We start from the raw sequence: 57,671 nt of genomic DNA, 5'->3' as shown, positions 1-57,671 counted from the left end.
TTAATAAAACAGCAAGATTAAATTACGTAACATAATAGCAACACGATAAAAGCAAGAAATACAACATAAAACCCCTTTGATGAAAAAATAAATAACGGTTAACCCCAGTACCTAATGATCAGTAAAAAACAGAGGTGTTCTACAGCGGATCCATCAGAGAATAATCCCAAAATAAAAGCATATAAAACCAATGGAAAACATAATCACCAGCAATATAAAAAGGCAGTCTTATCGGAAAATACGCATAATGATTGGGTTAAAAATCAAACGGAGAAAATAGATTCGCAGGAACGTACGGCAATAAAAAGGGGCACCGATAGACAGTGCCCCGACTTGATACAGGATGTATTAACGCGCTCAGACGGTCAAACCACCGTCTAGCACCAAAATTTGCCCCGTCATATAACGACTGTCACCACCGATGAGAAACGCGGTGGTACGCGCCACTTCGCTGGCTTTCCCCAGGCGGCGCAGAGGTATTTGTTTGCGCAGCGCCCTCAGCGCCTCCGGCGGAATGGCCTGCGTCATCTCGCTTTCGATAATCCCCGGCAGCAGGCAGTTTACCCGGATACCAAAACGCGCCACTTCCAGCGCCAGGGATTTCCCCAGGCCGATCATCGCCGCCTTACTGGCCCCGTAAGCCGTTTGCCCGGGGTTGCCCTTGATGGCCGTTACTGAAGACATCAGCACCATCGCCCCTTCCCCCTGCGCCATCATGGCGGGCAGCAGGTGGCGGTTCCAGTAGAAAATGGCGTTGAGGTTGGTGTCGATCACCTGCCGCCAGCGCTCACCGGTTTGCTGGATATGCAAATCATCCAGCGTGATCCCGGCGTTATGGATCACCGCAAAAGGTGCACCGAAACGTGCCAGCAACTGCGGCGCCACAAGGTCCACCGTCTGCTCGTCACTGCCGTCACACACGCAGCTTTCCACCCAGCCAGGCAACCCCGCGCAGGCTGCAATCACCGCCGTGCTGGCCGGTTGAGCGTTACGACAGGTGAATACCACGTTCCACTGCTTGGCCAACTCTTCCACCAATGCGCGGCCAATCCCCCGGCTCCCACCGGTCACTAACACCCATTGTTTAGTCATGGGATTACTTTTGCGCATCGGCCAGGTTTTGACAGAGTTCACCCAGCGTCATAGTCGGCTGATCGATAAACATTTCGGCGGTGAGCGTGGCCCCGAACTCGCGCTTCGCCAGCACCATCAGCTCCACATAGTCCAGGCTGTCCAGCTTCAACTGCTGCAGGGGCATCTCCGGCGCCAGATCGGCCATCTCGAGATCTTTGGCATCACAAATCATTTCCGTGACGGTGTCGTAAACCTGTTGGTAGATTTCCATGGTTATATCCCTATGTTAATTGTCGGCCAATGGCCATGTTTTTAAGGTCACCGAGGTGACGAGCAGAGGCTGCCGCTGCGTTCTGGCCTCGATCACCGCGCGTAACACCAATCCGCTGCTTCGATCCCCGATAACCAGCATCGGCTGAATGTGGTAGTACAGCCGATCTTCGGGTGCAAATAGCGTTTCGGGGTTGAATAATCGGGCGCTGAAGTGAGTCTCATGGTGCGTCTGTACCACCGGGATCTGAGCAAACACCTCAATCAGCGTAGCGACCTGCAGTTCCGGCAGCGTCGCCACGGTTTCCGGGGATTTCACCAGCAGTTGGAACAGCAGGGCATCAAAGAAACTCCATGCCTGGGTGACATCCGATGCCTGCCCTGGGAACGGCTGGCAGAGTGCCATCACCTCGTTAACGGTCAGCGCATGCTCCTGATCGGAAGCCACCAAGTCTAGTGACCTGGCCGGAACCAGCTTGCTGCTGAAGCAACTTTCCTGCGTGGCACAATCCCGCAACTCACCGGTGATCTGCTTGCCGTTGCTCGCTATCTGCAAGTGATACGGCGTCTGGCACAGCACCGGTCGGCGCATACGGGTGCTGAACACATAAAAGTCATGCTCCAGCGGATCCGCAAGCAGCACCGCACTCAGATGACGTTTCATATCCAGCATCGCACGCATCCCGTGGACGCTCAGTTGATCGGCTCCCATTTTGCGTACGTGTTGCAGATCAAAGTGGATCGGATTGTAGTCGCCGGAAAAAGCAGCCCATTCCTCGGCATCGCGCAGGGTATAGTTGAAGATCATGCTCATGCCTGCCCGATAACCAACGCCGCGTTAGCGCCGCCGAAGCCGAAGCTCAGATTCAAGATGTTCTGTAACCGGGCCGGGCGGTGCCCTTCGCTGACGTAGTCCAGATCGCACTCCGGATCGGCATTTTTCAGGTGACAGGTGGCGGGCATCAGCTGATGCTGCAACGCTTGCAGGCAGATGATTGATTCAAAGCTGCCTGCCGCCGCAATCAGATGCCCGGAGTAGGACTTGGTGCTGGAAAGCGGCGTGCTGTAGGCCGCCTCGCCAAAGGCCAGCTTGATCGCCTGGGTTTCATTCAGATCGTTGAGAGGCGTAGAGGTGCCGTGCGCATTGATATAGTCGATCTCCTCCGCCGTCACCCCGGCCTGGCGCAAGGCATGCTGGATGGTTTTCACCCGGGCAAGCTTGTCTTCCGCGGGGGCGGTAAAGTCGAAGGCATCGGAGTAGTTACCGTAGCCTTTGATTTCTCCCAGGATTCTTGCCCCGCGAGCCAATGCGGCTTCACGTTCCTCCAGGCATACCACGGCGGCACCTTCGGATAGCACAAAGCCGTTGCGATCGAGGCTGAACGGGCAGCAGGCCTTGCTGATATCCTCCTGCTCACTCGTCAAAGCACGCAGCACATCGATATTCCAGACGGCAGTGTCGCTGCTTAACGACTCACCGGCCCCGGCCAGCATCATCGAGGCACGGCCACTGCGGATCACCTCAAACGCATCGCCAATGGCGATCGTCCCGGTGGCGCAGGCCGCAACCGGGGTATTCTGATAGCCACGCAGCCCCCAGAACAGGCTACAGGCGGCCGTCGCGACATTCGGCATGGACAGGAAACAGCCAAAGGGTGAACCCAGTCCTGCACGCAAAAAGTCCTCATGATTGTTTTGTATTTCATCCTGGCCCGCCCAGCCGCTGCCGATGATGGTGCCGCACTCCAGCAGATCGTAATAGGCCGCCGGGCTCTCCCCGTGGAAAGCCATCTCCATCGCTTCGCGGGCCGCCCCCAAGGCTAACCGGGCAAAGCGTGGCAAACGGCGGCGGATCGCCGCAGGCACCCCTTTCAAGTCAGGTTCGTCGTCGATCACCCCGAAGAAACGCGACTGGATCCCCACGGCAGATTTATCGTAATAGCGGTAGCCTAGTTGATAATCCATCATCGTCGCCCAGCTTTGCTCGGCATTCATTCCCAATGGCGTGACCGCACCAAAACCCGTAACCACCACGCGACGTGGCAAAGCCTCTCTATTCATGATCTCATCCTGTTATATCACCGTCTTGTTCTACACCGCCGCCCAACGCCAGCCACAGCTTCATGGTGGCGTTGAGGTAGTTGTACTGCAGATCTGACAAATCGCTTTCAAGGGTCAATAACGCATCCTCGGCATCCAGCAAGGTCTGGAGGGAGGCCGCACCGGCCTGATACTGACTGTTGGCCAGCGCCAAACGCTGCTGACCAAGTCGCAGGTTGCGTTGCTGATTGATTTTTTGCTGTTGATAGCTGAGGCGTTGCGACATGGCGTTGTCCACGTCGGCCAACGCGTTGTAGACCTTGCTGCGGAAAGCGATCGCCGCCTGCTTAACATCAAGGTTGGAATCTTCAATTTTCAGTTGCACGGTATTCCAGTTCAGGAAGGGTAGTGCAACACTGCTCCCCAAGGTTCTGGTTGGGTGGTTGAACCACTGTTGGAATAGGTCATTGCTAGTACCAAGTACGGCAGTTAGTGAAAGTGTGGGGTAGAAGCTCAAACGTTCTACATCCGACCCAGCCAATTTGGCACGTAGAGTCTTTTCTGCCCCCTGTACATCCGGACGGCGAGCAATGACCTCAACTGGCAAGGTGTTCGCTACCGGTACATTCTGATTGATATCCAGAGAGGTACGCTCTGCCTGGCGATCGGTGGGTGAACGGTTAAACAGGATCGCCAACGCATTACGGTTCTCTTCCCGCTGCTGTTGCAGCGTGCGGTAGGTGTTTTCACGATTGATCAGCGGCTGTTGTGCCTGTAGCAGATCAAGCTGGCCGACTGCACCAGCGTTGTAACGGGATTGCACCAGTGCCAACGTCTGTTTGCTGATTTCCAGACCCGCCTGCTGTTGCTTGATTTTCTGATTAAGCTTGGCGATCTGCCAATAATACTGCGCCGTATTGCCGATCAGTGTCAGCGCGGTGTTTTGCCGATCCTGCTCCGTGGCCTCAGCCTGCCACCGAGCCTGTTCCCTGGTTCGTGCCAACTTTCCCCACAAGTCCAGCTCATAACTCAGAGATAGAGTGCTGCTGTAGTTCTCTGTGGAACTAGCCCCCTGACGTAGAGCCTTGCTATTAGTGACCCCACCGCTTGCCGACGTAACGGTTGGGTTCAGGTTAGTATCGGCCAGCCCGGCAGCCAGCCGCGCCTGCTGAAGCTTCAACCCGGCAATGGCCAGATCGTTGTTGCTGGTCAGCACCCGCCCAATCAGCACGGAGAGCTGCGGATCGTCGAAGTTATCCCACCAATGCTCGGTGTGTTGCAGAAAATCGCTTCCCGTCTGCGGCATCCGCCACTCGGCAGGTACTGACAGCATTGGCCGCTGATAGTCGCTTTTCGTCAAGGAGCCACAACCGCTCAGCAGCAGGGGCAACAGTAGTAGAGGAAGTTTGCTCTTCATCATTCGCGCGCCAACGCCTCCGTTGGATGCAGACGCGCCGCGTTGCGCGCCGGGAAAAAACCAAAACCCAGGCCGATCAACGCCGAGAACCCACAGGCCAGCACCAGCGGAGGCCAGGTAAAAATCATGGTGAACTCCTGTGTCACCAGGGAGAAGATCACCCCGGCAAGCCCAGAACCCATAATGCCAATCAACCCGCCCAGCGAGCAGATCACCATCGCCTCAATCAGGAACTGGCGCATGATGTCCGCTGGCCGCGCACCGACCGAAAGGCGTATGCCGATCTCATGGGTACGTTCGGTAACCGAAACCAGCATGATGTTCATCACGCCAACCCCGCCCACCAGCAGTGAAATCCCGGCAATGGCGGTGATCAGCAGCGTCATCGAATCCGAGGCTTTACGGATGGCCTTGGTCATCTGATCATTGGTCTGGGTGAAAAAGTCGCGCCGGCCATGCGCCTGTTCCAACAGCCGTTCGACGCGCCCCTGCGCTTCGATAAGCGAGGTCCCTTCGTGCACACGCAGCATAATCGACTCGATCGGCATATCGCCGGACATGCGCTCCAGCACCGCGGTATAAGGCATCCAGGCGCCCAACATCATGCCGCTGTATTTGCCGCCTTTAGGTTCGGCAACGCCGATCACCCGGTAAGGGGTACCCGCAAGCTGGACGATCCCACCCTCGGCCACTTCATCCGGCTCAAACAGCGTGTCGCGTAATTGCGGATCGATAATCACCACCGGCTCACGCTCATCCAAATCGCGCCGGGTAAAGCCGTTGCCGGAAAGGAAATTCAGGCCCTGCACACGAAAATAGGCGTTGCTGATACCGGAAATCGAAGCCATCGCCTCTTTGCCACCGCGCACCGCGGCCACGGTTTTACTGACCACCGGCGACACGCTGTCGACATAAGGCTGGTGCTCCAGCAGCTCAACGTCAGCAACCGTCAGCGAGCGGGCGAGGTCCGGACGCGGTTTATCCCACCCCAGCCCAGGGCGAACATCTAAGGTACTGCTACCCAACTGGCTAATTTCATTAAGTATATTTTGACGTGCGCCCTCACCAACGGCCATTGACGACACCACGGAAGAGACGCCGATAATGATGCCCAACATCGACAAAAAGGCCCTTGCCCGGTGCCCCAGCAACGCACGCCAGGCCATCTTGACCGCCTCTTGCACGCTCGGCCAGAACGGGTTACGCCCGGTAGCCGCGGCAACCGGCAGCGCAGGTTTGGTTTCCTGTAGGGCTACCGCCTCATTACGCTGGTCGGCCACGATCTCGCCGTCGCTGATTTCGATGATGCGCTGCGCCTGATTGGCCACGTCCCGATCGTGGGTGACGATAATGATGGTATGCCCCGAACGGTGCAGCGAGTGCAGGATCCCCATCAGTTCCTGACCACTGGCGCGATCGAGCGCACCGGTCGGCTCATCGGCCAGAATGATTTCCGCCCCGTTCATCAACGCCCGAGCAATACTGACACGCTGCTGTTGCCCACCGGAGAGTTGCGCCGGTTTGTAATCCATTCGGTGCTGCAATCCAAGCCGGGTGAGCAAGTATTCGGCCCGCGTCTGGCGCTCTGCCGCAGGCATTGCGGTATACAGGGCGGGAATGGCGACGTTTTCGGCAGCGCTCAGGTAGGGCATCAGGTGATAACGCTGGAAAATAAACCCGATGTACTGGCTGCGTAACTGGACCAACTGCTCGCTGCTGGCAAGCTGGGTGGATATGCCCTTGATCTGCATCTCCCCCTGCGTGGGCTTATCCAGGCAGCCGATGATGTTCATCAACGTGGATTTCCCCGATCCAGACGCGCCAACGATCGCCACCATCTCGCCACGCTGAATGGAGAGAGAGATATTTTTCAGCACCGCCACGGTCTGCAACCCGGAAACAAAATGGCGGGAAATGCCGCTCAGTACGATCAAGGGAGTGGATGACTTAACCATTGCTAGCACTCCCGACGGCATGCTGCGCCAATACTACGCGGTCACCCTCTTTCAGCCCCTCTTTCACTTCGGCAAACTGGCGGTCGTTCAGGCCGATACGGATCCAGCGTGTTTCAAGCTGCTTGCCGTTCATCACCTGTACCTGATAACGATCTTTACCCTGCTGTTCACCGAAGGCGGCCACCGGCACGCGCAGGGCATTCTTCACCTGTTCGGTGATAATAAAGACCTGAGCGGTCATCGAGGTGCGCAACAGACGTTTGCTGTTGGCAATGGCAAACACACCGCTGTAATAGACCGCCGAAGCCTGCTGATTGGCAGAGCCTGACGAGTTACCTTCCTGCAAGGCTTCGTTCGGGGCTTCCTGGATCGAGCCCATCACACTTTCGTAACGCTGTTTGGGATCGGCAACAACGTAGAACCACAGCGGTTGCCCGACTCGCACCTTCAGGATATCGGTCTCCGAAATACGGGTGTGTACCGTCATGGTGTCGACATCTGCCAGCACCAGAATGGTCGGCACGGTTTGTGACGACACAATGGTCTGCCCTTCCTTGGTGACGATCCCCAACACTTCGCCGTCGATCGGCGCGACGATGCGGGTAAAGCCCAGATTGGCTTTCGCGGTTTGCTGCTCCATCTGCGCCTGGACGATCTGCGCATCGTTGACCTTCAACTGGGCAAGCTGGATTTGGAACTGCGCCTGCGCCTTCTCCAGATCGCTTTTCACGCCTGAACCATCACGATCCAGCTTCATCTGACGCTGCAATTCCTGCTGATACTGTTTGAGCGTTGCCTGGGTGACCTGTTTCTGCGCCTGAGCGCTTTGCAAGGCCGCCTGCGATTTACGCAACTCATTCTGTTGCAAGGTCGGATCGATTTCCGCCAGCAGTTGCCCTCGGGTGACGCGATCGCCCTGCTTCACATACAGCTTTTGCAATTGTCCGTTAACCTGCGCACCGACACTGACCTGCAGCGCCGGTTTGAGGATGCCGGTGGCCAACACGGTTTTCTCGATATCGCCACGGGCGATCTCTTCGATGTCATAGGTATTATTGTGCGTAGGCCCAACAATGAACCAGGCGATCGTGCCGATCAACACCACCTGACACAGCAAGGCAATCGGCACCAGCCTGCGTTTATCCATGCCAAACATGTTCAACTTCATTAACTCACCGCCGTGGTTAACGCCGTTGACGCTGCAAGCTCCGTAGCAACGCTCACTACATGGCCGTTGCTCACGCAGTACACCCAATCAAACATCGGCAATACGCTTTCGCTGTGCGTCACGGTGATCAGCGTTTTATGCTGCTCGCGACAATGCGTCAGCAAGGTGGTCATCACCTGGTGCGCCGTTTCCTCATCCAGGTTGGCCGTAGGCTCATCGAGCACCAGCACCGGACGATCGCTGTACATAGCCCGCGCCAGCAGCAGACGTTGGCGCTGCCCCAGCGAAAGCCCTGTATGGCTTTCACGGATCAGGGCATTCAAGCCCCCCGGCAGTTTTTCTATCACCGAGCTCAGATTCAACCCTGCAAGGGAGCGCTCGATCTGCCGATGTTTGCGCTCATCAAACCCCTCATCAAACAGGGTGATATTTTGCAGCACCGAGGCATTGAACAAGATGTCCTCCTGGCTTTGCAGGAAGAACAACGCGTGTACCTGCGGATAATCGAGCGGTTGGCCATCAACAATCACCTGCCCCTGCTGGGGTGTCATCAGGCCGGTCATCACCTTCAGCAAGGTGCTTTTTCCCGCCCCCGACTCCCCCACAATGGCAATGCTTTGCCCCGGTTTGAGCGACAGGGAAAGGTCGTGCAATACCGGCTGCTGGGCGTCATAGGCAAAAGCGATATTTTTATAACGTAACTGCGAAGTGAATTTAGGGATCGGTGCAGGTACCGCATCCTCCGCCCTATCCTGTTCAGGCCGTGATGGGAACAAGTCCTTGGCGCGGGTATCGATCACGTGCAGCTGATTCTTTTGCAAGACGGAGTAGAAAATCCTGGTGATATAAGAGGTGAAGATTTCACGCACAAAACTGTAGGCAAAGAACTCACCCAGCGTGATAGTGCCGTTTTTCAGCAACGGCAGCGCCAGCAACATAAAGAACACCATCTCCAGGCTGCCTATCAACTGATAGAGGCTGCTTTTGACCTGCTCGTACATCTTCTGCTGCTGGCGACAGGTAAACAGCGACAGAGCAAACTTGGCGAACATCCCTTTGCGCTGGCTGTCCAATCCGGCGGACTTGATGGTGGAGAACCCTTGAATACTCTCCAGGATAAAGTCGCTCTGCTCGGCGGCTTTTACCTGCAACTGCTGGGTGTAAAAACGGTCACGATAGATGGCCCAAACGCTGACCAACCCCATCAGGGTGACCCCCACACCAGACACCATGGCCAGCAGCGGGCTCATGTAGCACATCACCGCCAGTGCGATAGCGCCGATGATCCAATCGGTACGCAGGCCGTTATCCAGCTCGATTTTAGTCCCCGAGGCCATCTGCCAGTTGGAAAAACGGCTGAAGACTTCGCCCGGCGCGCGTTTATCAAAGAAGTTCAGCGAATTGCTGAGCAGGCGCGAGAATCCCGCCACGCTGTTGATCACCACAAAGCGTTTGATAAAGCGCTCGGTGATCCAACGCACGCCGAAGGCCAGCGTGGTCGACACGACGAATGCCAGCAGGAAGTAGAAGTATGGGAAGTCGGTTTCCCCTGCGCTGGAAAAAACCTGATTGATGGCGCTGCTGACCATCGTCGGCATAATAAACAGCGTTAAAGAGATCAGAAACGCCAGTATCATCAGCCGGTAAATACCGGGGATACGCGCGGTTTCTTTCAGGCTCATGGTGTCGGACGCGCTGAAGCCTTTACTGCGCTGAACATTGGCCAGCGCCTGAGGGTCAGGCTGAGCTTCACTGTCCAGCACCAACGCATAACCGCTGATTTCCATTTTTAACGCATCCATCGGCAACAGTTGCTGTCCAATGCCCGGGTTCATCACGCAAACGTGATTACCTTTACGGTAGGCCAACACCACATAATGGCTCGCCCCGTAATGTAAAATGGCGGGCAGCGGTATTTCCGCCAGTTCATCGTGCTCAAAGGCAACGGGATAGGCGGGCATCGCCAGTTCGGTCATAATGTCGCACAGCGTGGCCAGCGAGGTGCCATGCTGCGAGGCGGGATAGCGCTCACGCAAGCTTTCCAATGGCGCACTGATGCCCTGCGTTTGCGCCATCATGGCGATGCAGGCCAGCCCACATTCATTCGTTTCGCCTTGAAACACCAGCGCCGGGATTATCTTTTCCATGATCTGACTTCTTCAATTTCCAGGTTATTCATTGATAAAAAATAACGAATGTGAGTGCCATAACAGCCAATCTTCAGGATGCCTGACGATCGACGTTTCAATCAGTTCCGGCAGTTTGGCTTTCAGATTGCAGGCCGGTATCGGCGGATAGATGTGGATTTTTATTCCGTGGTCGTAATACAGGTGATAAGAGACCACCTGCGCAGACAAGGCTCTGGCGATACGAATAACGCCGCTGTGCAGGTTGGCCGGGCGATCAAACAGGCGGCAACTGAGCTTTGCCGTTTGCGCCGCATTGGTATTGACGGTGTAATCCGGCGAGATATCGGGGAAAATCATGATATTGCGTTGATGATCGGCCGCCGCCATAATCGCGCTAGTCAAATTGCCAGCAATCGCCCGGTTATCATCATGGATCGAGCAGTAAGACAGGTGGATCCCCGCTTGCTGTCGCGTTGTTTCCTGATAGGCCTCCGCACTGGCAGAAACCACCACCGTTGCCTGCCCCGGAAACACCCCGGCCCCTACCATGCCAGCCAACACGTCAGAGACCATATGCAGCGGTGCAAGCACCACCGGTTGCCCTGCTCGGTGCAAGGGCTCGACAACTGCGTTGAGCTGAACCTGACATTGCTCCAGCTGGGCCAGGAGGTGAGCGTTACCGGCATGGGCAGCGGCCAGCTCCAGCAAACGACGACGCTGGCTGATCTTGGCAAAATCCACCTTGCGGCCATCGTCAATCAGGCATTGCTTATTGGCTGCGGCCACAAAGGCACGCCTGCGATCCCCCCGGTTATTCAACCGCAACCAGCGGCCAAGCACCGCCAGCCCAAGAAACCAACGATAATCGCCATGCCGCAGCAACCAGCAAACGGTCTTGTGCTGTGCTCTGCGCAACGGTAAACAACTCCGCGCGATTTTTGCGAGGGCCTCTCTCCATGCCAGGTAAACCCACACGGCAAAGAAACGCATTATTGCTCCAGCGGTTTATCATGCTGCAGCAGCGACAGCAGGTGATCGGCAAATTCCGGGAAATCGCGATCCTGCAGTGCCAGCCATTTCTTGCTGACGATAAAGGTTGGGGTCGCGTTGATTTTGTAGTGATCGGACACAATGGTCATATAGCTCAGCAACTCAGCGACCTGCGGAGTTTGACTGGCAGCGTGATAAGCCGCGAGATCGATACCATTCTTCGCCAACCAGCTATCACGGTTTTGGGGGTTACTCAGATCGATTTTTTGTTTGATAACGGCGTTATAGGCACTTTCACGATGCAGCGGTTCAATACCCATCACCGTCAGGGTGGCAAATAATGGGGCGAAACTTGCCAGGCCATTGCTCTGCGCATTATTGAGATGCAGACGGATCATTTTTGTCCCTGCTGGCATACGCGTTTCCAGCTTGGCAATATTCTCTTCGTTTATGGCACAGTAATGGCAGCCGTAAGAGAATATTTCGACGATGGTATTACCCTCTTTGATCGGGCTATTGTTTATCTCCTCATTGCTGACGGCAACCAGAGCTTGCTGTTCGATGCCCTGATTCAAGACAAAATAGTGGAAATAGGCCGTCGTGATCAACGAGGAAATAATCATGATCGCCAAGGTGTAAATGAGAAACAGCAGGTTTTTTTTGAACATAAACCATACCTCCTAAAAAAGGCATACCAGTGAGATCTTATAACGGAGGGATAGCCATTTTTATTTAGCACGTAGCGCCGTTGGCGAGCCAACAGCCATCACATCCCTGTCCATCAATAAGCGCCATTTTCAAACAGGCCGACGCGAAAATCCTATCGCATCAGCCCAAACTCATATCCTGAAACTCAGGCAGAGCTTACGGCCGGCCAGCCGGGCAGTTGGCTGGATCAACAGAGGAGCTAGACTGGCTAACAATTCGACCATTCTTATCCAGGCAAGTTCTGACCAGATAGCAAGCACCACCAGTGCCACCAACATATTCCACAGCACAGACTCTTTTACATTTACCGCCAACAATTGTACCAGCTTCGAGGGTATTAATTTTTTTCACAACATCGTCCTTTTTATAAAAGCGAAACAAAAATAGCCCTAGTAACGCCTATCATCAGTGATAGGGCAATTCTACGCTTGATATAAAGGCATAACTAAACATGCCTTTATTAAAGCGCAGAGTTAAACTGAATTGCTTCGCTCCTTCAAAAGAGCACCAACCCAAGGATAGCCCGACACTTAAAGCAGATCAATAATAATTTCAGTGATGATTGACATCTTTCAATTAGATCCAGGCCTTGTTCACACAGGATATTTCCAATTAAAAGCCAAGACCACACCCAATAAAAAACATACCACTAGATATACCGTGATAAACAGCAACAATTAATAAAGGACAATTCCTTGAGTGTGAAAATAGAACTACATCCAGAACGAAAGATATTACAGAAAAGCTAAAGGGGATTAACCGAGGGAGAAAGGAGAACAACTTGCAATGTAGATAACACGAGCCAACAGGCGTAGCAAAGCCCGGTACACGAATGTACCGGGCTAAACATACAGACCAGCTTAGAACTGGTAAACGATACCGACCGAGGTCACGTTATCGGTGTTGAGACCCGCCTTGCTGGTAAAGTCGTTTTCGTCCAGCAGGTTGATTTTGTGATCTACATAGGTAGACATGTTTTTATTGAAGGCATAGGTGGCCCCAAGATCAACATACTTCACCAGGTTCTGGCTACCAAAGCCCTGAATATCTTTGGCATTAGACTGTATGTAGGCCACGGACGGACGCAGGCCGAAGTCGAACTGGTACTGTGCCACCAGCTCAATATTCTGAGCCTTGTCGGCAAAGCCATAAGCCTGACTATTGCGGTTGCCAAAACGGTTAGCGTTATAAGACTGGGTAAACATGGCCGCCAGGTAGACATTATTGGCATCGTATTTCAGACCGGTGCTATACGCCTGAGCCTTATCGCCATGACCCAGAATAGCCGAGTTGTTGCGGCCGTTCTGGTCTGCCGTACGATCGGCACTGAAGAACGCACCGGCTGCGCTGATGCCATAACCCAGATCGTAACTGACGGACATGCCGTAGCCGTTACCGTTCTGCGCCAACACGTCGCGGTAGTTGTTGGATTCGGAGGCGCTGCCGTTGGTGCCTTGGTATTGCAGGGCGAAATTCAGGCCTTCAACCATGCCAAAGAAGTCGCTGTTACGGTAAGTCAGCAAACCGTTGCCACGTTGGAACAGGAAGTTATCGGCACCGTAAGTATCCCCACCAAACTCTGGCAGCACGTCGGTCCATGCACCGATGTCATACATCACACCGTAGTTACGGCCATAATCCAGTGAACCATAATTGGCGAATTTCAAACCGGCAAACCCTACACGGGTAAAGCTGTTGTTGGCTTCGCTTTCGGCCTGGTTCAGGTTAACCTGGTATTCCCACATGCCGAAGCCGGTCAGGCTGTCGTTGATTTGGGTTTCACCACGCAGGCCCAGACGCATATAAGACTGATCGCCATCTACCGAGTCGTTGCTGGAGAAGTAGCGCTGGCCGTCAATCTTGCCGAACAGATCCAGCTTGTTGCCGTCCTTGTTGTAGATTTCAGCAGCGCCCGCGGTGCCTGCAACCAGCAAAGCCGGAACCAACAGTGAAAGTACGCGAATTTTCATAATAGCTCTCTATCTAAAGTTTATATAAAAGTGATTATCGAAATACGGTAAATGTGATGAGAACTGAAGCCATAATTAGCATGACGACGTTCATTCCTTACCTGTTCCTTTCTGGTGGAGGAAAGTATATTGAGTAAATTCTCATTGCAATAGTTAAATTCAAATAAATTCAAAATATGTCCGAATATTACACCGCCATAATATTTACCTCTAAATACTTAACATTTAAATTAACAATTAAAAATATAAACCCCGCAATTTAATCGTATCAGTTATATTCCAGTGATCAAATGAAACAAAATGCATCACAAATAATAACACCAACACCACATTTACCCATTTGAAATGTAGGTAAAACGAAACAAATTGTTTGTAAAATTGAATTAAATTGATAAATAAATGCTAAAAACAACGTTAGCAAAGAAATCATTAACACCTCCCCAGTGATTAAACCCAAACACAAATTAAAAAATAATCAATATTATCAATGAAATAAATAACCAACGTCATTTCATTAAGATCTTTAGCGTCCACACACCTCTAATCATCACACAATTTGTTGTTTTTTTGCGCCAAATCATAACCACAGAATGGTTGTGGATTACAAACCCATAACAGGTGTAAATAACAATTAATCGCAAATGTAATACCAAAACCGCCATCACGGGGTATTTATCACCCAATAGGATTATTTGCATAACATCTAAAAAAGAAGATTCCTAAACAAAACCTAAATAAGATTTCGATTTTCAAAAAAAATAGCCAACAGCATAATGCGAAAAATGATTCAGATCATAACCAAGAATCATCTCAATCCGTACCATCATCGGCATCCTCCCACCGTGGGTACTCATTATCTTAGTCGGAAAATCATTAGCATTGATGGATTAGCCATAGCCCAAAAGCGGGCCAACGGCAATAAATGAAGATAATTTACTCACGTTGGCAAACGGCATACTAAGCTTGAAGAGTCTACGAGTGGTTGAAACTGAAGGAAACAATATGGGTGGCGCACCTCCGCTAGCGGGCAAGGGGAATAGCGCCGGGAGTGCGTGAAATCCCAAATGGTTGTGTCCTACGGTCACAGTAGCAAGATTAAGTTCCGCAGCAGCGTGAACTGAGGCCGGAGCTGGCCTAAACGAGCGGTAAGACGTGATGCATATGGTCAACGAGTTAACTCATCGCTCCCCTAAAATCCGATCCTAAGAGATTGCATCGTGAATATAAAACTGGTTGCCGTTGTGCTTTGCACACTTTTTCTTACCGCCTGCGACAGAGAGACGCCTAAAGAACTCGAAAGCGTCCGTCCGGTGAATATCTTTGAAGTTAGCAACAGTGCCCAGCAAGGAGTGCGCATCTTCCCTGCCAGAATTATCGCGGGTGACCGTACCGAACTGGCCTTCAAGCGCCCAGGACAGCTACAGCAACTGCTGGTACGTGAAGGGGAACGTGTCAGCAAGGGGCAGGTGATTGCCGAACTGAACAGTAATGACGCACGCCTGCGGCTACGTGATCGGCAGGCCACGTTCGATCTGGCTCAGGCTCAATTCAACCGTTTTGCCACCCTGAGTGCCCGCAATGTTATTCCTCGTGCCGAACTTGATGTTCATCGCGCAGCGCGTGACTCTGCCCAGGCCGCCTTGAAGTTGGCCAGGGAAGAAGTGAGCGATATGCAAATCCGCGCTCCCTTTACTGGTGTGATTGCCACGCTCACTGCCCGCAACCATCAGGTGATCCCCGCAGGCCAGCCGATAGCGACCTTGAACTCGCTGGATTCGCTGGATGTGATATTCAGCATCCCCGAAAATCTGTTCATTGTGATTGATGAAAACAATGCACAGTACCAACCTATTGTTCAGTTGAATAACTTGCCGGGCCGCGAGTTTACCGCCCGCTATAAAGAACACACCACCAATACCACCGCGGGCTCATTGACCTATCAAATGACACTGACCATGCCGCGCCCACAAGATCTGCCACTGCTCTCGGGAATGAGCGGCAGTGTGAAAATCAACCTCGGTAATCTCGCCGGGGCTACGCAGACAACCAGCGTTATTGTTCCCGTCGAGGCGGTATTTAACCCGGATAACAGCCCACGCAATCAGCCCCACGTGTGGGTGATCAAAGAACGTGATGGCAAACTGTTTGTGGAATCTCGTCAGGTTGAAACCGGGCAACTGACCGCTAACGGAATACAGATCGTCTCCGGTCTGGCCGATGGTGAACGGATTGTCGCCGCTGGCACCCGTGAACTGCGCCCCAATCAGGAAGTGCGCGCCTGGGTCCGTGAGCGAGGTCTGTAATGAAACTGACAGAGAACTTTATCAACAACGGCACCCGGATCTGGCTGGCTATCCTGCTGCTAGGTATTGGCGGCGTGCTGGCGTTTCTCAACATCGGCAGGCTGGAGGATCCGGCCTTTACCATCAAGACTGCGGTGGTGGTCACCCGCTATGACGGCGCTTCGGCCCAGCAGGTGGAGGAAGAAGTCACCCTGCCGCTGGAGAATGCCATTCAGCAGCTGCCCTATATCGACAACGTGACCTCCATCTCCAGCGTGGGGCTGTCGCAGATCACCATTAATATCCGTGCCGAATACGGTGCCGCCGAACTGCCGCAAATCTGGGATGTGTTGCGCAGGCGCATTGGCGATGCCGCGATACGGTTACCGCCCGGTGCCAGCCCACCGATAGTGAACGATGATTTTGGCGACGTATACGGCTTCTTCTTCTCGCTGTATGGCGACGGCTTTAGCAATCAGGAGCTACGCAACTTTGCCGAGCTGTTACGCCGTGAGTTAGTGGTAGTGCCAGGCGTGGGCAAGGTGGGGATTGTCGGGGTGATCCCGGAAGAAGTACAGATTGAGATTTCCCGCGCCCAGATGACCGCCGCCAATATTATCCCGCAGCGGCTTTACGATCTGTTGAGCCGGCAGAACGTGGTGTCCAACGCCGGGGATCTGTTGGTGGGCAGCGAGTCGATCAGGCTGCATCCCACCGGGGAATTTGCCAGCGTGCAAGAATTGGGTAACCTGCTGATTAGCGAGCCGGGTAGCCCGCGCAGCGTTTACCTGCGCGATATCGCCACTATCAGCCAGGGCGTAACCCACTCCCCCAATAATATCTACCGTGCCAACGGGCGGCCTGCGCTCTCCATCGGCGTATCCTTTGCCCCGAATGTGAACGTGATTGTGGTGGGCGAAGCGGTCAAGGCCCGGTTGGCCCAACTGCAAGCCGAACGCCCCGCCGGGATGGATATCAGCGTTTTCTACGATCAGTCCCATGAAGTAGAAGGCGCGGTGAACGGCTTTATCATGAACTTCTTGCTGGCGCTGCTGATCGTGGTCGGCACCCTGCTGATCTTTATGGGGGTGCGCAGCGGGCTGGTGATCGCCGCCTCGCTGGCGCTGAACGTGCTTGGCACCCTGCTGATCATGAAGCTGTTCAACATTGAGCTGCAGCGCGTTTCGCTCGGGGCGTTGGTGATCGCCTTAAGTATGTTGGTGGATAACGCCATTGTGATCGTCGAGGGCGTGCTGGTTGGGCGGCAACAGGGTGAGAAAACCCTGCAGGCCATTAATAACGTGGTCAAACGCACCATGTTCCCGCTACTGGGGGCGACGGTGATTGCCATTCTGGCGTTTGCACCGATCGGCTTATCCAACGATGCCACCGGGGAATACTGTAAGTCACTGTTCCAGGTGCTGCTGATCTCCCTGATGCTGAGCTGGTTCACCGCCTTGACCCTGACGCCGGTATTCACCAAATGGGCGTTTGAAAAACAGAAAATGGCCGAGCCAAAACCCGATGAGCCGGTCAAATCGCCTTATGATGGTTGGCTGTTCCGCGTCTATCGCAATCTGTTGGGCAAACTGCTGCGCCAGCGCACCATTACGCTGGGGGTGCTGGCCGCGTTGATGGTCGCCTCGGTGATCGGCTTTGGCAACGTGCGCCAAAGCTTCTTCCCACCGTCCAATACGCCGATCTTCTTCGTCGATCTCTGGCTGCCCTACGGCACCGATATCGCCTACACCGAAAAGATAGCTGCCGAGATCGAGCAGCATATCCAGGCGCAAGAAGGCGTCAGCGATACCATGGTCACCATCGGCCAGGGTGCGATGCGCTTTATGCTCACCTACAACGCACAGCGGCAATATTCCAACTATGCACAGATCATGGTGCGAGCCAAACAGCTCAACCAGATCCCCGGTATGATCGGCCAAATAGAGGGCTACGTTCGCAACAATTTCCCTCAGGTGAACGCCCAGGCCAAGCGCATCATGTTCGGGCCTTCGAATAATAGTTCCATCGAAGCGCGCTTTATCGGCCCGGATCCGAACGTGCTGCGCACGCTGGCGGCCAAGGCAGAAACCATCGCCAGCGCCGACCCCAATGCCGACGGCGTCATGCACGACTGGCAACAGCGCAGCAAGGTCATTCGCCCGCAGTTCTCGGATTATCTTGGCCGTGAATTAGGGGTGGATAAACGCGAAATCGACAGTGCGCTGCGCATGAGTTTTGGCGGGATCGCCGTTGGCCTATATCGTGATGGCACGCGGTTAATGCCGATTGTGTTAAGAACGCCGGACTCGGAGCGTCTGAATGCGGAACGGCTGAACGACGTGATGATCTGGAGCCAGGCACGGCAGGCGTTTATTCCTATCGACAACGTGGTCAACGGCTTTACTACCGAATGGGAAGATCCGCTGATCATGCGCCGGGATCGCAAACGCACCCTGACGGTTCAGGCCGATCCTAGCTCCCAGAGCGGTGAAACCTCTGCCGAACTGTTGCAACGCATCAAACCGGATATTGATGCCATCCCATTACCGCGCGGCTATGAACTGAATTGGGGCGGCGACTATGAAAGTACCAAGGAAGCCCAGGCAGGGTTGTTCACCAGCCTGCCGGTGGCCTTTGTGATCATGTTCATCATCACCGTGCTGATGTTCAGCTCGCTGAAAAATGCCGTCGCCATCTGGCTGACCATTCCACTGGCCTTGATTGGGGTAACCGTGGGCTTCCTGCTAACCGGTATTCCGTTTGGCTTTATGGCGCTGATTGGCCTGTTGAGTTTAAGCGGCATGTTGATCCGTAACGGCATTGTGCTGGTAGAGGAGATCGGGTTACAGCGGCAGGAAAAACCGATCCTGGAGGCCATCATCGACGCCTCTACCTCACGCTTGCGCCCTATCCTGCTGACGGCCTTTACCACCGTACTCGGTCTGGCCCCACTGCTTAGCGATGCCTTCTTCCAAAGCATGGCTGTGGTGATCATGTTCGGCCTGGGCTTTGCTACCGTGCTGACGCTGTTGGTGCTGCCGGTGATCTACAGCTGTATGAACTCTGATAAACAAAAGGTCACACCGCAAACCGAGGCTTGAGACTTAAGTAAGGGCACCGCATACGCCCGGTTGAATATTTGTCTTCAATCGGGCTATTGCAAAATGCGGCATTGGTTTACTGTGTAGCCAGTTCAAAACCAAACACGGAGAAGTGCAAAGTGATTAAAGAAACAATCTTGGGATGTTCGCTGCTGTTGGTCTCTGCCACTGCGTTGGCCGGTGGTTGTGACAGCCCACGCACCCCTTATGACGTGACCTACTGTGCGGCATTGGAGATGGTGCAACTGGATCAAGAGATCAATGTGCAATACAAAAAGGTGATGGGGTTGCTGACTCAACCACAAAAGCAGACGCTGAAGCAGTCACAGATCGAATGGCTTAAAAATCGGGACAGCCAATGTAGCGACGACTCCATGATCAATGTCGCCTGCTCAAACAAGACCATGCAAAGCCGTATCGATTTTCTGAAAAGCGTAGAGCGGGAATGTAAAAGTACCGGCTGTGACAGCAAAAAACTGGCTCAACAGCAGTAATAGCATCGGGGCGCCTATGCTGCGCCCCGACTAAAAAATCACTATTTGGTTAACGCGATAATACCCAATGTCAGGCCAGCGACCGCTGCCGCCCCGCCTGCAATCGCCCCGGCGGTTTCCCAGTTATCCTGGGTGGTGCCTTTCATACAGGTATTGGTATGAACCAGACGGCCTTGGTCGTCATAGACCGGTACGCAAGGCGACTCGGTAGCACACCCGGACAGTAAAACGGCCAGCAGGCCCGCTGCAATAAACTTACTCATACTCACACCTCGGCGTTCAACAGCCAAAAAAACATCACAATGAATGAAAATCGCGCCACTGTAGCACCGATGCCTATCGCGATGGATCCGGAATAGTCGCAAAATGTGTGGGGGTGAAACAATTAAATTCGGGCCTGTAATAGCAGAGTGGCTCATGGTTTCTCGCGCTGTCTTCAATGGATGACGGCACAGCATGAAAAAAAAGAGTAGATGAGGGAGTTCAGCATTTCCCCCTTCACACCACTAGCGCTGTTGATATTTTCTGATGGCAGGCTTGAGCAAACCGCCAAACACATTAACCAGCAAGCCCACGATGATCACCAATGCACCGATCATTTGTTGCAATGATAACCTTTCGCCTAATAGCCATGCAGCAGAAACAATACCGATAACCGGCACCAGCAGCGTTAACGGCGCAACGCGCCAGGTTTCGTAACGGCTCAGCAGGTTACCCCAGATGCCATAACCCATAATGGTGGCAACAAACGCCAGATAGATCAGCGCCAGAATGGTTTCACCTTGAATATGCAGCAGGCTGTCAATCAACTGGGTTTTACCCTCAAACAACCATGAGCATATGAAGAACAGCACCACCGGTACGGGCGTACTCCACACCACCAGTGACATGATCGGCACATTGCGATCGCGCATGATCACCTTATTAGTGATATTCCCCAGCCCCCAAGATAATGCAGCTGCCAGTGTCAACATCATGGTGGTCAACGTGATACCCGCCGTCGTTTGCCCAGCCATGCCCGCGCTAGCCAGCATAAACATGCCAACGGTGGCAATCATAATCCCGGCAATATGGTTCCACTTCAGCTTTTCGGCCAGCAGCAGCGCGCCGAGCAAAATGGTAAAGAAAACCTGAGCCTGCAACACCAGTGATGCCAAGCCCGCAGGCATGCCAAGCTTGATTGCGGTAAACAGGAACGCGAATTGCCCGAAGCTGATGGTAATGCCGTATGCCAACATCCAGCGCAACGGAATCTTGGGCGGTTTGACAAACAGTATGGCCGGGAACATTACCAGCGCAAAACGCAGGCCTGCGAGTAGAAACGGTGGCATGCCATACAGACCAACTTTGATGACCACAAAGTTCAGCCCCCAGGCCACCACCACAAACAGCGCCAACAACTTATCCTTTACTGACATCATGCATTCCTTCTGCTGGCGTACGATAAATTATCTCATAAGATGACTGACCTCCGCCAGGATTGCAGTTTCTACTAGAGCAACTGAATTTACTGGATGAGGAAATTTATGGCTTGCGGGTAATTTTTCGCCTCATACCAGCAATCACAGCTTCGGTGTATTGGATAGTTCCCTCCACCTGAGCGTAGCGTCATAGTCTTCCAGTGATACCAAACCACCATAGGGGATGAGACGTGCGGAAGTGCGTTGCGTACCATAAACTCGTTCTGCCTGCTCCCACAGCCTTGTTAGTATCACCAGAAACTTCAGCGTATCGTCTATTCCCCCCTGGAAGAATAACCGGAGCACATACTGATCTCTCATCAGAATCTGCAATCTTTCCAGATCGTCATCAAATATGCCACTCCCCATTGAATATCCGGGTGACGTGCAACAAGCGATGCCTGCACCTGGCGCACATTGGCAAGAGAACGAATACATTTTTACGTCTGAAGGTTTAGATCTGTTGGGTATTAGTGGGTTGATTAACTGGCTACAGAGCATACCTCGCCCGGTCATGCGCGATCTCAGGGTGGGTTATCTCTATTAGGAGACTCAAAGAGGACTTCTGCTTTCACAGAAGCCCTCTTTTACTCAAATCACCTGTGTTTACGGCGTCACTTTCCCAACCTCAGAGCCGTCCAGCGCCGCCTTCACTATGCGGAAAACATCGGTATTGTCGATAAACTCGCCGTCGTTTAGACCCACGTATTTGGCATAGCCTGGGTCAGTGCCGCGCACACGTGAAGCGAAGGCTGCTGCACCTGGGCCTTTCGCCCACAGAGGAACCAGCGCGTTAGAGTGGTTACCTGTTGGACGGAAGGTGATACCCGGCATTTGGCCTTTGCCTTTATTGCTCACCGCTTCAAACGCTATTTTCTGCGCATCCGGCCCCATCGGCATACCGTTATCGTGGTCGGTGGTAACAATCAGCAGCGTCTCCTCCCAACTGCTGTGCTTCTCGACCCATTCGATAACGGACGTCACAGCGTTGTTGAAATCGGCCGTTTCTTCAATCAGGCGGCCATATTCCACACTCACACAATTGGGGGTGTAAGAATTACCCCAGTCACCTTTACCGGTACAGGCATTGCTGGTATGGGCCGACCAATCGGTGGCTCCCCCCTCAATCATCACAAAGAAGCCGTTAGCATTTTTGCTCAGGTGTTGGATCGCACCATCGGTCATGGTTTTCAGGGTCGGGACCGTACGAATAAAGGCGTCACCGGAAGGCGTTGCCACATCTTTGCCAACGATCGTCGCCTGGCGGCCCTGCTGCAGGGTGCCGTTCGGTGCCACATTTGGAGAACCGAATAGCGGACCGTCATAGCTCAGAGAGCCACTTGCCAGCTGTGTAAACTCTTCCGTGCTGCGAATAACTTTCCAGGGTTGGTTGGCACCTGCCGGAGTTAGCTTGCCAGAGATCATAGCTTCCGCCTCCGTTTTTGCCAGGTAGCGGTAAGAGTCATCACCACAGCCTGCGGTAGACTCATCTTTAGCCAGTCTGCCGCACTCGGTCCCGTTAACATTATAGCCAGGAAGCCCCATCCCCATAATCAGATCCAATTTACCGGATGTCAGCATTTGGTGAGAGATTGCATGGTAGTCGTTGCGAGATGCGTTCTGCGCACCGAATGCGGCCGGTGTTGCATGGGAGAACGGTACGCTGGTTACGACACCAGTCGCCTTCCCCTGGGCTTTGGCGACCAACGTAACAAAGTTTACCGGTTTACCGCTGTTGTCTACGTTAATGGAGTTGTTATAGGTCTTGGTGCCGGATGCTAGCGCGGTACCGGCGGCAGCGCTGTCTGTCGGGTCAGTAGCCAGATATACGTAACCGTTGAACGGCAGATCTTTATCCGCGTTTGGGCTACTATCCCAAGCTTTCTGTGGATCGTAATTGACTAACGAGCTGGCATTGTGGGTCGCCTTTTTCGATGTGTTCAGCGGATAGGTCGTCATTGCATACTTTATCGGAAACCCGGCGTATGGCGTCTGTTCACGGCTACCGTATTGCCAATAAGCTGTTGCGTCCCAGGCTCCCCAACCCGCCCCATCGTTAATCATCACAATCACGTTTTTGGCTTTTACCTCAGCAGCAGTTGCCATAGAGGAAGCAGCCGCAACCATACTGACAACAGATAAAATACACATAGCCAAGTGCCGTTTACGCAACAGAATAGAAGCGTTGAGCGCGGTGCTGTGACGTGTCATATAAACTCTCCTTTGGTTAAAAATTCCATTACCTATTTTCAAATAATTTCAATTTGTTGGACTATACTTTGTATAGTATTGTGGTTTTCCATGACAGATTAATGACGATAGGCGATAAAAAAGCTATATCGCATTTGCATAGACAAGTCAGCATAAGCTGCGCTGAAGATGATCAACAATAATGTTAACGAACTGACGATTACTTATGTTCTTATCCATCAGCATCGCAAATAACATCATGATCTAGCTAATTATCATGCGTCACCACAAGCACAGAATGATTGACTGATTCATTTTCTTTCCGTTGGCAATATAATTATCCTTCAAAAAGCGTGAGGATACGTTTCTATGACTCAACCAACGGGAGAAATAATAGAGATCCCCCATACTTTTCATGCCTAGCTTTCTTATTATAGAGCGTTTATACCCTGCTAATGTTTTACATGATATACCCAAAAGACTGGCGATCTCACCAGATGAACAATGACTCCTCAACATCGATAACACATCCATCTCTCTGGCAGTAACGCAGAAAAAATCAAGATTTGCGTTGTTCATTTTAAATGACAAACATGATGAACAGGCCTTATCTATTATGGTCTCAAATAACCGCATGCCAATGCGCCGAGAGATAAGAACAAGTTGTCTATCACCAGAGCGCGAGTTAAGCATAAAATGGGTGTATTTTCCCCACAGAAAAATGACACAGTCCTTTCTCAAACCACTTATTATTTCATTCAATCCATTACATGAAATATTATCTGCATTTAAAAATGCCAGCGTCACATTACTATCGTTGTAACATCTTGCATAGTTAATCCCGCCACGATCTGACATCATTTGATCCAGAAAAGAAACGACCCCCTTATGAAATAGAGGTTCGCATTCAAAAATGAACACCGTCATTTGTTTTTTCATAACACCCTCATGTTATCAACTACAAGGCTAGTCAAGTCCTAAAAGAGATCACCATTAAAAAATATTTCACCCTCTTTCTCAAACTTCGTCTTTTCTTTCGGGGAGAGCAGGCGACCAGTTTATATCTTTTCCTTCTATCGACTTCAAATGCGATTGAAACGTAAAGAATAAACAACACAAAGATTACTATGGTCATATTCAACAACTCCTTTTGCATCAATACAGACACATTAAAGCAATTAATTACTAAAGCCATACATAGTAACATCTTGTTATTACTTAAAATATAAAACAAGCATGTGAAATAGAGTTATGTATCGTATTATATAAATAGGTGGTGTAAAATACCTCTACAAAATTATAGGCATTGAAATTAAGATATATATTCCGAAGACTAAAAAAACCATTATTCACCCCACCTATATAATATATTTATTTCATTTAACCATTTGATGTTTTATAGGTGCACTGCGGAACAAACCCAATAACACTAATTATTCCTCGAGAAAAACCATAGCAGAGAAAGTGTTTTTAACGTGGGATTATGTGGCTTCTAATGGTCAGATTATGATATCAACATCAGGAAGGGGATAATAGCCATAGCCTATGACTAAGCGGACGGGTTGGCGCTAATTTGTTATCCAGTAACGTGACAACTTTTGAGTGGTATTATTAATGGTGTAAAAAACCGGACCTTTCATCAAGTTCCGGTTCTCTTGGGAGAGGATGTAAATCACTTAAACGTCGCATTCAACTCAATTGCTGCTGTCGCTCTGCCTGTTTTGCTGTTAGGCACCGGGCAAAACGTCCAGACCAAGGGCTGCGTGAAGTTTTTCACACTTTCGCTTTTCGTTATTCCGCCTAGTTTATATTGGTTGAGATAGTTCAGACTCAGTGAGGAGGGCCTGTCAATGCACCCCGCTTCTTCATTGGCACGCTCGCCGATAAAGCCACGAACAGTACCCACCGTTTCGCCTCCAATCTGAACGCCAATTGTGGTATCCGTTGGCGAGACACTACCGCCAACCGGCCGTGCCAGTAAACTCACTTCCAAGGCTTCAGGCATAGAACCTTGTGCACAAGCCACCGATACCTCACCAGCAACAGTGCGGGGGGTTTTTGAACTGTTTGCTACAGTACCAAAATCGATGGTCTGAGGCGTATTGACCGTGCATTTTAACGTAGTTACCCGCACATTAAAATTATCCGGGAGTATCTGGTTAAAGCTCCCTCGTCCCATTGTAAGTATATACATTGCAGGAACCCTAGAGCTTGTATTCGTTTGTTTGCCATCTGCATAAATCACCCAATGCCCTTGGGAGCTATAACTTATGCGGGAAGACAGATCAAAAACTTTCTCTATAGTATTATTCACGAAAGAAGAATCTTTGGCATATGCAGTTGCACACCACACTAAACGTCCCTTAGGGGATGCATATTCTTTGTTATTATCATGTGGCATATTCCAATAAAAGCCATTGGTGTCCGTCCGCCAGTTAGCAATCTGCGTTTTACCGTAATAATCTTTATATGTCGTTGCACCACCACCGACAGGAACAAGTATCATATGATCAGAAAGACGGAGCCCCATAACACCATTTATAGTAATAAAGTTATTAGTCATTGCGGTCGATTCACAATCACCGTATCCACTCCCATAAGCATTTCTTGATATAGCTACCAATGCATCCGTTTGTCCTATGTAACGTGATCCATCGGATTCGGATGTGGAATATTTAACCTCTCGAGAACCCGATGCCGACCAGGGCAATCCCTCCCACACTATACCGGCCTCACCGCCGATGATAACATCTTCGGCGCCAGCCATGCTGGTCACCCCGCTTAATACCATCACCGTTGACTGAAGGATTAGTTTTATCTTTTTCATTATTCTGCCCTGATAATAATAAGGTTGCATCCGCGCTTGTTGAGCTTGCCCTGTCTCTGTCTTGCACCGGCTGTCAGCGGCAGTCACCCTGCGCTTTTCTGACCGGGGTACCGACAGCCTTTTTGTTACTGGTCAAATCAAAGGCCACCTGACACTGGCTATCCGCAGCGCGCCCCCATTTGACCAGCAAGGTCCCTTTCTCTGGCATCCCGCTGAGATACACCTGCCCGGCATCACCCACGATACTGGCATTCCGACCGCCAGGCTGGGTGTCATGTTTTATTGAAACCGTAGCGCCAAAGGGGACCACCGAGCCTGCCCTTTCCAACGTCATCAGGACTTGATAACCAATACGGGGGGTGAATGTTGCCATCACCACCGCCCCCTTGGTCGGGTAGACGTTCACGTTCGACTGCTCCAGTTCGGTGTCCTCCGGCAGTGAGCTCGGATCCAGGCCAACACTGTTTTTACTGTAATCGGACAGATAAGGGGCTACCGCATAGCCATTTCCGTCAGTAAGCCCACTACCATTCATCGTCCGTATACCACTGACTCCCGCCGCACTGATGATGGCCACCGAACTGCCCAGTGACGGTGCCAGGGTAATGCCGCCCGCATGGCCGACCAAGCCGCCTGAAGCACTCATGTTCATGGTGCGGGAGTGTGCCCCGTAGCTGTAACCCGCATTGGCATACCCTTTGCTGCCGGTGTAACCCAGGTTTACACTGCTGTTGTTGCTCTGCCCCTGGTTTCCGCTGCTTTGCTGGACGCTATAACCCAATGCCCCGTCTAGCCCGCTGCCACTCAAGCCAAGCTGGCTCTGCATCCGTCCATGATTATCCCGGGAGAGTTGCGTGGTCGCATAGGTATTCTGTGACCAGGCTGCCGGGCTGAACAGACTGAACGGTACGTTCACATTCAGTGAGAGCTGGCGGTTTTCAGGCCAGTCGCCTTCGCCTTTAACCCGGTCAATGCTGTAGTTCACGCCATAGCTTACGCCCCAGGCCGAACCGCTATAACCCAGGGAAAGCGTTGTCATCGTACTGTTTCGTCCCCAGAAATCCTCCCGGGTTGCCCTGAAGTTAAGCGAGCCTTTATCCCCCATCTGCTGGCTGATCTGGGTCTGGAAACTGCTGCGCCGGCGATCCAGGCTCCAGGGCACCTGATCATCTTTCAGACGGTAATTCAGGCTGTTGAAATCTCCAAAACTGTAATAGTCGCGTGTGGAATACCGCAGTGCGGTCAGATCAACCGAGGTTCCCGTAGACAGCAGGCTCTTGGAGTACCGTAATCGATAGGATTCCCCCATCATGCGCGTCGTTTCCGTCAGACGGGCCGAGGCGGCAGTCACGTCGGCAGAGAATGCCCCCCATTCCCGCAGGGACAGACCCGCACCGAAAGCGGCCGAAACATAATCGGCCGAGACCAGCGCACCACCATACAGCGTGATATCTTTGGGCAGGCCATAAATCAGTGTTCCGAGCAAAAAGTTCTCTTCGCGGGAGCCATCGGTCAACCCGCCATCATAGCGACCGGCCGCCAGTTCGTATTTCCAGCCACCTGCCCTGAGCATGACCGGCAACGCCGAGTAGGGTATGACCGACGTGCGTGTACTGCCATCCGCTTCGGTGATGGTCACCTGCAAATCTCCGGCCATTCCGGATGGATAAATGTCGGCAATGCGGAAAGGGCCTGGCGCGACATAAGTCTGGTACACAATGAACCCGTTCTGGCTGATGCTCACCCGGGCATTACTGTTCGCCACCCCGTTCACCACCGGAGCAAAACCCCGCAGGCTGCTGGGCAGCATCTGTTCATTTGAACGCAGCATGACGCCACGTAAAGGCACGCCGTCAAAGACATCCCCGCCCGTGCTGCTCTCGCCCACAAGCAAGCTGCTTCTCAATGCCTGCAGGTCACGCTCGACATACGAATTGGAGAGCCGTGTTTTACTGAAGGTGCTGGTATTGAAACCCGAGCTCTCGGTGCGGGAATAGGTTGCAGTACTGCGCAATCGCCAGGCTCCGGCGTTAATCCCGGAACGGGCCGTCGCAAAGAACGAATCAAAACGGGCACGGTCTCCTGCCCACTCCGTCTCGCTGCGCCCGGCGCTGAGGTTATAGTTGACCAGCAATGCCGGCACTCCCTCATCCCACAGATCGGAAGATACTGTTCCCTCTATATTCGGGGTCATCGCAATCTGTGGGATGCTGATATCCAGTCTCAACTGAGTCAGATTGAAACGGGTGGTTGCCTGGGGGATCAGCGCCGCAAGGCTCTTGACAGGTTTGTCCTGGGGGAGCGTCGAAAAGGCCGGAATGGCCTTGACATTGACCCCAAACGACGCCAATTTTGCCGGCGTTAAATCGGGGATACTTCCCCCTGCCGGGTCTTTACGGAAAACAATATCCTGGATCCCCATGTCTCGTTGGTTGATATAGACATTCACGGAGTAGGTCCCCGCAGCCATATCCCCCGCCTCTGAGAATTGTGACAGGTCAACCGGGCTTTTACCGTCACCCAGTGAGAGCAGGCTGGGATCAAAATAATCGCGTCCTGAAGCAGGAAGGCTGTAGACCACCACGGACAGCAACGTGCCCGAGCAAGACAGCCGCTTCAGCAACTTCTTCATTTTTTTCATTTTAAAGTCCCTTTAAAGCAATAAGTCCATAGCCGAAGACATCACAGGCACGCATCAGCCCCGGTTGTCGGTAGTGACTGACTGATGCTGCAGAGCGGTTTCATCCGCGTACTCATCAATCAACTGCCAGGTCACCTCTCCAACCGCCGTCTCCGGCCAGGGATAATCCTGCTCGCCCTTGGGCGGAACCATGCGATACAAGGCATTGCGCTCTATCTGCACGCCACCAATCGCCAGTCGGGAAAAGGTGAGGTAGAACGGAGTAGGGTTTTTTACTATCAACTTCTCGCCACGATGGTAAAAACGCAGCTGAGAGGCCGTTTCCGCCACCCCCCCGGCAGGCAGATCCGCAGGGCGATAGAACAACTTCAGATTATTGACCGTGGAGACAACCAACTGTCCCTGTTGCCGTGACATGTCAGCGCCTGACTGATCTTCGTTCTGGCGTGGAATGGCCTTTACCGACATAAAAAAAACGGACTCGCGGTCTGTTGGCAATTCACTGCCGGTAAGGCGAACGCGAAGCGTGGTTGCCTCACCGGGCTCTAACCGTTTCAAGGGAGGCAAAATAATAAAAGGAGCCGTTGGCGCAGGTTCCTCTGCCATGAAGGGCAGTCCTGTCAACGGATCTGCGGCTTGTACCCAGGATTGAACCAGATAGGGAGCGCGCGTGTTATTCTCAACAGACAATGTCACTCCGCCCTTGGCCGAGACGGGATAGACCAGACGTGTATTTTTAAACGTCAGTCCCTGTGGCGGATTATCTGCGGCATGACAGGCATAACCTACGATGGCAAGCAGTAGGAGCAGTGACTTTCGGCAAGACCGGCGTGGATTCATGCAGGGCCCCCACCAACATTGACCTGTGCCAGGTGAACGGGCCCCATTCCACCATAATCATTGATCACCGCCCATTGAGCTTGATGAACCGGACCGGACAGCGGATAGTGCCACTCACTTTTTGGCGCCAGCATGGCCCCCAACGTCCGTAAATCAACGGATTTTCCATCCAGCGAAAGAGTACTCAGGGTCAGATAGTAAGGGGTGGGATTAACCACGTTCAAACGCCCTCCCCGCCAGGAGAAAGTCACATTTTTCGCGGCTTCATCCGGGGTGATATTCAGGCCTGAAGGGCGATAAAATAATTTAATAAGCGTTCTCAACCCAATGGATACGCTCGCAGCCAGTGGCTGAGTCTGCTCACTGGGTCTTGACGACGCGGGGATGGCAGTAGCCGCAAAGTAGAAAACTGACTCCCTGTCCCGTGGCAAAACCTCCGTTCCATCAGGAAGGATGCGCAAGGTATTCTGACTGAGGGATTCGAGACGAAATAAGGGCGGAGTAACGACAAACGGTGCCGATTTTGCATTTTCTTGCGACATCACCACGCCAGCCTGCACCAGATAAACCGACCGCCCATGGTTACTTATCGTGATTGTCTTTGCACGGTCGGTATCGGTGAAGACAATCCGCGTGGCGCTGAGCGCAATTCCACCTTCATCTGCAATCGCCGGTCCCCAAAAAAAAGCGACCAGTAACAATGGCAGCATCCATCGCTTGTTGAGTCTCATCGGCGTAAAGAAAGACATCTATTGCCCCTTATTCATAAACAAAATCAAAGGTCACTGCAGCGGACAGGCTGCCAGGTTCGGCGCTGGCACATTGGGTACCACAGCTCACCATGGCCTTGAAATTCATCGCGGTCATCGTTGGCTCACTGCCCTTATTACCTACCGGAAGCATGGTGTCGTTCATGACGGGTTCATCCCCCCCAGCCAACGCGGTATGTGTCAACCGTACGCCGTACTCTTTCGAGGTTCCGCTCGTTCTGAAAAGGCGTTCGTTACCCGTATCAATGCCTTCCCCCCGGACTTTGATCCCCGGTGCTCGTTGGGGATTGGTTTTTCCCTCACAGTCAGACACTGTCACCGTAAAGGGAATGGTCTTGGACGTTTGCTCTTGAATGCCGGACTCGGTCAGGGTACCAAAATCAATTTTCGACTGGCTGACACTGGTCTGACAGGAATACTCTGCGACCGTGACGGAAAAGTTCACTACGACGGCCTGTGCGGAGGTCGCATTCAAGAACAGGACTGCGGTCAGAAACGAGGTCGCGCCAATCCGATGTTTTACTGCGTTGCTATCAGCTCTCATTTTCTTTCCATCCTTTTCAGGGGTAGGCAAACTCGAACTTCAGGGTTGCCTTGGCCTCTCCGTTGGAAATATTCCCTGCCCCCCTGACAAACCCCAGGGACAGGATTTGCTCCTGCGCATTGACATCCAGAATGGGGATCAAATCACCATTGCGTACGGTACCGGCGTGGCTATAAAACGCCGTCTTGTCTAAAATTGACGTGCTTTTCAGCATGAACCCGACCCCTTTTGCAGTAGAACTGGCGTCGCGGAACATATCGCCCTCCATGGTTCCGGTCACTTTAATCGACGGTTGTCCCAGCACCGTTGAGCCAAAATCTTTGCACTGCAATCCCACGGCCAAATCACGAACATCGGCGGTCGATTTTGGACCTTGAAAATCCGAGACCAGTGTCAACCCAAAGTTGAGTGTTTCAGGCACCGAGACCGTACAGGTCCCACGGGTAATATCAGCCTGAAACTCGACCTTGGCACCCCAGGCTGGTATTGCCAATGCTGACAAGAGAACGGCTATTCCCCGCAGGTGGGAGCTAGTGAATGACCGCATGAAATGTCTCTGTTGCGCCATAATCATTAATTGCTCCCCATGTCACTTTTCCCTGACGTACAGAGGTCGGATAGACATAATCACCAAACGGCGCAATCATTGCGTTACCGCTACCAATTTTCAGGATCACTGGCTGGTGATTAAAGGACAGACTGGCCAGACTGATATAATAGGGTGATTGATTAATTGCTTTTATTCCGTCACCCACGGCAGTAAATGACAGGGCTTGCAAAGCATCGCCCGGTGTCATCGGCAAATTGGACGGGCGATAGAAAAGCTTGATGACGTTAGCCACGCCAACCCTTATCTGTGCATTCGAGCGAGCATTCACCGTGTCTGTGGTTGAGGGAATGGCCCGTGCATTCAAATAAAAAACAGACTCTCTATCTGAGGGCAGTGACGCTGGCTTGCCATTAATACGAACCTGCTGACGACTGTCTGGCTCCAGACGAAATATAGGAGGCAGCAGGCTGAAAGGGGTGTTCTCACGAACACCCTCTGCATCTTGTGTCAGCATGACCTGAACCAGGTAGGGCGTTTTTGTGGTAGTATTGCGAAAAGTCACCGAGGCATGACTTTCGGCCTGATTGAAAACCACACGTGTAGAGTTAATGCCAAACCCCTCGGCCAATACCGACATCGGAGTTAAACAAACAACCGCTAATAATAGACTACAGTAGATACCTTTATTCACTTCATCCTCCCACAAGGGTGAAATAAAGCCGGGCAATATAAATACTGCCCTGGCTTAATTAATGTTTCAGGTATCAGTTATATGCGAAAGACAGTACTAATGGTGCTTTAACATAGCCAATTGATGGTTTTGCTACCGCGCTTGCCAGACCCAGTGTAATGTCAGAAGTATATCCTTCAAAACTGTAGGTGTCGCCATCCTGAAGAGGGGAGACGCTGAGGCTACCATCTTTAAAATTAGTAGCCGTCAGCATGACGCCTACCGTTTTAGTTGGGTCTTCATTATAGATGTTTGCATTACGCGCCAGCGCCGTGCCTCTCACCGTAATGGCACCCAAGGTATCTTTTCCGACAGTGGTGCCTTTACAGTTGCTCAGCAACAATGAAATATCCTTTTGAGAAGCTGCCACTGGTTTGCCAACTTCGGTAAAATCAGCGGGAATAAAGGAACCCAGGTCAACGCTGGTTTTGGAGGCAGTCAGGTCACAAGTCCCGGCAGCAACAGTGCCCGTCACCGTCAATTCGGCATTGGTCGCCGCGTGAGACAGTGCAGAGGCGCCCATCAAAATCATGGCAATTGGCAGTAACTTCATTGTGGTGTTTTTCATTAAAGAATCCCTTTTAGTGAGCTTATGATTTATCCTGCGGATATAGCCACAATTACTACAGGGTTAATGGAAGCGAGATTGAAGAGACTGTCAGCATTGTCATTGCCTCTCACTTCCTGGTTAAGCAAATCATAAAACTATGACATCCCTTTCCCTGCGTATCATGCAGACTATAAAACTCAAGATAAATCCATGTAAATAAAAAGCGAAAGATAGAAAACATGCTTCACGGCTCCTTCACTTCGCAAGAAGAATAAACCATGAGAATTATCCTGTCCACAACAAGATCGCTAAAAACGATCGTAAAAACAAACTTGATAGTTAAAACCTATCAATTATGGATTGATTAAATGCTCTAAATGCTATTGTTTTTAGTAACAAGAAGAATTATGTTAGCGTTAACAAAAAAATTAAGTGATTTGTAAAAAAAATTTAATAAAAAATTCATATTTATTAGAAATAAAGTAGTGTATGCCAAAGTTGAATATAAAATGGTTGTTATAGGTTCTGCTACGCCAATTTTTCAATGATTATTTTCTGTTAAGTTTAGTTTTTACGCTCACCTCCGCCGTTTTTTAGTTCATTTTTAACAACATGGATGTAAGGAAAGATATGTCAACCGAGAGAAATTACCATTTATTAGTGATTGATGATGATCGATATTTCTCTGATGGATTAACTAAATTAATCAGCGATATTCATCCTGGGATTGTGCTAAGACAAGAAATCCGAGATGTGAGGTCCATTGACTGCTTGTTGATTGCGTCAGATAACATCACCACAGACATCATGGGGGCTTTGTATAAAAAAACACCAATTGGAAGTAAATTGATAGTAATGAATGAAAAATCTGGCAAACAAAAAAAATGTCACGATTTTATTCAATACAACCAGGTTGGGCAACTCAGTAAGTGTGCGACGAGTCGAGACATAGGTCGTTTAATGGCCTCTATAATCCCTGAGATTGGTAGGAAAAAACAGAAGGCGAACTTGTACCTGACAACCGCAGGACATGCAGATGCAATTGTACAAAGCTTGACACCTCAGGAAATAAAAACAATGAAACATATGCGACATGGTGCTTCGCTAACGCAAATAGCTTACTCGCTAAAGTTAAACCCGAAGACTGTAAGCCATTACAAGCGTGCGGTAATGAAAAAATTAGGCTTTAAGAAAAATATTGAACTCTACAGTTGGATATGCAGTTTATGATCCAATCGAGAGACTTTGAACAAGCATTAGGTGATAGTGCCTTGTCGCCCAATAAAATATAACACATTGTTTTTTATGTTATTTTAACTATTTTTGAGCGAAAACACCTTCAGTTGCTGGCTTTTTATCTCGTCGATGTTATCGAGCAACCTGAAAGAGATGATGGCAGAACGCAGTATTGCCTTTGATCATTCGGCTATCTGCCTGATGAAGTGTTCCTCCAACATAAACGCACAGTGGGTCGTCGATGAGCGTTTATCACCAGCAGAAATTTTTATCTGTTGGCAGCCTAAAAGAGCGGCAGTGCAAATCAGTAGAAAATGTATACCCGGCACTGCCGCTGATGAAAGTTATCCTATTGATTTAAAAGAAATAAATATAATATTGATAGTTTAAGACCGATCTTCATCGATGAATACACCACTATAGAGTGGTATTTTGAAGACCGAAAAGCTCAAAATTTAGTCTTGACTTATAATATTTCCTTATTCCAAACAAAACCCTGCTGGCTCATACGGCTATAGTAGACATTTCTGATACTGTTGAAATAGGGGAGATAACAGGTGCAGACATCGGCAATGCCAGATAGCGGAGGCCCTTGCCTGGTAGAATGGGGCGCCGCGCTACATCTAAGGCAGGGGGTGTTTTAATTTTAGGGGAACAATGAAATACGACACACGAACTCTTAGCCGTGTATGGTAATTTTTAATACCGCTAAATTGACGGTACCGGAGGTAGGTTGATCATGTTGACAGATCTTAACACTGATGAAAGAAAAAGGCGTCCAGCGATCGAACTGTTAAAAAATCATGATGAGAGTCGGGACGAGGCACTCAACCAATACACCCACCTTGCCTGTCAGTTATTGAAGGTACCGATGTGTTTCATCTCCATTCTGGATGATGAAAAACAGTACATCAAGTCTGCTCAAAACATTGATATCACGGAAACCAGCCTCAGTGAGGCGTTTTGTGTAAACACGATCGATCAGGGAAACACCATGATTTGTCGTGACACCTTGCAGCACCCGGTTTTTAAGTCGTATCAGGCAGTTAATCATGCGCCGTTTATCCGATTCTATGCCGGATGTCCTCTGAACACCCGGGACGGGGCGGCCATAGGCACCCTGTGCATCTTGGATACCAATCCGCGTACGTTATCGGCTGGGCAGGTCGATATTTTTGAAAAATTAGCTGGGCTGGTGTCAGTTTTTTTAGAATCCTGGCATACGATTGGCTATATCGATATTGTCACGTTACTCCCAAACCGGCAGCGCCTGCTCAAAGACATCGCGGGCCTGCAGGAGAGTAAATTTAAGCTCGTCATCATTGACTGTATCGATATGCCATTTGCCTATGAGATAGCCCGGACACTCGGGATGACTGTCGTTGAAAGTTTACTTGAGGACATGGTGGTGCAACTTCAGTCCATACCGCAACTTGCGTGCCAACTGTATTCTGTTGCTGTCGGGCGATTTGCCTTCTTGGTCTCAGCTCATCAGACCTCGATATTAGATGGTCTTACTGCAAAGCTGCAGGGAATACAAGCCAGGATGAGCCCCGATGTTCTCCTTGATCTGGATATTCACCTAGGCGACTCAGGTCTTTGCAGCAAGGAGCTGACGCCCATTGAAATTCTACGCCGCGCAGTCAGCGCACTGCACGAAGCTATAAGCCAAGGGCATAGGTATATGACCTATGATGAGGCTTTAGATGACAAGAAGAAAAATGATTTCACACTCCTCACCGACCTGAGAACAGCGCTGAAGAATGATCAGGGATTGTACCTGGTATATCAACCCAAAGTTTCACTGCGGACGGGGCTGGCTACGGGTGCCGAAGCGCTGCTACGGTGGTCACACCCAGAAAGGGGCGAGGTGCAGCCAGGCTTCTTCATTCCTTTGGTAGAAAGAACCAACCTGATGCATGATCTGACTGAATGGGTTATCGACCACGCAATTGATCAGTTGGTGCTCTGGAAGGATAAAAGCCTTTATTTACCCGTATCTATCAATCTGGCTGCCAGCGATTTTTCCCGACCTGGTTTTGCGGATCGACTTAAACAGAAAATGTGGAATGCCGGGCTAACGCCAGCCATGTTAGAGATAGAGTGTTTAGAAACAGAAAGAATGCTGGAAAGTCCGGCGGCACTCAATGGTCTTAACATGTTGAAAAAATGTGGATTTAAGATATCTCTGGATGATTTCGGTTCGGGTTACAGTAACATCAACTACCTTCGACAGATCCCGATGGATATTGTTAAGATTGATCGCTCCATTGTCGGTAAAATTGCCACCGACAAAGGCAGCCGCATCGTTGTGCAAAATATTATCAGCCTGCTCAAGCAGCTTAATTATGTTGTGTTGGCTGAAGGCGTGGAAGATGAAAAAACGGTGGCGATATTACTTTCCCAAGGCTGTGACGAAGTCCAAGGGTTTATTTACTCAAAACCTCTTGAATCCCAGGCTTTTGAAGAATGGTACCGCAACAGAAACGAGGGTCCCCTTGAGTGGGCTTGAAACTGACTGGACTCACCCTACGGCAGTAGGCATTTCATCTCCTCACGACGGATGATTATGGGCCAGTATCACCGCAGCGGCCTGATAGTGTAGCGCTCGGGTCACGGCTTCGCGAGGATAAACGATGATGCCATTGAACGTCCCGACGGCGGTTCGGTCAGTTGTCTTCCCGCTCTGCTTCGGGCCGTTAATACAGCAAAAAAAGGTTGTAAGCCTGATTGCTTCGTTGTTCTTCTAAGCAAAAAAGTGATTTTTTATTTATAAAAATACTTTACTGGTTGCCATCATTGCGTTGAATAAACGCATACATCACATCACTACAACAGTGAGCATGAACGCAAGCCATAGGTAAACCTCAAAACGTTGCATTAGTTACCAAACTCAACTAATTAGAGTCATTACCAGTAGTTTTATCGTTTGGTTATCCGGTTGTTCGCCCGTATCATAGGCGATTCTATCTTGTGCCTCTGACTGCTGGTGAGGGCTCATGGCTTCGTTAAAAGATGTTGCGAAACTGGCCTCGGTTTCTTTGATGACCGTATCACGCGCGATCAATAATCCTGAGCGACTTCGCGCAGACACTTATGCTCGCGTAAAACAGGCTATTGATACATTAAACTATGTTCCTGATTTTTCTGCGCGAAAGATCCGCGGCAACCGGAGTGTTCTCCCCTCAATTGGCGTTTTGGCGTTAGACACAGCGACCACACCCTTCTCAGTTGAACTATTGCTGTCGTTGGAGAAAACGGCGCAGGAGCATGGCTGGAGCACTTTTGTCGTCAATCTATTTGATGATAATGATGCGGAACAAGCAGTAGAAAAACTACTTTCACTGCGCCCTTCTGGAGTTGTGTTCACCACTATGGGATTACGCAATGTCCGTATTCCCGAACGCTTGCGCGGTAAATCTTTGGTGCTGGCTAACTGTGTAACCAGCGATGAGCAAATCGCGAGTTACATCCCAGACGATTTTCAGGGACAGTATCAGGCAACCAAAAATTTGATCGTTCGAAACTATCGCCATCCTCTGTGTATCTATTTACCGGAATGCACCCTTGCTGGCGTAAAACGCAGAAGCGGCTTTGAGCAGGCGTGGCAAGAGGCTGGACTATCTCTGACTGACACTAACCAGCAACATTTAGACTTTGGCGATGAGTATTATTTGGATACAGCAAAAATTATTGCCGCTCATATTCATCAAGGACGCCCTGATTTTGATGTCTTAGTCTGCGGCAATGACCGTGTTGCCTTTGTAGCTTATCAATATTTGTTAGGCGTAGGGATACGTATCCCAAACGACGTGGCGGTATTGGGTTATGATAATATGGTTGGCATTGGTGAACTGTTCTTGCCCTCCTTAAGTACGGTTCAATTACCCCATTTAGAGATTGGTCGTGAAGCGGCGTTACATATTATTCAACAGCGGGATGACCTTGAAACTCATATGCTTTTTAGCCCTCTCATTGAGCGTGCATCTACCCATCTGATTGAGATGAAATAGTAGGAGCGCATAAGAATTGAGTTGGCATATAAAATAATAAAATTGTTGATAAACCAGCGAGTAGTTGACGCCTATAGGGCTTGGAGGAATTGAAAATGGAGCGGGTGAAGGGAATCGAACCCTCGTATGCAGCTTGGGAAGCTGCCGTTCTACCATTGAACTACACCCGCTTAGGTGTGCGACTGGCATTATAACCGGTTATGCGCGCCGGGCAAGAGAAGAAAGTGCATAACTGCCGATGTTTTAAGCGGTTAGCAACAACCGGCTCTCTTTAGACGAAAAAAAACCGGCACAGTCGCCTGCACCGGTTTAATCACTCAGCAAACGTTACTTGCTCGGGCGCATGGCCGGGAACAGGATCACGTCGCGGATGGTGTGGCTGTTGGTCAACAGCATCACCATACGGTCGATACCGATGCCCAGGCCTGCAGTTGGCGGCAGGCCGTGTTCCAGCGCGGTGACGTAGTCTTCGTCGTAGAACATCGCTTCGTCGTCACCAGCATCTTTCGCACTAACCTGATCGGCAAAACGCTGCGCCTGATCTTCTGCGTCGTTCAGCTCTGAGAAGCCGTTACCGATTTCACGCCCGCCGATAAAGAATTCGAAACGGTCGGTGATTTCCGGGTTCTCGTCGTTACGACGTGCCAACGGAGAAACCTCTGCCGGATACTCGGTGATGAAGGTTGGCTGGATCAGATGGCTTTCTGCGGTTTCTTCGAAGATCTCGGTAACCACGCGACCCAGACCCCAGCTCTTCTCTACCTTGATGCCGATTGATTCGGCAATCGCTACTGCGCTAGCCATCTCGTTCAGATCGTCGAGGTTGGTTTCCGGGCGGTATTTCTTGATCGCTTCGCGCATGGTCAGCTTTTCAAACGGCTTGCCGAAGTCGAATACCTCATCACCATAAGGCACCTTGACGTCACCCAACACGTCCTGCGCCAGCGTACGGAACAGCGACTCGGTCAGCTCAATCAGGTCTTTGTAATCCGCATACGCCATATAGAGTTCCATCATGGTGAACTCTGGGTTATGACGCGGGGAAACGCCTTCGTTACGGAAGTTACGGTTGATCTCGAACACACGCTCGAAGCCACCTACCACCAGGCGCTTCAGATACAGCTCTGGCGCGATACGCAGGTACATGTCGATGTCCAACGCGTTGTGGTGCGTGACGAACGGACGAGCAGACGCGCCGCCAGGGATCACCTGCATCATCGGGGTTTCGACTTCCATAAAGCCTCGGCCCACCATGAAGTTACGGATCGCCGCCATCACCTGCGAACGGATCTTGAAGGTGTTGCGGGATTCTTCGTTGGCGATCAGATCCAGATAACGCTGGCGATAACGGGTTTCCTGATCGGCCAGGCCGTGGAACTTGTCTGGCAACGGACGCAGTGCTTTGGTCAGCAGACGCAGCTCGGTACAGTGGATAGACAGTTCGCCAGTTTTAGTCTTGAACAGCTTACCGCGTGCGCCGAGGATATCGCCCAGGTCCCATTTCTTGAACTGCTCGTTGTAAACGCCTTCAGGCAGATCGTCGCGTGCAACGTAGAGCTGAATACGGCCACCCACGTCCTGCAGCGTCACGAAGGAGGCTTTACCCATGATACGGCGGGTCATCATACGGCCAGCCACGGTCACTTCGATACCCAGTGATTCCAGCTCTTCGTTTTCTTTGCTGCCGTATTCGGCATGCAGCTTGTCGGAGGTGGTATCACGACGGAAGTCGTTCGGGAACGCAATGCCGTTCTCGCGCAGCGCGGCCAGTTTTTCACGGCGTGACTGCAGCTCGTTGTTGAGATCCAACGCCTGTTCGGCGCCTTGTGCTTGTTGCTCAGACATTTCTGTTCCTCATAACCCGGCTTTCAAACTTGCCTCAATGAATTTATCCAGGTCGCCATCCAGTACGGCCTGCGTATTACGTGTTTCGACGTTGGTGCGCAAATCCTTGATGCGGGAGTCATCCAGCACGTAAGAACGGATTTGGCTGCCCCAGCCGATATCGGACTTGTTGTCTTCCAGCATTTGCTTGTCAGCATTTTTCTTTTGCATCTCGTATTCATACAGCTTGGCGCGCAGCTGTTTGAATGCCTGATCCTTGTTCTTATGCTGAGAGCGATCGTTCTGGCACTGCACCACAATGTTGGTTGGCAAGTGGGTAATACGCACCGCCGACTCGGTTTTGTTAACGTGCTGACCACCGGCACCGGAGGCGCGGTAAACGTCAATGCGCAGATCGGCCGGGTTGATTTCGATATCGATATCGTCATCCACTTCCGGATAGATAAATACGGAACTGAAGGAGGTATGGCGGCGGCCGCCGGAATCGAATGGGCTCTTGCGTACCAGGCGATGCACGCCGGTTTCAGTACGTAACCAGCCAAACGCGTAGTCGCCGATAATCTTGATGGTTGCCGATTTCAGGCCCGCGACGTCGCCGTCGGACTCTTCAATCACTTCCGTTTTAAAGCCTTTGGATTCCGCCCAACGCAGGTACATGCGCAGCAGCATGCTGGCCCAGTCCTGCGCTTCGGTGCCGCCGGAGCCTGCCTGGATATCCAGGTAGCAGTCCGCGCTGTCGTATTCACCAGAGAACATACGGCGGAATTCTAATTGTTCCAGCTTGGCGCTCAGTTGATCGAGTTCAACCACGGTCTCGTTGAAGGTATCTTCGTCTTCCGCCTCAACCGCCAGTTCCAGCAAGCCAGTGACGTCTTCACAGCCCTGTTCCAGCTGATCGATGGTTTCGACAATGGCTTCCAGCGACGAGCGCTCTTTGCCTAATGCCTGTGCGCGTTCAGGTTCGTTCCAAACGTCCGGCTGTTCCAGCTCGGCGTTAACTTCTTCTAGGCGTTCTTTCTTGGCATCATAGTCAAAGATACCCCCTGAGAACGGCTGTCCGCTCGGACACATCCTGAATGCGGTTTTTTACCGGATTAATTTCAAACATGATTTTTTACGTTCTTACGTTGATGTCGTCGATGGCGAAATGCCATTGGAACCGGTAATTCTAGCGGATCCAGTCGCCAGTTTATAGCGAGTTGGTCAGTTTTTGTGGGGGATCAACGTTCAGATGCAAGAATCAACATGTGGCACGTCAAGTCCCCTCTCCCTTTGGGAGAGGGTTAGGGTGAGGGCTAGCCGGTTAACACGGCCAGAGGTGTTGGATTAGCAACTGCACGTTACGGTTGCCACGGAACTCGTTCACATCCAGTTTGTATGCCAGTTCCACTTCTTTGATGCTGCTGTCCGGCCACTGTGTGGTGTCGATGTTGAAGGCAATGCCGTCCAACAATGGACCTCCACCGAGCGGTTCGATCATCAGCTTCAGGTGTTTTTCGCCCACCAGCCGCTGTTGCAGAATACGGAACTTGCCGTCAAAGGTTGGCTCAGGAAACGCCTGCCCCCAAGGCCCCCCCTCACGCAGAAGCTCCGCGGTGGTCAGGGTCAGTTCTTGCATCATCAACTCGCCGTCCGACCAGATCACGCCTTCCAGCATGGCTGGATCGAGCCATTCGCCGACCAGCTCGCCAAAACGCTGGCGGAACTCGTCAAACTTGGCCTCTTCCAGCGATAAGCCCGCCGCCATCGCATGGCCGCCGAACTTCATCATCAGCCCAGGATTCAGGGTATCGAGGCGCTCCAGCGCATCACGCATATGCAACCCGGCCACCGAGCGGCCAGAACCTTTCAAAATGCCGTCGCCCGCAGGGGCAAAGGCGATCACCGGGCGATGGAAACGCTCTTTGATACGCGAAGCCAGAATACCCACCACGCCCTGATGCCATTCTGGGTGATACATCGCTAACCCGTAAGGCAATGCGGTGGTAGTGCGTTCCAACTGATCGCACAGCTCCAGCGCTTCCACCTGCATCCCCTGCTCTATCTCACGCCGGGTCTGGTTGAGCGCGTCGAGATCGTTGGCCAGCATACGCGCCTGGGCAATATCGTCGCTCAACAGCATGGCTACGCCGATCGACATATCGTCCAACCGCCCCGCCGCGTTCAGCCGCGGCCCAAGGGCAAAGCCGAGATCGCTGGCGGCCAATTGCCGTGCATCGCGGTTGGCCACTTCCAGCAGAGCGCGAATACCTGGCCGACACTTGCCAGCCCGGATGCGGTTCAGCCCCTGATACACCAGAATACGGTTGTTGGCATCCAGCGGCACCACGTCCGCCACCGTGCCCAACGCCACCAGATCCAGCAGTTCGGCCAGATTAGGCATAGCCAGCGCACGCTGTTCGAACCAACCGCTGTCACGCAGCTTGGCCCGCAAAGCCAACATCAGATAGAAGGCAACGCCTACACCAGCCAGAGATTTGGAGGGAAAATCGCAGTCACGCAGGTTCGGGTTAACGATCGCCTCTGCCGCAGGCAGCGTATCCCCCGGCAGATGGTGATCGGTGACCAGCACCTGTATTCCCAAGCCGTGCGCAACGTCAACGCCCGCATGCGAGGAGATACCGTTATCGACCGTGACGATCAGCTCGGCCCCCCGTGCAGCCGCCTGCTCCACGACTTCGGGGCTAAGGCCATAGCCATCTTCAAAACGGTTGGGCACCAGATATTCGATGGCGCTACAGCCCATGCTACGCAAGGCCAGCACCGTCAGTGCGGTACTGGTGGCGCCGTCGGCGTCAAAGTCGCCCACCACCATGATGCGGCGGCCGTCGGCCAGTGCCTGCTGCAATATCGCTACCGCAGCATCGATACCGCTCAACTGTTGCCAAGGCAACATGCCCTTGACGCTACGCTCCAGCTCCTGCTCGCCCTTAACTCCGCGCAACGCGTATAAGCGACGCAACAGGGGGGGCAGGCTGGCGGGTAAATGGCTGGCATCTGCCGCCTCGCGGCGGCGTAATTGGGTTTTGATACTCACCGTGACTTATTTCGTGGCTGCGGAGGCTGCATGCGCATCCAACATCGCGGCCATCTCTTTCGGCCCTTGGTAGCCAGGGACAACCATGCCGTTTTTCAGCACGATAGCCGGAGTGCCGTTGATACCAAACTGAACGCCCAGCGCATAATGCTGGCTGATATCGGTTTTGCAGGTTGCCGGAGACACCGCGTCGCCCTTCATGGCGGCATCGAAGGCCTTAGCCCGGTCTGCGGTACACCAGATGGAACGCATATCTTTCTCTGCCTGAGATTCCAGCCCCTGACGCGGGAACGCCAGATAGCGCACGGTGATCCCCAGATCGTTGTACTCTTTCATCTGCTCGTGCAGCTTGTGGCAATAGCCACAGGTGATATCGGTAAACACGGTGATCACGTGTTTCTCTTTCGGCGCTTGGTAGACGATCATCTGATCTTTCAGCGCTTCCAGACGGGTCATCAACAGTTGGTTAGTCACGTTGACCGGCTCACCGCCGCTGACGTCAAACAGCGGCCCTTGCAACACGTGCTTGCCATCTTCCGTCACATACAGCGTGCCGCCTTCGGTCAATACGGTTTTCAAACCGGCGACCGGCGAGGGTTGCACGTCTGCCTGCTTAATGCCCAGGCTACCTAGTGCTTTCTGAATGGCTGCATCGTCAGCATGGGCCGCGCCGGTAACCGAAGCCACCAGCAGGGAGAGCAGCATTAAACCTTTTTTCATTCTTCCAATCCTTTCGATCCCTGCGCGTCAGGCGCGCGGGTGATGCTGTTGATGTAGCTGCTTCAATCTTTCAGTGGCTACATGAGTATAAATTTGTGTGGTTGAGAGGTCGCTATGCCCCAATAACATCTGTACGACACGAAGATCGGCCCCATGGTTCAGTAAGTGGGTGGCGAAAGCGTGGCGCAGCACATGCGGAGACAGCCGTTCGCTGTCGATACCCGCTAGGATCGCATAGTGTTTAATCCGATGCCAGAACGTCTGGCGAGTCATTTGCTGGCTGCGGTTGCTGGGGAACAACACATCCAGCGTCTGGCCGTTCAGCATCCAGGGCCTGCCGTGTTCCAGATAATTTTCGATCCAGTACACCGCTTCTTCACCCAACGGCACCAGGCGCTCTTTGTTGCCTTTACCGATCACCCGCACCACGCCCTGGCGCAGGCTGACATCGCTGATGGTCAACCCCACCAGTTCCGACACGCGCAACCCGGTGGCATACAACACTTCAAGCATAGCCTTGTCACGCAGCTCCAACGGTTGATCGACGCAAGGTGCCTGTAGCAAGGCCTCTACCTGCGCTTCGCTCAGATCCTTGGGTAACCGCTGCGGTAATTTGGGCGAGGCCAGCAACGCGGTGGGGTCATCCACCCGCATTTTTTCACGGTTGAGATATTGGAACAGGCGGCGCATCGCGCTTAACAACCGGGCTGAGCTGGTGGCTTTGTATCCTCCCTCCACCCGTTCGGCGAGAAAGGCCTGTAAGTCCAACGCTTCGGCCTGTAACAGGCTGCGGTTGTTAAGCGCCAACCAACCGGCCAGCGCCTGTAAATCGAGCCGATAAGAGTCCAGCGTATTCTCTGCCAGATTGCGTTCGATCCACAACGCATCCAGGAATTGCTCAATCAGCGCACTGTCTTGCTGTTGCACGCGGTCCTCTCTTCATTATATTTATACCCTATGGATTTCAAGCTGCAGCTTGAAAGACGACGGGTATATGCCACAGGCATTATGCCTTAAGGTATACTCGTTGCAATTCTACACAAGGCATTATAAACGGTTTAACTATGAAGATTGGTCTGTTTTACGGCTCCAGCACCTGCTACACCGAGATGGCAGCAGAAAAAATCCGTGAGATTCTAGGTGAAGACCTGGTCGACCTGCACAACCTGAAAGACGTTTCTCCCAAGCTGATGGAAGACTACTCCATCCTGATCCTGGGTATTCCAACCTGGGATTTTGGTGAGCTGCAAGAGGATTGGGAAGCGATCTGGCCACAGCTGACCGAGCTGGATCTGCAAGGCAAGATCGTCGCCATGTACGGAATGGGCGATCAGTTGGGTTATGGCGAATGGTTCCTGGATGCGCTGGGGATGTTGCACGACCAGCTTGCCCCGCAGGGCGTGCAGTTTATCGGTTTCTGGCCGATCGACGGGTTTGAATTCACCAGCCCCAAACCGCTCAGCGCCGACGGCAAACACTTTGTTGGCCTGGCGCTGGATGAGGTGAATCAATACGACCTGAGCGAAGAACGTCTGCAACAGTGGTGTGAACAGATCCTGCTGGAGATGGAACCGCTGCTGTAACGGAATTGGGCGCGATATCGCGCCCAACAACGTCTTTATTTCCACAACCTGAAACGGCTCTCGCCATTGCTGGCCGGCGTCTCTGCAGTTTCTGGCTCGGCAGTATTACCCTTCAAGCGAGCCGGGTCGGCCACCTGATACCAGTCCAGTTTACGCGTCAGCAGCATAATGCCTGCCAGAACCCCAAACAGCAGCACCGAACCTAATACCAGTGCGTTATCTTCCGACTGCAACAGCATATACAGAATGCCATACAGCAGGAGCAGACTAGCGGCGAACAGCATGCCACGGCGCATCCCGCGCAGCACGGCGCTGAGATAGAAGGCAATCAGTCCACTACAGGCCACGCTTGCCAGCAGGTACGCCACATCGAACCCCAGGTGTTCCGAGAAAGCCAGCAGGATCAGATAGAACAGTACCAGCGCCGCCCCCACCAGCAAATACTGGATCGGGTGCACCCGCAGCCCGGTCAGGGTTTCGAACAGGAAGAACGCCATAAACGTCAGCCCCAGGAACAGCACCGCATACTTCACTGCCCGCTCGGTCAGTTGATAGTGATCGACCGGTTCGATCAGGCTGGCAGTGAAGGTCGGCAGCTTTTCCTCTTCCATGATGCCGTTATCATACATGAATGAGCTATTGATATTGTTGGCAAACCAGGTGCTGCGCCAGCGGGCAGAGAAGCCTCTATCGGTCACCTTGCGCTCATCCGGCAAGAAGTTGCCGAGGAAGTTCGGGTGCGGCCAGTTACTTTGTAATAGCAGCTCGGAACTACGCCCTACCGGCACCAGGGACAAGCTGCTGGTCCCTGCCAGGTTCAGTGTGAAATCCGCCGTCAGCCCTTCTTTCTGCAGCGAGGCTAGGACTAGCGGTGCATGGATCCCCTGAGAAAGCCCGCTGACCAAAGTACCCGGCTCAAACTTGGCCTGCTGTTGAATGCCGTTGAGGGTTGAAATGCTCTTTATACCGCGAGAATCGCTTAATGACAGCATCAAGAAAGGTTGGCCGATCGCAATGTTGCTATGCTGCAAATCCTCCAGATCGGGTTGGCCGAATTTCACCTGGAAATCCAGTGGCCCCTGATACACCTGAGTCTGGTAGATACCCAGCTTGCGGATCTCAACGTTGGGCTTGCCATTGACCACCAAAGATTCGGGCAAAACAAAGCGTTGATAGCGAGTGGTCTCTATCTTGATTTCGCCTTTTTCGTTCTTCTTCTCTTCCCGGAAGGTGTACGGGATCACGATCACTGGCCCAAGAATGCGCTGCGCCCGGCTGGTGCTTTCACTCACTTGCCCCACCACGCTCTGGCGATAGCCGCTGCGTTCCTGTATCACATCCATGAGCATGCCCACCGGGATCATCATCAGGATCATCAATCCCAGCAGGGTGGTTATTTTCCAAAACAGTACCGATTTAAACATCGTGGCAGACTCCTTGTAGGTAATGTCGCTACGATAAAGTCGGCAAGTGAAATCAGCATGTGGTTATGTGAAGGGAAGGTGAAGTGCGGGCAATAAGTTGTATTCAGAGTGGTAACGTGAGGATGGCCTTCGCGCCTGTGGGTTGCAGGTTTTGCAAGCGGATGGTGCCACGATGCAGGCGCGCCACTTCCTGCACGAAGTTCAGGCCCAGGCCGCTGCTCTTGGGTTTATCTTCCCGCGCCAGCGAATAGAAGCGTTCAAATACCTTATCCAGCGCATAGTCGGGTATGCCGCAGCCAGTATCGCAAAGGGTGAGCAGGTAATGATGCTCCAACCGCTCGCCATTGATACTGACCGAGCCACCGGCAGGGGTGAAATCCAGGGCATTATCCAACAGATTACTCAGCGCCTGCCCCAGTAAAAAGGCATCTCCAGTCAGCGATGCTTCTGCCAACACCCCCAATTCAATCGTGACACCACGCTGCGCCGCCTGTGCTTCTTTACCCGCGATAATCTGCCGGACTAACGGCACCATCGCTACCGCAGACAGTTCCAAACCGGGCCGGCTTTCTAACTGCGCCTGCACCAGCAACTTATCGACCAATTGCTGAATGCGGGCGCTCTGCTGTTCGATGTTGGTCAAAAAGCGTTTCGCCGTCGCGGGAGGCGGTGATTCCTGCAGGAGTTCCGCCGCGCCACGGATCGCCGCCAGTGGGCTTTTCAGTTCATGAGTCAGGGTATGCACATATTGTTCAATGTAGGCCTTACCTTCCAGCTTCATGCGCATGCTTTCCAGCGCTTGCGCCAGTTGGGTCAGCTCAACGCTGCCCATGCGTGGCAACGGCACCGCCTCGCCGTGCGCCACTCCGTCGGCATAACGCACCAGACGGTTAATCGAACGGTTAATCCACCAGACAAAGCCCAGCCCGATCGCTAGCGCAATCCCTAGCAGCACAGCGCCCGCCAGCAAAATACGCCGCTCGCTGCGGCGGATCACCGGTGCCATGGTGCTGTTGGGTTTGCCGACGCTCAACACGCCGATAATCTGCCCTTGCTCCACCACCGGTGCGGCCACGTACATCACCGAACTGCTCTCGTCATCGGCAATCGTCCGGGTGCTGCGCGCACCGTATTGGCCACGTAATGTCAGATAAACATCGTTCCAGCGGGAGTAATCCTGCCCCAGCGCCTGGCCTGATGAATCGAAAATCACCTTGCCGCGTCCATCGGTAAGATAGACACGATATTCGTTACGATCTTTGCGGATCCCGGCAATATTGGCCCCGATCGGCCGCTGATTTAGCTGGGCGATTGCCTGTGCCAACTGGCCTTTTGCCGCATCCCCATGTCTCATATCCAGCCGCGCCACCTGTGCCAGCAGGTTGGCGGTATCCACCAGCGTGCCTTCGGTGGCACGCCGTACGCCAGGTTTGACCTCCTGCACGAAAATGCTCAGCACGAAATAGCCCGCCACCGCCACAATCAGGAAATAGCCCAACAGCAGACGCAGGCCAATCCTCATGGCTGGCGGCTCACGCTATAACCTAAGCCACGATGGGTATGGATCGGGGGTTCTGCGGCATCGATCGCCCGCAGTTTGGCACGCAGCGTTTTGATATGGGTATCGACGGTACGATCCAGGCTCTCTTCCGCCTGGGCCCAAACGATATCCATCAACTGCTGGCGGGAGAACACCCGGCCAGGCGCTTGCAACAGGGTTTTCAGCAACAGGAATTCATAGCGGGTCAGCGGCAGCGGCTGTTGGTGGTAACAGATCGTGGCTCCCTCTTCATCCAGGCTAAAGGCACCAAAATGATAAAGGGCAGGCTGTTGCAAGCGCTGCTGCTTGTGTAAACGCCGCAGGATCGTACGCACGCGGGCGCTGACCTCACGCGGGGAGAAGGGTTTGGCTACATAGTCATCGGCACCGATTTCCAGCCCGATCAGGCGATCGAGTTCGCCGCTGCGCGCGGTAAGAAACAGGATCGGTAAATCCGCCGCCTGCGCCAGCAGCCGACGGCAAAGCTCAAAACCGTTGATATCGGGCAGGCCGACGTCGAGGATCACCAACGCCGGTAAGCCCTGTTGCAGAGCCTGCAAAGCAGGCTCGCCACGTTCAAACCAACGCACCTGAAAGCCTTCGCTCTCCAGGGTATAAATCAGCGTATCCGCAATGCTGGGCTCGTCTTCTACCAGCCAAAGCAGCGGTTTCATTATACGTCCTCGTCGGTAGCGGATTGTTCAAACGACAACCGTTGGCGCAGTTGGCGCCAATCCGCTTTGCTCATGGAATCCGAAGCCAACCACAGCCGATGGCGTTTCTTGCCGTCGATCTGCTGAAGCGACAGCAAAATACCGAACCCAGGCATCCAGGGCTTGTTCACCATCAGCCATTCTCGGCCATGCCACTCAATCCGGCGTTCAGCCAGCAACCGCAGTTCTCCCTGCCTGGATGCAATGCGCTTTTGGCTGCGAATGCACTCAAACACCACCAACGTCAACAGCACCAACCAGATCGGGCCATAGCCTTCCGGCCAAGGGGCGATCAGGATCAGTAAAATCAGCAGGCCGTGAGTCAGCAACGAGACTAACTGGGTACGCCAGGAAACGCGGACATCACATCGCCACAGGGCCACGGGCTTTATTTCGCATTTGGATCAGGGACACCATTCTCTGCAGATCTTGATCCTGCGGAGCGCCATGATTCATCAGCCAGTTGAACAAATCGGGGTCGTCACATTCGAGCAAGCGGATGAATACGGCCTTGTCTGCATCACTCAGCGTATCGTATTCATGTTCGAAAAACGGCATGATCGAGATATCCAACTCGCGCATGCCGCGGCGGCAGGCCCAGTGAATACGTGCTTTATTATTAATATCCATGTTGTTATGACTAACCTCTTTTCGGCATGGCTTGCCATGCTCTTGGGCAACCGACACTTGGTATGGCAACGCGCGCGCAATTTAATTCCGTCAGCCAACGATTTGAGTGCAATTGGGTTTCGTTGGCCGTAAGCGCCTAGAGTAACAATTTGACATACTCGCCGGGAAGGGCGTTCACCCAACAAAACATAAAATGTCAAAAAAAGCGCTGCCTGGTAATAACTGTTTGCAAAGCCAGCCACCTCTTTTACCATGGTAGCAACCCCAACAGGTATGCTAAACATGCAGCAGGAACCGATTATGGCGTTCAATATTCCTTTTCCACCCCGTCAACCTTCCGCCTCTTCCCATCTGCCACTGACGCTGATCTCACTGGAAGATTGGGCCATGGTGCAGTTGAGCGGGCCAGACACGGTAAAATATCTTCAGGGCCAGGTAACGGCCGATATCGACAAACTGGCGGCCGATCAACACGTGCTGTGCGGCCATTGCGATGCCAAAGGCAAAATGTGGAGTAACCTGCGTTTATTCCACCGCGGTGAAGGCTTTGCCTATCTTGAGCGCCGCAGCGTGCTGGAAAGCCAACTGGCGGAAATAAAGAAATACGCGGTGTTCTCCAAAATCACCATCGCGGCAGACAGCGATGTGGTGCTGCTGGGCCTCGCAGGCCTCGAGGCGCGGGCCGCATTGGCGAAGGTGTTTAGCTCCCTGCCGGATGCAGAACATCAAGTGGTGCAAGACGGCGATACCACCTTGCTGCACTTTGCGCTGCCAGCAGAACGTTTTTTGCTGATTACCACGGCAGAAACCGCTGCTCTGCTAGCTTCCAAGCTGGAAGGCCAGGCTGAGCTTAACGACAGCCGCCAATGGCTGGCACTGGATATTGAGGCCGGTTATCCGGTGATTGATGCAGCAAACAGTGCGCAGTTGATCCCTCAGGCGACCAATCTACAGGCACTGGACGGGATCAGCTTCAGCAAAGGCTGCTACACCGGGCAGGAAATGGTGGCTCGCGCCAAGTTCCGGGGAGCCAACAAGCGTGCCCTGTATTGGCTGGAAGGTAAAGGTAGCCAGGTTCCACAGGCAGGTGACGATCTGGAGTTGAAGCTGGGTGACAACTGGCGCCGCACCGGCACCGTGCTGGCGGCAATCTCGCTGGCTGACGGAACGCTGTGGGTGCAGGTGGTGATGAATAACGATCTGGAAGCCGACAGCGTGCTGCGCGTACGCGATGATGCCAGCAGCCAGCTCGCCATCAAGCCTCTGCCTTACTCACTGGCGGAAGAAAAGTAGGTGGTTTGGCCGCAGGCATCGCGCCTGCGGCCAGACGAGTTATTCGTCCAATTCCCCATCACGCGGCACCAGATAAATCAGCACCAGCAAAATAGTGACAAAGAAGCGGAAGGCATCGGGCACCCCGTTCCACTGTTTTGACATCCACATGCCAAACCACTCGCCACCAACCGACATAAAGGCCACCTGCCAGGTGAGGAAGCCTAACGTCAACCCTGCGATGGCAAAGGTCTTGGCACGGTTAAAGCTGGCCGCAGGCAATTTCAGGCCGCACAACAGACGGATCCCCCCAATCCAACACAAAATAGCGGTGAGGGTTTCCAACGCAATAATGCCGATATATCCCACCTGATGCAGCCATGGCGACTGGATGGAACGATAGGTGATAGTGGCATCAGGGAAGATCGTATCCATCATAAAAACATGGCGTACGAAAGCGAAGTTGGTGTCGTAATCGGTGATATTGCCAAAGGCTACCAGTGAGGCAAAGAGCGCGATAGCACAAACCAGCAGGGCTTTGGATAAACGAACGATCATAGTGAAGAGTCCTGGGTAATGATTAAAGGCACCGGAAGGTGCAAATACCCCATAGATCTCAAGATGCAGGTCAGCCAGCAGCAAGCGCAGCCAACCCCCTGCGACTTGAAAGCGAGGGGTTTGGCGGGCTCAGAAATAAAGCTAAGGCTTGCTGGATACCCGAAAGAAACAAGCGCCTCTTTTTAACCCAAAAGAAACGCTTTGGCAATATATCGACAACAGATGGGCGGGTTATACGTAAAGGTAGATCGCCATGAAGTGGCATACACTGCCGCCGAGCACAAAACCGTGCCAGATCGCATGGCCAAAACGGAAGCGTTTCGAGGCATAGAAAATCACCCCTAGCGTATACACCACGCCCCCTACCGCCAGCAAAGTTACCCCTCCGACTTCCAGGCGCATTGCCAACTGATAGATCACGATCAGCGATAGCCAGCCCATGGTCAGATAGGTCACCAGCGACAGCACCTCGAAACGGTGCGCAAATGCCAGTTTGAAAATCACGCCGAACAACGCCAGCCCCCAGATCACTACCATCAGCCCTCGCGCCAACGGTGAGTCCAGCCCCACCAGCAGGAACGGCGTATAGGTTCCGGCGATCAGCAGGTAGATGGCGCAGTGGTCAAATTTTTTCAGCCAGTGCTTGGCTCTCTGATGTGGAATAGCATGGTACAGCGTGGAAGCCAGGAACAGCAGGATCATACTGCCGCCATACAGGCTATAGCTGGTGATGGCCGTTACCCCAGCGCCGTCGTTTACCGCCTGAACCAACAGCAGCACCAGGCCGACAATCCCAAACACCAAGCCGATACCGTGGCTGATGCTGTTGGCAATTTCCTCTGCCCATGGATAAGCCGTGGCAGGCAACTGGTCTACCCCGACTTTCACTTCGTCCTTTTTCCCCATAAAGCGCAACCCCTCAAAACAACGCATATTGTACGAATTAACTGCAAATGAGATTAACTGAGAACGATTCCAGTGTACACGTGTACGCTAAAATAAAACTGTGAGCGCTTGTAACACCACGCTAACATCGAAATCCTCAGCCCGCTGGGCTACAATCGATATGCTTTGCACCCTATGGATTTCAGTTACGGCTGGAAGACGGCGGGTATCCCATCATTCACCTCGAGGTTCGTACCATGTCATCCGCTGTACCCGCGTTAGACTTTGGCTCCATGACTCAAACCATCCAGTTTCTGATGGAAATCGACAAACTTAAAAGCGTGCAACGCCGTACCAAGGTGATGGGCACACAGCGTCAGGAAAACTCGGCCGAGCACAGTTGGCACTTTGCCATTGCGGCCTTGAGTCTGGCCCCTTATGCCAGCGATGAGGTGGATATTCAGCGCGTGATCCAGATGGCCCTGCTGCACGATATCGTCGAGATCGATGCTGGTGACGTCATGGTTTACGATCTGGCAGCACGAGCGGCGATCCACGATCAGGAAGTGGCGGCGGCAAAACGGTTATTCGGGATATTGCCGGAACCTCAACGTGGGGTTTTCACCGCGCTGTGGCAGGAGTATGAAGCTGGCGAAAGCGCCGATGCCCGCTTCGCGCTGGTGCTGGATCGCTGCATGCCAATGCTGATGAACCTGCACAACGGCGGTCAGAGCTGGGTAGAAAATGATATCAGCCTGCAACAGGTATTGGACCGTAATACGATGATTGCCGATATCCATCCTGAGCTGTGGCAACATTTGGAGCAGCATTTGCAGGATGCGCAGCGTAAAGGCTGGCTGAAGTAATGCCCCTCACCCTAACCCTCTCCCACAGGGAGAGGGGACTTAACGTGCTACATATCAGCTTCTGTATTCGTCCCCTAAATCGCCCCGTTAAAGATTAACACCTATACCTGATTACGGCTCAGTACTAGCTCCCTCTTTCCCACAGGGAGAGGGGACTTTACGTGCTACATATTAGCTTCTGTATTCGTCCCCTAAATCGCCCCGTTAAAGATTAACACCTATACCTGATTACGACTCAGTACTAGCTCCCTCTTTCCCACAGGGAGAGGGGACTTTACGTGCTACATATTAGCTTCTGTATTCGTCCCCTAAATCGCCCCGTTAAAGATTAACACCTATACCTGATTACGACTCAGTACTAGCTCCCTCTTTCCCACAGGGATAGGGGACTTTACGTGCTACATATTAGCTTCTGTATTCGTCCCCTAAATCGCCCCGTTAAAGATTAACACCTATACCTGATTACGACTCAGTACTAGCTCCCTCTCCCTGTGGGAGAGGGTTGGGGTGAGGGAACACCGCGATTGCCGTACTTAACGCCCGCCAGCGGCCTCGATAAAACTGCCGGTGACGTAGGACGCCGCATCGGAAAGCAGCCAGGCAATAGCTTGCGCCACTTCCTCTGGCTGACCACCCCGCTGCATTGGCAACGCCGCCTTCACCCGATCTACCCGCCCCGGCTCTCCTCCGCTGGCATGCATCTCGGTGTAAATACAACCTGGCCTGACACAGTTGACGCGTATCCCCTGTGCCGCCACTTCCAACGCCAGACCGGTAGTCAACGTATCCACCGCCCCTTTTGACGCCGCATAGTCGATATATTCCCACGGAGCCCCGAGACGAGAAGCCGCGGAAGACACGTTGACGATCGATCCGCCCTGCCCACCATGGCGTAACGCCATACGCTTTACCGCTTCGCGGCAGCAGAGAAAATACCCGGTAACGTTGGTCGTCAGCACCTTATTGATCCGCTCGGCGGTGAGTTGCTCAATGCTCGCCTGTTGGAACAGAATGCCTGCGTTATTGACCAGTGCGCCGATTGGCCCCAGCGTGGCCTCCAATTCAGCAAACATCGCCATCACTTCTGCTTCTTCGGCAATATCTGCTTGCAGTGCCAGCGCCTTGCCACCCTGTTGGCGGATCTGCGCCACCACTAGCTCAGCAGCAGCACTATCGCGCAGATAATTGACGCCCACCGCATAGCCCTGTTGGGCCAATAATAATGCCGTTGCGCGGCCTATGCCCCGGCTGGCACCGGTCACTAACACTACTTTTGTCATTTCTGTTCCTTAACTGCGCTTAGTCGCGGATGCGGATAACGGAGCGGGTATCGCTTTTCTTGTTGAGATCCCACACTTCGGCAATATCGGTTAAGGCATGTTCCTGGGTATCGACGCTGATTTTTCCTTCCGCTGCCAGTGCCAGAATATCGGCCACGATGGTTTTTAATTGGGGGATCGGCGGGAAATTGCCCGTTCCACTACCCAGGATCTGCAACTGCGTACTGCGCAGCACCGCCGCAGGTAAAGTAATTGTTGGCCCCGCCATTGAACCTACGTTCACCAAGCGGATGCCCTGCCCGCCAGCATGGGAGGAGAGATCGTGATTATTGAAGGTCGCCAGCAGCGCCTCCGTAGCTGGCCCCCAAATATAATCCACCACCACGTCATAGCCTTGTGGCCCGGCAGCGGCGGCAAAGGCCTGCTGTAGTTCAAGCCCTTCAAGGCTCAGATCCACCGTAGCATCCACTGCTAACGCATCCAGTACGCTCTGCCGCCTTCCTGCAGCGACAATTCGCCCGGCACCGGCCTGACGTGCTGCCGCAACTGCGAGCTTGCCTGAGGTACCTGTTGCGCCGATTATCAAAACGGTTTCCCCTGGCTGAGTATTGGCACGCCAGAACAGCGGCAACCACGCCGCCAGAGCCGGATTAATCAATGCCGCAGCGGTCGCATCATCCAGCACATCGGGCACTGGAACCGTCCATGAAGCAACGGTACGTTCGGCCAGTGCGCCGTAAGGTTGGCGAAAAGAAGCAAAATACACCCGCTGCCCATCAGGCGTTCTGCCTACACCGTCGGTACCAGGCACAAACGGCAGATCCTTCGGGCTGGAGTAGTGCACCCCGGCCACAATAGCGCGATCCAGCTGTTTGATACCGGCAACCATCACCTCGATAGCCACTTCGCCCTCTAATGGCTGTGGAGCAGTAAAAACGCCTAACCGTGGTGCCTGACCTAACGTATTAACGACTGCCGCTTTCATACCGTTTCCTTGTTCGCTCGGGTGACCCGTTACTCAGTGAACCGCAATCGCTGCGGTGCTGCAATAAAAAAGGGACACGGCATCATGCAGTGTCCCTCGATCATCATTTTGGCAGATGGTGTTATTCGTAGTCGCTCATCGGTACGCAAGAGCAGAACAGATTACGATCGCCGTAGACATCATCCAGGCGCTTCACGCTCGGCCAGTATTTATTCTCACGCACGCCAGCTATCGGGAATACCGCCAGCTCGCGGCTGTAAGCATGCTGCCAATCGTTAACCAATTCCGCCTGCACGTGCGGTGCGTTAACCAATGGGTTGTCTTCCAGTGGCCATTCGCCAAGCTGTACGCGGTCAATCTCGCTGCGGATAGCCAGCATCGCATCGATAAAGCGATCCAGTTCCACTTTGTTTTCCGACTCTGTAGGTTCAACCATCAGCGTGCCTGCCACCGGGAACGACATGGTCGGCGCATGGAAGCCGTAGTCGATCAGACGCTTGGCGATATCCATCTCGCTAATGCCTGTCTCTTCTTTCAGCGGGCGAATATCCAGAATACATTCGTGCGCCACGCGGTGATCGCGGCCGGTATACAGCACCGGATAAGCGTCTTTCAGGCGGGTTGCGATGTAGTTGGCATTAAGGATCGCCACCTGGCTGGCCTGCTTCAGCCCTTCCGCGCCCATCATGCGGATATACATCCAGCTGATCGGCAAGATAGAGGCGCTGCCGAACGGTGCGGCAGAAACCGCGCCCTGTTGGGTGGTCACGCCATCAATCTGCACTACGCTGTGGCCTGGAACGAACGGCGCCAGGTGAGACTTCACGCCGATAGGTCCCATGCCTGGGCCGCCACCGCCGTGAGGGATACAGAAGGTTTTATGCAGGTTGAGGTGCGATACGTCCGCGCCGATATAGCCCGGCGTGGTGATCCCCACCTGCGCGTTCATGTTGGCACCGTCCAGGTAAACCTGGCCGCCAAACTGATGCACGATCTGGCACACTTCGCGGATGGTTTCTTCATACACGCCATGGGTTGACGGGTAGGTCACCATGATGCAAGACAAGGCTTCCCCAGCCTGCTCGGCTTTCACCCGCAGATCGTGCAGATCGATATTGCCGTTCTTGTCACAGGCCACAACCACCACGCCCATGCCCGCCATCTGGGCAGAAGCCGGGTTGGTACCGTGCGCCGAGCTTGGGATCAGGCAGATATTACGCCCAGCCTCATTGCGGCTTTCATGGTAGCGACGGATCGCCAGCAAACCGGCATATTCACCCTGAGCGCCCGAGTTAGGCTGCATGCACACCGCATCGTAACCGGTCAGTTGCACCAACCATTGGGAAAGCTGCCCAATCATCACTTGATAACCTGCTGCCTGCTCTGGTGGGCAGAACGGGTGCAGTTCAGAGAATTCAGGCCAGGTGATCGGGATCATTTCCGCAGCGGCGTTCAGCTTCATGGTGCAGGAGCCCAGCGGGATCATCGCCTGGTTCAACGCCAGATCTTTACGCTCCAGACGGTGCATATAACGCATCATCTCGGTTTCGCTGTGATAGCGATTAAACACCGGATGCGTGAGGATCGGATCTTTACGCAGCATCGCCGCAGGGATCGACTGGCTGTTTTTGCTCACAGCCGCATCCAGCGCATCGATATCCAAACCGTGGTTATCGCCGACCAACAGGGCAAACAGCGTCTGCACATCTTCACGGGAAGTGGCTTCATCCAGCGTGATGCCGACTGCCCCGTGGATATCGGTACGCAGGTTGATGCCAAAGCCCAGCGCGCGTTCCAGCACCGCCGCCTTGTCTTTCACTTCCACGGTCAACGTGTCGAACCAGGTTTTATGGCGCAGTGTCAGACCCGCTTGTTGCAGGCCAGCGGCCAGGATATCGGTCAGGCGATGGATGCGCCCGGCGATACGTTGCAGGCCTTGTGGACCATGGTACACCGCATACAGGCTGGCAATATTGGCCAGCAGCACCTGCGAGGTACAGATATTCGAGTTGGCCTTTTCGCGGCGGATATGTTGCTCACGGGTTTGCATCGCCATGCGCAGCGCAGTATTGCCGGCAGCATCGCGTGATACCCCGATAATACGGCCCGGCATCGAGCGTTTGAATTCGTCACGGCAGGCGAAGAACGCGGCGTGTGGGCCACCGTAGCCCATTGGTACGCCGAAGCGTTGCGCAGAACCGAATACCACGTCGGCCCCTTGCTTGCCCGGTGCCGCCAGCAGCACCAGCGCCATGATATCGGCAGCCATGCTGGTGATGATTTTGCGCGTTTTCAGCTCTGCCAACAGGGCGCTGTAATCGTGCAGTTCACCGGTGGTGCCAACCTGTTGCAGCAGTACGCCAAACACGCCTTGCACCTCCAGC

General features: G+C 52.7%; 49 protein-coding genes, 1 tRNA gene and 1 pseudogene (1 of these 51 running past the window's edge). 10 read left to right on the top strand and 41 right to left on the bottom strand.

Translation table 11 applies throughout. The features are described from left to right. Positions 1 to 357: 357 nt before the first annotated feature. The 12 genes from ACX9GU_RS05150 to ompC all read right to left on the bottom strand — a co-directional run bounded on the left by ACX9GU_RS05150 (position 358) and on the right by ompC (position 13,721). Positions 358 to 1,092 carry an SDR family NAD(P)-dependent oxidoreductase gene (locus ACX9GU_RS05150; RefSeq protein WP_473194054.1) on the bottom strand — a complete coding sequence of 245 codons (735 nt, stop codon included), beginning with the start codon at positions 1,090 to 1,092 and terminating at the stop codon, positions 358 to 360. Between the two features lie 4 nt (positions 1,093 to 1,096). Continuing rightward, positions 1,097 to 1,345, bottom strand: a complete 249-nt coding sequence (locus tag ACX9GU_RS05145; protein ID WP_473194053.1) for an acyl carrier protein — start codon at positions 1,343 to 1,345, stop codon at positions 1,097 to 1,099. A gap of 15 nt (positions 1,346 to 1,360) precedes the next feature. Next, a complete protein-coding gene (locus tag ACX9GU_RS05140) occupies positions 1,361 to 2,152 on the bottom strand; it encodes a hypothetical protein (protein WP_473194052.1) in 792 nt (263 codons plus the stop codon). Positions 2,153 to 2,154: 2 nt separating this feature from the next. Then, positions 2,155 to 3,405 (bottom strand): beta-ketoacyl-[acyl-carrier-protein] synthase family protein, encoded by a 1,251-nt coding sequence (locus tag ACX9GU_RS05135; protein ID WP_473194051.1) that lies wholly within the window; start codon positions 3,403 to 3,405, stop codon positions 2,155 to 2,157. A gap of 4 nt (positions 3,406 to 3,409) precedes the next feature. Continuing rightward, complete coding sequence (locus tag ACX9GU_RS05130) at positions 3,410 to 4,717, bottom strand: efflux transporter outer membrane subunit (protein WP_473195116.1); 1,308 nt, start codon at positions 4,715 to 4,717, stop codon at positions 3,410 to 3,412. Between the two features lie 83 nt (positions 4,718 to 4,800). After that, entirely contained in the window at positions 4,801 to 6,756 is a 1,956-nt protein-coding gene (locus ACX9GU_RS05125) for an ABC transporter permease (RefSeq protein WP_473194050.1), read from the bottom strand. Then, positions 6,749 to 7,924: an efflux RND transporter periplasmic adaptor subunit gene (locus ACX9GU_RS05120; RefSeq protein WP_473194049.1), complete on the bottom strand. Its 1,176-nt coding sequence runs from the start codon at positions 7,922 to 7,924 to the stop codon at positions 6,749 to 6,751. The genes ACX9GU_RS05125 and ACX9GU_RS05120 overlap by 8 nt, the downstream gene beginning before the upstream one ends. Continuing rightward, the gene (locus ACX9GU_RS05115) at positions 7,924 to 10,071 is read right to left on the bottom strand and encodes a peptidase domain-containing ABC transporter (protein WP_473194048.1); all 2,148 of its coding nucleotides are present in this window, start codon (positions 10,069 to 10,071) and stop codon (positions 7,924 to 7,926) included. Before ACX9GU_RS05115 ends, ACX9GU_RS05120 begins: the two co-directional genes overlap by 1 nt. A gap of 24 nt (positions 10,072 to 10,095) precedes the next feature. Continuing rightward, on the bottom strand, positions 10,096 to 11,043 hold the full coding sequence (locus ACX9GU_RS05110) for a lysophospholipid acyltransferase family protein (protein ID WP_473194047.1): 948 nt from the start codon (positions 11,041 to 11,043) through the stop codon (positions 10,096 to 10,098). Further along, positions 11,043 to 11,711 (bottom strand): DsbA family protein, encoded by a 669-nt coding sequence (locus tag ACX9GU_RS05105; protein ID WP_473194046.1) that lies wholly within the window; start codon positions 11,709 to 11,711, stop codon positions 11,043 to 11,045. The genes ACX9GU_RS05110 and ACX9GU_RS05105 overlap by 1 nt, the downstream gene beginning before the upstream one ends. A 196-nt stretch (positions 11,712 to 11,907) precedes the next feature. Further along, the gene (locus ACX9GU_RS05100; RefSeq protein WP_473194045.1) at positions 11,908 to 12,102 is read right to left on the bottom strand and encodes a DUF4762 family protein; all 195 of its coding nucleotides are present in this window, start codon (positions 12,100 to 12,102) and stop codon (positions 11,908 to 11,910) included. A 509-nt stretch (positions 12,103 to 12,611) separates the two neighbouring features. Then, entirely contained in the window at positions 12,612 to 13,721 is a 1,110-nt protein-coding gene (gene ompC, locus ACX9GU_RS05095) for a porin OmpC (protein ID WP_473194044.1), read from the bottom strand. Between the two features lie 1,217 nt (positions 13,722 to 14,938). On the opposite strand from ompC, the gene ACX9GU_RS05090 reads away from it, so the two are divergent. The 3 genes from ACX9GU_RS05090 to ACX9GU_RS05080 all read left to right on the top strand — a co-directional run bounded on the left by ACX9GU_RS05090 (position 14,939) and on the right by ACX9GU_RS05080 (position 19,598). After that, entirely contained in the window at positions 14,939 to 16,024 is a 1,086-nt protein-coding gene (locus ACX9GU_RS05090) for an efflux RND transporter periplasmic adaptor subunit (RefSeq protein ID WP_473194043.1), read from the top strand. Continuing rightward, a complete protein-coding gene (locus ACX9GU_RS05085; protein WP_071681881.1) occupies positions 16,024 to 19,104 on the top strand; it encodes an efflux RND transporter permease subunit in 3,081 nt (1,026 codons plus the stop codon). The genes ACX9GU_RS05090 and ACX9GU_RS05085 overlap by 1 nt, the downstream gene beginning before the upstream one ends. Positions 19,105 to 19,223: 119 nt before the next feature. Beyond that, a complete protein-coding gene (locus tag ACX9GU_RS05080) occupies positions 19,224 to 19,598 on the top strand; it encodes a lysozyme inhibitor LprI family protein (protein ID WP_024484999.1) in 375 nt (124 codons plus the stop codon). A 41-nt stretch (positions 19,599 to 19,639) separates the two neighbouring features. On the opposite strand, the gene ACX9GU_RS05075 is transcribed toward ACX9GU_RS05080, so the two are convergent. The 12 genes from ACX9GU_RS05075 to ACX9GU_RS05020 form a co-directional block, all read right to left on the bottom strand. Beyond that, positions 19,640 to 19,861, bottom strand: coding sequence for a hypothetical protein (locus ACX9GU_RS05075; protein ID WP_021179822.1), 222 nt, complete (start codon positions 19,859 to 19,861; stop codon positions 19,640 to 19,642). 243 nt (positions 19,862 to 20,104) lie between these two features. Next, on the bottom strand, positions 20,105 to 21,016 hold the full coding sequence (locus ACX9GU_RS05070) for an EamA family transporter (protein ID WP_473195115.1): 912 nt from the start codon (positions 21,014 to 21,016) through the stop codon (positions 20,105 to 20,107). Positions 21,017 to 21,664: 648 nt separating this feature from the next. Next, positions 21,665 to 23,269 (bottom strand): alkaline phosphatase, encoded by a 1,605-nt coding sequence (locus ACX9GU_RS05065; RefSeq protein WP_473194042.1) that lies wholly within the window; start codon positions 23,267 to 23,269, stop codon positions 21,665 to 21,667. Between the two features lie 261 nt (positions 23,270 to 23,530). Further along, on the bottom strand, positions 23,531 to 24,187 hold the full coding sequence (locus tag ACX9GU_RS05060; RefSeq protein ID WP_473194041.1) for a helix-turn-helix transcriptional regulator: 657 nt from the start codon (positions 24,185 to 24,187) through the stop codon (positions 23,531 to 23,533). A gap of 733 nt (positions 24,188 to 24,920) precedes the next feature. Further along, a complete protein-coding gene (locus ACX9GU_RS05055; protein WP_473194040.1) occupies positions 24,921 to 26,075 on the bottom strand; it encodes a hypothetical protein in 1,155 nt (384 codons plus the stop codon). Positions 26,076 to 26,148: 73 nt separating this feature from the next. After that, positions 26,149 to 28,716, bottom strand: a complete 2,568-nt coding sequence (locus ACX9GU_RS05050; protein ID WP_473194039.1) for a fimbria/pilus outer membrane usher protein — start codon at positions 28,714 to 28,716, stop codon at positions 26,149 to 26,151. 54 nt (positions 28,717 to 28,770) lie between these two features. Further along, entirely contained in the window at positions 28,771 to 29,556 is a 786-nt protein-coding gene (locus ACX9GU_RS05045) for a fimbrial biogenesis chaperone (RefSeq protein ID WP_473194038.1), read from the bottom strand. Then, on the bottom strand, positions 29,553 to 30,305 hold the full coding sequence (locus ACX9GU_RS05040) for a fimbrial biogenesis chaperone (protein WP_473194037.1): 753 nt from the start codon (positions 30,303 to 30,305) through the stop codon (positions 29,553 to 29,555). The genes ACX9GU_RS05045 and ACX9GU_RS05040 overlap by 4 nt, the downstream gene beginning before the upstream one ends. A 10-nt stretch (positions 30,306 to 30,315) precedes the next feature. After that, on the bottom strand, positions 30,316 to 30,870 hold the full coding sequence (locus tag ACX9GU_RS05035; protein WP_473194036.1) for a fimbrial protein: 555 nt from the start codon (positions 30,868 to 30,870) through the stop codon (positions 30,316 to 30,318). A gap of 16 nt (positions 30,871 to 30,886) precedes the next feature. Continuing rightward, positions 30,887 to 31,417 (bottom strand): fimbrial protein, encoded by a 531-nt coding sequence (locus tag ACX9GU_RS05030; RefSeq protein ID WP_473194035.1) that lies wholly within the window; start codon positions 31,415 to 31,417, stop codon positions 30,887 to 30,889. Continuing rightward, entirely contained in the window at positions 31,401 to 32,111 is a 711-nt protein-coding gene (locus tag ACX9GU_RS05025; protein WP_473194034.1) for a fimbrial biogenesis chaperone, read from the bottom strand. Before ACX9GU_RS05025 ends, ACX9GU_RS05030 begins: the two co-directional genes overlap by 17 nt. A 73-nt stretch (positions 32,112 to 32,184) precedes the next feature. Then, positions 32,185 to 32,718: a fimbrial protein gene (locus ACX9GU_RS05020; RefSeq protein WP_473194033.1), complete on the bottom strand. Its 534-nt coding sequence runs from the start codon at positions 32,716 to 32,718 to the stop codon at positions 32,185 to 32,187. 612 nt (positions 32,719 to 33,330) lie between these two features. Here ACX9GU_RS05020 and ACX9GU_RS05015 point away from each other — a divergent pair. The 3 genes from ACX9GU_RS05015 to ACX9GU_RS05005 all read left to right on the top strand — a co-directional run bounded on the left by ACX9GU_RS05015 (position 33,331) and on the right by ACX9GU_RS05005 (position 36,448). Beyond that, entirely contained in the window at positions 33,331 to 33,930 is a 600-nt protein-coding gene (locus tag ACX9GU_RS05015; protein ID WP_473194032.1) for a response regulator transcription factor, read from the top strand. 159 nt (positions 33,931 to 34,089) lie between these two features. Continuing rightward, on the top strand, positions 34,090 to 34,326 hold the full coding sequence (locus ACX9GU_RS05010) for a hypothetical protein (protein WP_473194031.1): 237 nt from the start codon (positions 34,090 to 34,092) through the stop codon (positions 34,324 to 34,326). 349 nt (positions 34,327 to 34,675) lie between these two features. After that, the gene (locus ACX9GU_RS05005) at positions 34,676 to 36,448 is read left to right on the top strand and encodes a sensor domain-containing phosphodiesterase (protein WP_473194030.1); all 1,773 of its coding nucleotides are present in this window, start codon (positions 34,676 to 34,678) and stop codon (positions 36,446 to 36,448) included. Positions 36,449 to 36,493: 45 nt separating this feature from the next. Here the strand turns inward: ACX9GU_RS05005 and ACX9GU_RS05000 are convergent. Continuing rightward, positions 36,494 to 36,574 (bottom strand): annotated as a pseudogene (locus tag ACX9GU_RS05000) (JAB domain-containing protein); the annotation flags it as partial. A 361-nt stretch (positions 36,575 to 36,935) separates the two neighbouring features. On the opposite strand from ACX9GU_RS05000, the gene ACX9GU_RS04995 reads away from it, so the two are divergent. Beyond that, positions 36,936 to 37,949: a LacI family DNA-binding transcriptional regulator gene (locus ACX9GU_RS04995; RefSeq protein WP_473194029.1), complete on the top strand. Its 1,014-nt coding sequence runs from the start codon at positions 36,936 to 36,938 to the stop codon at positions 37,947 to 37,949. A 96-nt stretch (positions 37,950 to 38,045) separates the two neighbouring features. Here ACX9GU_RS04995 and ACX9GU_RS04990 read toward each other — a convergent pair. The 6 genes from ACX9GU_RS04990 to xerD all read right to left on the bottom strand — a co-directional run bounded on the left by ACX9GU_RS04990 (position 38,046) and on the right by xerD (position 44,478). After that, positions 38,046 to 38,119, bottom strand: a tRNA-Gly gene (locus tag ACX9GU_RS04990). Positions 38,120 to 38,276: 157 nt separating this feature from the next. Next, positions 38,277 to 39,794: a lysine--tRNA ligase gene (gene lysS / locus ACX9GU_RS04985; RefSeq protein ID WP_021806189.1), complete on the bottom strand. Its 1,518-nt coding sequence runs from the start codon at positions 39,792 to 39,794 to the stop codon at positions 38,277 to 38,279. Between the two features lie 9 nt (positions 39,795 to 39,803). Next, positions 39,804 to 40,902 (bottom strand): peptide chain release factor 2 gene (gene prfB / locus ACX9GU_RS04980; protein ID WP_098929871.1). Its coding sequence is split into 2 segments (ribosomal slippage): positions 39,804 to 40,826 and positions 40,828 to 40,902, totalling 1,098 coding nucleotides; the frame shifts between segments, so codons are not numbered across the junction. 195 nt (positions 40,903 to 41,097) lie between these two features. Continuing rightward, the gene (gene recJ, locus ACX9GU_RS04975; RefSeq protein ID WP_473194028.1) at positions 41,098 to 42,831 is read right to left on the bottom strand and encodes a single-stranded-DNA-specific exonuclease RecJ; all 1,734 of its coding nucleotides are present in this window, start codon (positions 42,829 to 42,831) and stop codon (positions 41,098 to 41,100) included. A 6-nt stretch (positions 42,832 to 42,837) separates the two neighbouring features. Further along, positions 42,838 to 43,551 carry a bifunctional protein-disulfide isomerase/oxidoreductase DsbC gene (dsbC, locus tag ACX9GU_RS04970; protein WP_473194027.1) on the bottom strand — a complete coding sequence of 238 codons (714 nt, stop codon included), beginning with the start codon at positions 43,549 to 43,551 and terminating at the stop codon, positions 42,838 to 42,840. A 27-nt stretch (positions 43,552 to 43,578) separates the two neighbouring features. Further along, positions 43,579 to 44,478, bottom strand: a complete 900-nt coding sequence (gene xerD, locus ACX9GU_RS04965; protein ID WP_473194026.1) for a site-specific tyrosine recombinase XerD — start codon at positions 44,476 to 44,478, stop codon at positions 43,579 to 43,581. A gap of 137 nt (positions 44,479 to 44,615) precedes the next feature. Here xerD and fldB point away from each other — a divergent pair, with 137 nt between their 5' ends. Next, positions 44,616 to 45,134, top strand: a complete 519-nt coding sequence (fldB, locus tag ACX9GU_RS04960; RefSeq protein WP_473194025.1) for a flavodoxin FldB — start codon at positions 44,616 to 44,618, stop codon at positions 45,132 to 45,134. Positions 45,135 to 45,169: 35 nt separating this feature from the next. Here the strand turns inward: fldB and creD are convergent, their stop codons facing one another. The 5 genes from creD to sdhE all read right to left on the bottom strand — a co-directional run bounded on the left by creD (position 45,170) and on the right by sdhE (position 49,441). Beyond that, positions 45,170 to 46,558, bottom strand: a complete 1,389-nt coding sequence (gene creD / locus ACX9GU_RS04955) for a cell envelope integrity protein CreD (RefSeq protein ID WP_473194024.1) — start codon at positions 46,556 to 46,558, stop codon at positions 45,170 to 45,172. Positions 46,559 to 46,661: 103 nt separating this feature from the next. Next, complete coding sequence (creC, locus tag ACX9GU_RS04950; RefSeq protein WP_473194023.1) at positions 46,662 to 48,080, bottom strand: two-component system sensor histidine kinase CreC; 1,419 nt, start codon at positions 48,078 to 48,080, stop codon at positions 46,662 to 46,664. Then, entirely contained in the window at positions 48,077 to 48,772 is a 696-nt protein-coding gene (gene creB, locus ACX9GU_RS04945; RefSeq protein WP_065684481.1) for a two-component system response regulator CreB, read from the bottom strand. The genes creC and creB overlap by 4 nt, the downstream gene beginning before the upstream one ends. Further along, entirely contained in the window at positions 48,772 to 49,194 is a 423-nt protein-coding gene (locus tag ACX9GU_RS04940) for a protein YgfX (RefSeq protein WP_094981478.1), read from the bottom strand. The genes creB and ACX9GU_RS04940 overlap by 1 nt, the downstream gene beginning before the upstream one ends. After that, positions 49,175 to 49,441, bottom strand: a complete 267-nt coding sequence (sdhE, locus tag ACX9GU_RS04935) for an FAD assembly factor SdhE (RefSeq protein ID WP_021179805.1) — start codon at positions 49,439 to 49,441, stop codon at positions 49,175 to 49,177. The genes ACX9GU_RS04940 and sdhE overlap by 20 nt, the downstream gene beginning before the upstream one ends. 300 nt (positions 49,442 to 49,741) lie before the next feature. Here sdhE and ygfZ point away from each other — a divergent pair, with 300 nt between their 5' ends. Continuing rightward, complete coding sequence (ygfZ, locus tag ACX9GU_RS04930; protein WP_473195114.1) at positions 49,742 to 50,734, top strand: tRNA-modifying protein YgfZ; 993 nt, start codon at positions 49,742 to 49,744, stop codon at positions 50,732 to 50,734. A gap of 39 nt (positions 50,735 to 50,773) precedes the next feature. On the opposite strand, the gene ACX9GU_RS04925 is transcribed toward ygfZ, so the two are convergent. Further along, positions 50,774 to 51,271 (bottom strand): DUF2165 family protein, encoded by a 498-nt coding sequence (locus ACX9GU_RS04925; protein ID WP_021179803.1) that lies wholly within the window; start codon positions 51,269 to 51,271, stop codon positions 50,774 to 50,776. 231 nt (positions 51,272 to 51,502) lie between these two features. Further along, on the bottom strand, positions 51,503 to 52,177 hold the full coding sequence (gene trhA, locus ACX9GU_RS04920; protein WP_473194022.1) for a PAQR family membrane homeostasis protein TrhA: 675 nt from the start codon (positions 52,175 to 52,177) through the stop codon (positions 51,503 to 51,505). A gap of 236 nt (positions 52,178 to 52,413) precedes the next feature. Between trhA and ACX9GU_RS04915 the strand changes: the two genes are divergently transcribed. Next, positions 52,414 to 53,022, top strand: a complete 609-nt coding sequence (locus ACX9GU_RS04915; protein WP_094981477.1) for an HD domain-containing protein — start codon at positions 52,414 to 52,416, stop codon at positions 53,020 to 53,022. Between the two features lie 533 nt (positions 53,023 to 53,555). Here ACX9GU_RS04915 and ACX9GU_RS04910 read toward each other — a convergent pair. The 3 genes from ACX9GU_RS04910 to gcvP form a co-directional block, all read right to left on the bottom strand. After that, positions 53,556 to 54,302, bottom strand: coding sequence for an SDR family oxidoreductase (locus ACX9GU_RS04910; RefSeq protein ID WP_473194021.1), 747 nt, complete (start codon positions 54,300 to 54,302; stop codon positions 53,556 to 53,558). 19 nt (positions 54,303 to 54,321) lie between these two features. Next, positions 54,322 to 55,287: a quinone oxidoreductase family protein gene (locus ACX9GU_RS04905; protein WP_473194020.1), complete on the bottom strand. Its 966-nt coding sequence runs from the start codon at positions 55,285 to 55,287 to the stop codon at positions 54,322 to 54,324. A 121-nt stretch (positions 55,288 to 55,408) separates the two neighbouring features. Continuing rightward, a protein-coding gene (gene gcvP, locus ACX9GU_RS04900) for an aminomethyl-transferring glycine dehydrogenase (protein WP_473194019.1) crosses the window boundary here: on the bottom strand, positions 55,409 to 57,671 show its 3' portion. Its footprint extends 617 nt past the window's final position; 2,263 of the gene's 2,880 nt are visible here — the last part of the coding sequence; the start codon falls outside the window, past its right edge — the gene reads right to left on this strand; it ends in the stop codon at positions 55,409 to 55,411.

It is taken from the genome of Serratia sp. K1WW1 (assembly GCF_055790865.1).
This window is presented reverse-complemented; position numbering and strand designations above follow the sequence as displayed.

Coding starts and splice junctions, on each gene's coding strand:
- ACX9GU_RS05150 (WP_473194054.1), bottom strand. CDS start 1,092: ATGACTAAACAATGGGTGTTAGTGACCGGTGGGAGCCGGGGGATTGGC.
- ACX9GU_RS05145 (WP_473194053.1), bottom strand. CDS start 1,345: ATGGAAATCTACCAACAGGTTTACGACACCGTCACGGAAATGATTTGT.
- ACX9GU_RS05140 (WP_473194052.1), bottom strand. CDS start 2,152: ATGATCTTCAACTATACCCTGCGCGATGCCGAGGAATGGGCTGCTTTT.
- ACX9GU_RS05135 (WP_473194051.1), bottom strand. CDS start 3,405: ATGAATAGAGAGGCTTTGCCACGTCGCGTGGTGGTTACGGGTTTTGGT.
- ACX9GU_RS05130 (WP_473195116.1), bottom strand. CDS start 4,717: ATGCTGTCAGTACCTGCCGAGTGGCGGATGCCGCAGACGGGAAGCGAT.
- ACX9GU_RS05125 (WP_473194050.1), bottom strand. CDS start 6,756: ATGGTTAAGTCATCCACTCCCTTGATCGTACTGAGCGGCATTTCCCGC.
- ACX9GU_RS05120 (WP_473194049.1), bottom strand. CDS start 7,924: ATGAAGTTGAACATGTTTGGCATGGATAAACGCAGGCTGGTGCCGATT.
- ACX9GU_RS05115 (WP_473194048.1), bottom strand. CDS start 10,071: ATGGAAAAGATAATCCCGGCGCTGGTGTTTCAAGGCGAAACGAATGAA.
- ACX9GU_RS05110 (WP_473194047.1), bottom strand. CDS start 11,043: ATGCGTTTCTTTGCCGTGTGGGTTTACCTGGCATGGAGAGAGGCCCTC.
- ACX9GU_RS05105 (WP_473194046.1), bottom strand. CDS start 11,711: ATGTTCAAAAAAAACCTGCTGTTTCTCATTTACACCTTGGCGATCATG.
- ompC (WP_473194044.1), bottom strand. CDS start 13,721: ATGAAAATTCGCGTACTTTCACTGTTGGTTCCGGCTTTGCTGGTTGCA.
- ACX9GU_RS05085 (WP_071681881.1), top strand. CDS start 16,024: ATGAAACTGACAGAGAACTTTATCAACAACGGCACCCGGATCTGGCTG.
- ACX9GU_RS05075 (WP_021179822.1), bottom strand. CDS start 19,861: ATGAGTAAGTTTATTGCAGCGGGCCTGCTGGCCGTTTTACTGTCCGGG.
- ACX9GU_RS05070 (WP_473195115.1), bottom strand. CDS start 21,016: ATGTCAGTAAAGGATAAGTTGTTGGCGCTGTTTGTGGTGGTGGCCTGG.
- ACX9GU_RS05065 (WP_473194042.1), bottom strand. CDS start 23,269: ATGACACGTCACAGCACCGCGCTCAACGCTTCTATTCTGTTGCGTAAA.
- ACX9GU_RS05060 (WP_473194041.1), bottom strand. CDS start 24,187: ATGAAAAAACAAATGACGGTGTTCATTTTTGAATGCGAACCTCTATTT.
- ACX9GU_RS05055 (WP_473194040.1), bottom strand. CDS start 26,075: ATGAAAAAGATAAAACTAATCCTTCAGTCAACGGTGATGGTATTAAGC.
- ACX9GU_RS05050 (WP_473194039.1), bottom strand. CDS start 28,716: ATGAAAAAAATGAAGAAGTTGCTGAAGCGGCTGTCTTGCTCGGGCACG.
- ACX9GU_RS05045 (WP_473194038.1), bottom strand. CDS start 29,556: ATGAATCCACGCCGGTCTTGCCGAAAGTCACTGCTCCTACTGCTTGCC.
- ACX9GU_RS05040 (WP_473194037.1), bottom strand. CDS start 30,305: ATGTCTTTCTTTACGCCGATGAGACTCAACAAGCGATGGATGCTGCCA.
- ACX9GU_RS05035 (WP_473194036.1), bottom strand. CDS start 30,870: ATGAGAGCTGATAGCAACGCAGTAAAACATCGGATTGGCGCGACCTCG.
- ACX9GU_RS05030 (WP_473194035.1), bottom strand. CDS start 31,417: ATGCGGTCATTCACTAGCTCCCACCTGCGGGGAATAGCCGTTCTCTTG.
- ACX9GU_RS05020 (WP_473194033.1), bottom strand. CDS start 32,718: ATGAAAAACACCACAATGAAGTTACTGCCAATTGCCATGATTTTGATG.
- ACX9GU_RS05015 (WP_473194032.1), top strand. CDS start 33,331: ATGTCAACCGAGAGAAATTACCATTTATTAGTGATTGATGATGATCGA.
- ACX9GU_RS05010 (WP_473194031.1), top strand. CDS start 34,090: ATGATGGCAGAACGCAGTATTGCCTTTGATCATTCGGCTATCTGCCTG.
- ACX9GU_RS05005 (WP_473194030.1), top strand. CDS start 34,676: ATGTTGACAGATCTTAACACTGATGAAAGAAAAAGGCGTCCAGCGATC.
- ACX9GU_RS04995 (WP_473194029.1), top strand. CDS start 36,936: ATGGCTTCGTTAAAAGATGTTGCGAAACTGGCCTCGGTTTCTTTGATG.
- lysS (WP_021806189.1), bottom strand. CDS start 39,794: ATGTCTGAGCAACAAGCACAAGGCGCCGAACAGGCGTTGGATCTCAAC.
- dsbC (WP_473194027.1), bottom strand. CDS start 43,551: ATGAAAAAAGGTTTAATGCTGCTCTCCCTGCTGGTGGCTTCGGTTACC.
- fldB (WP_473194025.1), top strand. CDS start 44,616: ATGAAGATTGGTCTGTTTTACGGCTCCAGCACCTGCTACACCGAGATG.
- creD (WP_473194024.1), bottom strand. CDS start 46,558: ATGTTTAAATCGGTACTGTTTTGGAAAATAACCACCCTGCTGGGATTG.
- creC (WP_473194023.1), bottom strand. CDS start 48,080: ATGAGGATTGGCCTGCGTCTGCTGTTGGGCTATTTCCTGATTGTGGCG.
- creB (WP_065684481.1), bottom strand. CDS start 48,772: ATGAAACCGCTGCTTTGGCTGGTAGAAGACGAGCCCAGCATTGCGGAT.
- sdhE (WP_021179805.1), bottom strand. CDS start 49,441: ATGGATATTAATAATAAAGCACGTATTCACTGGGCCTGCCGCCGCGGC.
- ygfZ (WP_473195114.1), top strand. CDS start 49,742: ATGGCGTTCAATATTCCTTTTCCACCCCGTCAACCTTCCGCCTCTTCC.
- ACX9GU_RS04925 (WP_021179803.1), bottom strand. CDS start 51,271: ATGATCGTTCGTTTATCCAAAGCCCTGCTGGTTTGTGCTATCGCGCTC.
- trhA (WP_473194022.1), bottom strand. CDS start 52,177: ATGGGGAAAAAGGACGAAGTGAAAGTCGGGGTAGACCAGTTGCCTGCC.
- ACX9GU_RS04915 (WP_094981477.1), top strand. CDS start 52,414: ATGTCATCCGCTGTACCCGCGTTAGACTTTGGCTCCATGACTCAAACC.
- ACX9GU_RS04910 (WP_473194021.1), bottom strand. CDS start 54,302: ATGACAAAAGTAGTGTTAGTGACCGGTGCCAGCCGGGGCATAGGCCGC.
- ACX9GU_RS04905 (WP_473194020.1), bottom strand. CDS start 55,287: ATGAAAGCGGCAGTCGTTAATACGTTAGGTCAGGCACCACGGTTAGGC.